The sequence below is a fragment of the Leucobacter japonicus genome, assembly GCF_001273855.1.
Taxonomy (GTDB): Bacteria; Actinomycetota; Actinomycetes; order Actinomycetales; family Microbacteriaceae; genus Leucobacter; species Leucobacter japonicus.
The window spans coordinates 517,973-575,339 of record NZ_JHBX01000104.1 but is presented as its reverse complement, the minus strand read 5'-3'; the positions used below and the strand labels follow the sequence as shown (position 1 = coordinate 575,339).

Annotated in this window: 48 protein-coding genes and 2 pseudogenes (1 of these 50 only partly in view); 38 read left to right on the top strand and 12 right to left on the bottom strand. The window is 61.1% G+C overall.

The annotated features are described in order from the left end of the window. Positions 1 to 41 precede the first annotated feature (41 nt). Both AMS67_RS07055 and AMS67_RS07050 read left to right on the top strand, forming a co-directional pair. Positions 42 to 785: pseudogene (locus tag AMS67_RS07055) on the top strand (IS481 family transposase); the annotation flags it as partial. 63 nt (positions 786 to 848) lie between these two features. Further along, entirely contained in the window at positions 849 to 1,082 is a 234-nt protein-coding gene (locus AMS67_RS07050; protein WP_156316561.1) for an MDR/zinc-dependent alcohol dehydrogenase-like family protein, read from the top strand. A gap of 99 nt (positions 1,083 to 1,181) precedes the next feature. Here the strand turns inward: AMS67_RS07050 and AMS67_RS07045 are convergent, their stop codons facing one another. Together AMS67_RS07045 and AMS67_RS07040 are read right to left on the bottom strand one after the other, a co-directional pair. Further along, positions 1,182 to 1,937 (bottom strand): glucose 1-dehydrogenase, encoded by a 756-nt coding sequence (locus tag AMS67_RS07045; RefSeq protein ID WP_053386695.1) that lies wholly within the window; start codon positions 1,935 to 1,937, stop codon positions 1,182 to 1,184. A 29-nt stretch (positions 1,938 to 1,966) separates the two neighbouring features. Then, positions 1,967 to 2,740 carry an SDR family NAD(P)-dependent oxidoreductase gene (locus AMS67_RS07040; protein WP_053386694.1) on the bottom strand — a complete coding sequence of 258 codons (774 nt, stop codon included), beginning with the start codon at positions 2,738 to 2,740 and terminating at the stop codon, positions 1,967 to 1,969. Between the two features lie 482 nt (positions 2,741 to 3,222). Between AMS67_RS07040 and AMS67_RS07035 the strand changes: the two genes are divergently transcribed. From AMS67_RS07035 to AMS67_RS06985, 11 genes are all read left to right on the top strand, one after another. Then, a complete protein-coding gene (locus tag AMS67_RS07035; RefSeq protein ID WP_075201268.1) occupies positions 3,223 to 4,875 on the top strand; it encodes a long-chain-fatty-acid--CoA ligase in 1,653 nt (550 codons plus the stop codon). 78 nt (positions 4,876 to 4,953) lie between these two features. Beyond that, positions 4,954 to 6,330 carry an aspartate aminotransferase family protein gene (locus AMS67_RS07030; protein WP_053386692.1) on the top strand — a complete coding sequence of 459 codons (1,377 nt, stop codon included), beginning with the start codon at positions 4,954 to 4,956 and terminating at the stop codon, positions 6,328 to 6,330. A gap of 21 nt (positions 6,331 to 6,351) precedes the next feature. Further along, positions 6,352 to 7,257 carry a bifunctional methylenetetrahydrofolate dehydrogenase/methenyltetrahydrofolate cyclohydrolase gene (locus AMS67_RS07025; protein ID WP_053386691.1) on the top strand — a complete coding sequence of 302 codons (906 nt, stop codon included), beginning with the start codon at positions 6,352 to 6,354 and terminating at the stop codon, positions 7,255 to 7,257. Positions 7,258 to 7,350: 93 nt separating this feature from the next. Next, a complete protein-coding gene (locus AMS67_RS07020; protein WP_053386690.1) occupies positions 7,351 to 7,830 on the top strand; it encodes a helix-turn-helix domain-containing protein in 480 nt (159 codons plus the stop codon). A 584-nt stretch (positions 7,831 to 8,414) separates the two neighbouring features. Further along, on the top strand, positions 8,415 to 9,335 hold the full coding sequence (locus AMS67_RS07015; protein WP_162230827.1) for a glycine betaine ABC transporter substrate-binding protein: 921 nt from the start codon (positions 8,415 to 8,417) through the stop codon (positions 9,333 to 9,335). Between the two features lie 28 nt (positions 9,336 to 9,363). Further along, the gene (locus AMS67_RS07010; RefSeq protein WP_082305348.1) at positions 9,364 to 11,403 is read left to right on the top strand and encodes an ABC transporter permease; all 2,040 of its coding nucleotides are present in this window, start codon (positions 9,364 to 9,366) and stop codon (positions 11,401 to 11,403) included. A gap of 34 nt (positions 11,404 to 11,437) precedes the next feature. Beyond that, positions 11,438 to 12,718, top strand: a complete 1,281-nt coding sequence (locus tag AMS67_RS07005; protein WP_075201257.1) for a quaternary amine ABC transporter ATP-binding protein — start codon at positions 11,438 to 11,440, stop codon at positions 12,716 to 12,718. Between the two features lie 64 nt (positions 12,719 to 12,782). Beyond that, positions 12,783 to 13,604, top strand: a complete 822-nt coding sequence (locus AMS67_RS07000) for an SDR family NAD(P)-dependent oxidoreductase (protein ID WP_053386687.1) — start codon at positions 12,783 to 12,785, stop codon at positions 13,602 to 13,604. A gap of 170 nt (positions 13,605 to 13,774) precedes the next feature. Continuing rightward, the gene (locus tag AMS67_RS06995) at positions 13,775 to 14,527 is read left to right on the top strand and encodes a glucose 1-dehydrogenase (RefSeq protein WP_053386686.1); all 753 of its coding nucleotides are present in this window, start codon (positions 13,775 to 13,777) and stop codon (positions 14,525 to 14,527) included. Then, complete coding sequence (locus AMS67_RS17965) at positions 14,524 to 15,399, top strand: formyltransferase family protein (RefSeq protein WP_162230826.1); 876 nt, start codon at positions 14,524 to 14,526, stop codon at positions 15,397 to 15,399. The genes AMS67_RS06995 and AMS67_RS17965 overlap by 4 nt, the downstream gene beginning before the upstream one ends. Positions 15,400 to 15,435: 36 nt before the next feature. Further along, complete coding sequence (locus tag AMS67_RS06985) at positions 15,436 to 15,954, top strand: hypothetical protein (protein ID WP_053386685.1); 519 nt, start codon at positions 15,436 to 15,438, stop codon at positions 15,952 to 15,954. Positions 15,955 to 16,608: 654 nt separating this feature from the next. On the opposite strand, the gene AMS67_RS06980 is transcribed toward AMS67_RS06985, so the two are convergent. From AMS67_RS06980 to AMS67_RS06960, 5 genes are all read right to left on the bottom strand, one after another. Then, a complete protein-coding gene (locus tag AMS67_RS06980; RefSeq protein WP_277619555.1) occupies positions 16,609 to 16,917 on the bottom strand; it encodes an oxidoreductase in 309 nt (102 codons plus the stop codon). Between the two features lie 30 nt (positions 16,918 to 16,947). Then, positions 16,948 to 17,331 (bottom strand): antibiotic biosynthesis monooxygenase family protein, encoded by a 384-nt coding sequence (locus AMS67_RS06975; RefSeq protein ID WP_053386683.1) that lies wholly within the window; start codon positions 17,329 to 17,331, stop codon positions 16,948 to 16,950. Next, on the bottom strand, positions 17,331 to 18,791 hold the full coding sequence (locus tag AMS67_RS06970) for an APC family permease (protein ID WP_162230825.1): 1,461 nt from the start codon (positions 18,789 to 18,791) through the stop codon (positions 17,331 to 17,333). The genes AMS67_RS06975 and AMS67_RS06970 overlap by 1 nt, the downstream gene beginning before the upstream one ends. A 162-nt stretch (positions 18,792 to 18,953) precedes the next feature. Continuing rightward, positions 18,954 to 19,799, bottom strand: a complete 846-nt coding sequence (locus tag AMS67_RS06965; protein WP_053386682.1) for an SDR family NAD(P)-dependent oxidoreductase — start codon at positions 19,797 to 19,799, stop codon at positions 18,954 to 18,956. 306 nt (positions 19,800 to 20,105) lie between these two features. Beyond that, positions 20,106 to 21,584 carry an APC family permease gene (locus AMS67_RS06960; RefSeq protein WP_053386681.1) on the bottom strand — a complete coding sequence of 493 codons (1,479 nt, stop codon included), beginning with the start codon at positions 21,582 to 21,584 and terminating at the stop codon, positions 20,106 to 20,108. A gap of 368 nt (positions 21,585 to 21,952) precedes the next feature. Between AMS67_RS06960 and AMS67_RS06955 the strand changes: the two genes are divergently transcribed. The 13 genes from AMS67_RS06955 (at position 21,953) to AMS67_RS06900 (ending at position 34,107) form a co-directional block, all read left to right on the top strand. Next, positions 21,953 to 22,984 carry an aminomethyl transferase family protein gene (locus tag AMS67_RS06955; protein WP_162230824.1) on the top strand — a complete coding sequence of 344 codons (1,032 nt, stop codon included), beginning with the start codon at positions 21,953 to 21,955 and terminating at the stop codon, positions 22,982 to 22,984. Between the two features lie 2 nt (positions 22,985 to 22,986). Next, positions 22,987 to 23,829, top strand: a complete 843-nt coding sequence (gene purU, locus AMS67_RS06950; protein ID WP_053386679.1) for a formyltetrahydrofolate deformylase — start codon at positions 22,987 to 22,989, stop codon at positions 23,827 to 23,829. 521 nt (positions 23,830 to 24,350) lie between these two features. Then, entirely contained in the window at positions 24,351 to 24,668 is a 318-nt protein-coding gene (locus AMS67_RS06945) for a 2Fe-2S iron-sulfur cluster-binding protein (RefSeq protein WP_053386678.1), read from the top strand. A gap of 14 nt (positions 24,669 to 24,682) precedes the next feature. Further along, positions 24,683 to 25,915, top strand: a complete 1,233-nt coding sequence (locus AMS67_RS06940; RefSeq protein ID WP_053386677.1) for an NAD(P)/FAD-dependent oxidoreductase — start codon at positions 24,683 to 24,685, stop codon at positions 25,913 to 25,915. Positions 25,916 to 25,952: 37 nt separating this feature from the next. Next, a complete protein-coding gene (locus tag AMS67_RS06935; RefSeq protein ID WP_053386676.1) occupies positions 25,953 to 27,230 on the top strand; it encodes a cytochrome P450 in 1,278 nt (425 codons plus the stop codon). A 45-nt stretch (positions 27,231 to 27,275) separates the two neighbouring features. Continuing rightward, complete coding sequence (locus tag AMS67_RS06930; protein ID WP_053386675.1) at positions 27,276 to 28,484, top strand: cytochrome P450; 1,209 nt, start codon at positions 27,276 to 27,278, stop codon at positions 28,482 to 28,484. A 52-nt stretch (positions 28,485 to 28,536) separates the two neighbouring features. Continuing rightward, complete coding sequence (locus tag AMS67_RS06925; RefSeq protein ID WP_053386674.1) at positions 28,537 to 29,556, top strand: 3-keto-5-aminohexanoate cleavage protein; 1,020 nt, start codon at positions 28,537 to 28,539, stop codon at positions 29,554 to 29,556. 172 nt (positions 29,557 to 29,728) lie between these two features. After that, entirely contained in the window at positions 29,729 to 30,442 is a 714-nt protein-coding gene (locus AMS67_RS06920) for a CoA transferase subunit A (protein ID WP_053386673.1), read from the top strand. A gap of 1 nt (position 30,443) precedes the next feature. After that, complete coding sequence (locus tag AMS67_RS06915) at positions 30,444 to 31,088, top strand: CoA transferase subunit B (RefSeq protein ID WP_053386672.1); 645 nt, start codon at positions 30,444 to 30,446, stop codon at positions 31,086 to 31,088. Next, positions 31,088 to 32,263, top strand: a complete 1,176-nt coding sequence (locus AMS67_RS06910) for an acetyl-CoA C-acyltransferase (RefSeq protein WP_053386671.1) — start codon at positions 31,088 to 31,090, stop codon at positions 32,261 to 32,263. Before AMS67_RS06915 ends, AMS67_RS06910 begins: the two co-directional genes overlap by 1 nt. Positions 32,264 to 32,325: 62 nt before the next feature. Beyond that, complete coding sequence (locus AMS67_RS18220) at positions 32,326 to 32,688, top strand: putative quinol monooxygenase (RefSeq protein ID WP_370726585.1); 363 nt, start codon at positions 32,326 to 32,328, stop codon at positions 32,686 to 32,688. A 346-nt stretch (positions 32,689 to 33,034) separates the two neighbouring features. After that, positions 33,035 to 33,292, top strand: coding sequence for a hypothetical protein (locus tag AMS67_RS06905; protein WP_053386670.1), 258 nt, complete (start codon positions 33,035 to 33,037; stop codon positions 33,290 to 33,292). Positions 33,293 to 33,750: 458 nt separating this feature from the next. Then, positions 33,751 to 34,107: a hypothetical protein gene (locus tag AMS67_RS06900; protein ID WP_053386669.1), complete on the top strand. Its 357-nt coding sequence runs from the start codon at positions 33,751 to 33,753 to the stop codon at positions 34,105 to 34,107. 129 nt (positions 34,108 to 34,236) lie between these two features. On the opposite strand, the gene AMS67_RS06895 is transcribed toward AMS67_RS06900, so the two are convergent. Next, complete coding sequence (locus tag AMS67_RS06895) at positions 34,237 to 35,235, bottom strand: hypothetical protein (protein WP_156316559.1); 999 nt, start codon at positions 35,233 to 35,235, stop codon at positions 34,237 to 34,239. A 75-nt stretch (positions 35,236 to 35,310) separates the two neighbouring features. Here AMS67_RS06895 and mobF point away from each other — a divergent pair, with 75 nt between their 5' ends. Next, positions 35,311 to 38,859 (top strand): MobF family relaxase, encoded by a 3,549-nt coding sequence (gene mobF, locus AMS67_RS06890; RefSeq protein ID WP_442354827.1) that lies wholly within the window; start codon positions 35,311 to 35,313, stop codon positions 38,857 to 38,859. 152 nt (positions 38,860 to 39,011) lie between these two features. Then, positions 39,012 to 39,353, top strand: coding sequence for a hypothetical protein (locus AMS67_RS06885; protein ID WP_053386666.1), 342 nt, complete (start codon positions 39,012 to 39,014; stop codon positions 39,351 to 39,353). Positions 39,354 to 39,449: 96 nt separating this feature from the next. Here AMS67_RS06885 and AMS67_RS06880 read toward each other — a convergent pair whose 3' ends face one another. Beyond that, positions 39,450 to 39,887 carry a hypothetical protein gene (locus AMS67_RS06880; RefSeq protein ID WP_053386665.1) on the bottom strand — a complete coding sequence of 146 codons (438 nt, stop codon included), beginning with the start codon at positions 39,885 to 39,887 and terminating at the stop codon, positions 39,450 to 39,452. A 429-nt stretch (positions 39,888 to 40,316) separates the two neighbouring features. On the opposite strand from AMS67_RS06880, the gene AMS67_RS06875 reads away from it, so the two are divergent. From AMS67_RS06875 to AMS67_RS06845, 6 genes are all read left to right on the top strand, one after another. Then, entirely contained in the window at positions 40,317 to 42,803 is a 2,487-nt protein-coding gene (locus tag AMS67_RS06875; RefSeq protein ID WP_053386664.1) for a helicase C-terminal domain-containing protein, read from the top strand. A gap of 345 nt (positions 42,804 to 43,148) precedes the next feature. Beyond that, positions 43,149 to 44,969: a KAP family P-loop NTPase fold protein gene (locus AMS67_RS06870; RefSeq protein ID WP_053386663.1), complete on the top strand. Its 1,821-nt coding sequence runs from the start codon at positions 43,149 to 43,151 to the stop codon at positions 44,967 to 44,969. 445 nt (positions 44,970 to 45,414) lie between these two features. After that, positions 45,415 to 45,714, top strand: coding sequence for a hypothetical protein (locus tag AMS67_RS17845; protein ID WP_206541746.1), 300 nt, complete (start codon positions 45,415 to 45,417; stop codon positions 45,712 to 45,714). Further along, entirely contained in the window at positions 45,711 to 47,006 is a 1,296-nt protein-coding gene (locus tag AMS67_RS17295; protein ID WP_075201253.1) for a 7-cyano-7-deazaguanine synthase, read from the top strand. The genes AMS67_RS17845 and AMS67_RS17295 overlap by 4 nt, the downstream gene beginning before the upstream one ends. Further along, positions 47,003 to 47,773 carry a TatD family hydrolase gene (locus AMS67_RS06850; protein ID WP_082305343.1) on the top strand — a complete coding sequence of 257 codons (771 nt, stop codon included), beginning with the start codon at positions 47,003 to 47,005 and terminating at the stop codon, positions 47,771 to 47,773. The genes AMS67_RS17295 and AMS67_RS06850 overlap by 4 nt, the downstream gene beginning before the upstream one ends. A gap of 216 nt (positions 47,774 to 47,989) precedes the next feature. Then, positions 47,990 to 49,054 (top strand): tyrosine-type recombinase/integrase, encoded by a 1,065-nt coding sequence (locus AMS67_RS06845; RefSeq protein WP_241488008.1) that lies wholly within the window; start codon positions 47,990 to 47,992, stop codon positions 49,052 to 49,054. A gap of 402 nt (positions 49,055 to 49,456) precedes the next feature. On the opposite strand, the gene AMS67_RS17290 is transcribed toward AMS67_RS06845, so the two are convergent. After that, complete coding sequence (locus AMS67_RS17290; protein ID WP_156316558.1) at positions 49,457 to 50,299, bottom strand: integrase core domain-containing protein; 843 nt, start codon at positions 50,297 to 50,299, stop codon at positions 49,457 to 49,459. A 293-nt stretch (positions 50,300 to 50,592) separates the two neighbouring features. On the opposite strand from AMS67_RS17290, the gene AMS67_RS17285 reads away from it, so the two are divergent. The 4 genes and pseudogenes from AMS67_RS17285 (at position 50,593) to AMS67_RS06815 (ending at position 55,115) form a co-directional block, all read left to right on the top strand. Beyond that, positions 50,593 to 50,832, top strand: coding sequence for a hypothetical protein (locus AMS67_RS17285; protein ID WP_156316557.1), 240 nt, complete (start codon positions 50,593 to 50,595; stop codon positions 50,830 to 50,832). Positions 50,833 to 51,171: 339 nt separating this feature from the next. After that, positions 51,172 to 53,001, top strand: coding sequence for a DUF262 domain-containing protein (locus tag AMS67_RS06830; RefSeq protein WP_075201252.1), 1,830 nt, complete (start codon positions 51,172 to 51,174; stop codon positions 52,999 to 53,001). After that, on the top strand, positions 52,994 to 53,701 hold the full coding sequence (locus AMS67_RS06825; RefSeq protein ID WP_053386655.1) for a hypothetical protein: 708 nt from the start codon (positions 52,994 to 52,996) through the stop codon (positions 53,699 to 53,701). Before AMS67_RS06830 ends, AMS67_RS06825 begins: the two co-directional genes overlap by 8 nt. 153 nt (positions 53,702 to 53,854) lie before the next feature. Then, a pseudogene (locus tag AMS67_RS06815) lies at positions 53,855 to 55,115 on the top strand (IS3 family transposase). A gap of 315 nt (positions 55,116 to 55,430) precedes the next feature. Here AMS67_RS06815 and AMS67_RS17280 read toward each other — a convergent pair. Both AMS67_RS17280 and AMS67_RS17275 read right to left on the bottom strand, forming a co-directional pair. After that, positions 55,431 to 55,916 carry a hypothetical protein gene (locus AMS67_RS17280; protein ID WP_156316556.1) on the bottom strand — a complete coding sequence of 162 codons (486 nt, stop codon included), beginning with the start codon at positions 55,914 to 55,916 and terminating at the stop codon, positions 55,431 to 55,433. Between the two features lie 503 nt (positions 55,917 to 56,419). Continuing rightward, a protein-coding gene (locus AMS67_RS17275) for an AAA family ATPase (protein ID WP_156316555.1) crosses the window boundary here: on the bottom strand, positions 56,420 to 57,367 show its final stretch. It continues 1,626 nt past the right edge of the window; the window shows 948 of its 2,574 coding nt (coding positions 1,627–2,574); its start codon lies off the right edge, out of view — the gene reads right to left on this strand; its stop codon occupies positions 56,420 to 56,422.

Genomic DNA, 57,367 nt, shown 5'->3' with positions numbered 1-57,367 from the left:
AAAGCAACTAAAACACTCTCCACCAAACCCGACACTTGACACGGATCGTGCGTGCCCTCACTCGGCGTGGCCCGGTATTCATCGCTGGGAAGCTCGGCATGCACGCCTCGACGGTCGGTCGGGTGTTGCGTCGTCATCACGCCCCGTTGTTGCGTGAACTGGATCCCGTCACGGGTATCAGGATCCGCGCGGAACGACGGTCAGCGAACCGATACGAACACGAGTATCCGGGATCCTTGATCCATATTGATGTGAAGAAGCTCGGCCGCATCCCTGACGGCGGTGGGTGGCGGCTGCACGGGCGCAGCGAACTCCCGCACCGGAAACGAGGACAAGGGTATGACTACGTCCACACCGTGATCGATGATCACTCTCGTGTCGCGTACGCCGAGATCCACGACGACGAGAGAGGCGTGACCGCGGCCGGTGTCCTGGAACGCGCCATCAGGTTCTATGCCTCACTCAGGGTGACCGTCGAGCGTGTCATCAGCGATAACGCGTTCGCGTACCGATACTCAGCCGCGTTCCGCGACGTCATGATCCGACACAGCATCCAGCAACGATTCATTCGCCCGCACTGCCCCTGGACGAACGGGAAAGTCGAACGCCTCAACCGCACCCTCGCGACCGAATGGGCGTACGCGAGGCCCTGGACCACCAACGACGAACGCAGAGCAGGATTGACGGCCTGGCTGAACTACTACAACCTAGACAGACCCCACCTCGGCATCGACGGCCAAACTCCCATCGACCGCGTCAACAACGGTCGAGGTCAGTACAACTAGCGGAAGTGCGCACGATCACGGGAGGGGTCGGCGTCGACGTTGCACTTGATGCGGTCGGTGCGAGTGAACCGTCTCCTGCTGAACAACACAGATGTGCGTGGCGTGGATTCCGCCAGTTTGATTTTCGATGCGCACGAGAGTCGGGCCGCGTGGCGGCATCTGATGGAGATGTGGCACGCAGGCTACTTCGGTGCGATGATCGTGCACGGAGGAGATATCGCCAAGTACGCAGCTGTGCTGCGGGATCTTGACGAGCGCACGGTGAGTGGCCGGCTCGTCCTCGTCACCAAAACGTGATCTTGGCGAACCGCTCGCTCAAAGCGAGAGCTGAGGGGCTGCTCCAGTGACCGAGTTCTGCCCCTGGCCAACCCCTCAGCACATGTGAACGAGACTGACCTATTTGGGATAATGGATGCCCGCGGTGGTGGCGCCGTCGATCGCGATCTCCGCGCCGCTGATATAAGAGGAGACATCGTCGAGAAGGAAAGCGACCAGGTTCGCAATGTCGCTAGGCTGACCGTATCGGCCTAGTGGGATCTCCGAAGGGGAAAGGACAGCGCCGCTTTCACTGATCGCGCCGGCGATCATCGGAGTCTCGGTGTCGCCCGGGTGAATGGAATTCACACGGATCCCATCACGGCCGAGCTCCAACGCTGCAGCCTTCGTGATGCCACGGACCGCCCACTTCGTGCCCACATAGGAGAACGCGTCGGTATAACCGACGAGGCCGGCGGTCGAGGAGATATTGACGATGGATCCGCCGCCGACGGCACGCAGGTGGGGGAGTACCGCCTGCATGCCGAGGAACGGGCCGGTCTGGTTGACGGCAATGGTGCGCTGCCAGGATTCCAGGGTGGCCGTCTCCAAGGTCTCATCCAGGAGGATACCTGCGTTGTTGACCAGGCCGTCGATCCGGCCAAAGTGGGTTAGCGCGGTATCAACGATCTCCGTCCATGATTCGGGGCGCGTGACATCGAGTCGGCAAAAGACGCAATCCGGCCCGATCTCAGCGGCCGTGGCCGCTCCTTCGGCTTCGAGGACATCCCCGATCACTACCTGGAAGCCTCGGGCGACCAGTGCTCGGGCGTGGGCCGCCCCCATGCCGCGCGCGCCACCAGTGACGATCGCTACTTTCTGCACGGTATCCGTCATACGGTTCTCTCTTTCGTTCCTCATAAGGATCAAATCGGGTTGCGCGCAGCGGTCAGCCAGCCGCCGTCGATGACCACCTCGGTGCCGTGGATGAAGGCGGCGTCATCGCTGGCCAGGTACACGGCGAGCTTCGCGATCTCCTCCGGCTCGCACCAGCGGCCGGCAGGCGTGCGAGCGATCTCCTCTTCGTTCTCGGGCAGGGTGTCTGACCCGCCCTGGGGCATCGTCAGACCCGTCTTGGTCGCGCCGGGGCAAATGGCGTTGACACGGATGCCCTTGCGCCCGTAGTCGAAGGTCAGGGCTCGAGTCAGGCCAAGCACCCCGTGCTTGGCGGCCGTATACGCAGTGCCGCCGCCCGCCGCGCTCAAGGATGCGATGCTCGCGGTATTGACGATCACGCCGCCGCCGTTGTCCAACATGTGGGGGATGACCTCGCGGGCCATCAGGAAAGGGCCGGTCAGGTTGACCGCGATGTTGAGATCCCACTCGGACAGTGGAATCTCGTGAGCGGCGCCGAAACTGTCGATGATGCCCGCGTTGTTGCACAACACATCGACCTTGCCGGCCCAGTCGAAGGTCTCCTTGATCGCGGCGGCCACGGACTCTGGCTTGCTGATGTCCACCCGCACGGCGATAGCGACCGAAGGATCCGGGAGGAGTGCCACTGACTCTTTCGCCCCATCTAAGTTGATGTCCAATGCGGCAACCCGCGCTCCCTTCGCGGCGAACTCCTGAACCATGGCGCGACCCATGCCCGAGCCACCGCCGGTGATCACCACTACCTTGCCCTCGAACGACGTCATGACTGAACTCCTTTGTTATGCCAGTGGGTGCTGAAAAGAGCGAATCGAAATCCGAGCCTTCTGCGGCAGACCGCTCGGAGCATGCAGCAGACGCAATATCCGGACCCGTCGAAAACCATGCTATACCACCAATTGAATGAGTGTAAAGGAAGGAGGGGGCGGATGTGCCCAGCTGAAGAAGTGTCGCGATCTTGACGGCGGAGTGGGTGAGTGCGTACTCTATTGAACGATAATTTAATTTGGTGATGGTGGACGAAACCCTGATTCGCACACTCTCCAGAGTTGAGGACATCCCGGGGGTAGAGCGTGTTCAGCGTGGAACAAGGCGCATGCGGCACGCCCACCGCCATCGACGCACCACGCCAGGCAGCTTTCCCAGGTGGTGGGGCGAGCGTGAATCTTGGGGTTCTCCCGCATCACTCCGTATGAACTCGCTCACCCAGCCCACTATGCAGTCGTTCGACATCAAAGGAGATGACGCCGTGAAATCCACGATGCAGCACGTCGACCTCAGTATCCTCGACATTCTTGAGCATGGTGCTCAGAACTTCGGAAGCACCGAAGTGGTCGCCCGATATGAGGATGGCACTCGCGTATCGACGTTCGCTGAGATCCGCCGACAGGCCGCGAGCCTGAGCGCCGGTCTGCGTGAACTGGGCGTCGGCGTGGGGGATCGCGTGGGAACTTTCGCGTGGAACACTAAGGAACACCTCGAGAGCTATTTTGCCGTGCCCAGCATGGGCGCCGTGCTGCACACGATGAATCCACGCTTCAGTACCGAGCAGCTGTCCTGGTGCGTCCAAGACGCTCAGACCTCGGTCGCGATCGTGGATAGTTCGCTCGCGGAGCCATTCACCGAGCTTCTCGAACGGGAGCTGCCCTTCAAAGCTGTCATCATCTACGAGAACGGTGAGCCGCTCGCTGGGAAGAAGTGCGAACGGCTGTGGAGGCAGGCGCAACGCCGCGGCATCGAGGTGCGTTTCTACTCGGAACTCGTGGATGCGCACCACGGAGAGGACGCCTTCCAGCGCGTTCCCGAGCATGCAGCGGCTGCGCTCTGCCATACCTCAGGAACGACTGGCAATCCGAAGGGCGTGGCCTACAGTCACCGGTCGATTTGGCTGCATTCGCTCCTGAACACCAGTGCCGCCCAGTTCGGACTGTCGAGCCAGGATACTATCCTGCCGGCCGTCCCCATGTTCCATGTCATGGGCTGGAACCTCTCCTTCTCCGCGTTCATGGTGGGTAGCCGCCTCATTCTCACCAACCGTTGGAATCAGGCGGAGCCGCTGCTCCAGCTCATCGCTGAGCAGGAGCCGACCTTTGGCGCCGGTGTTCCCACGATCTGGAACGATATTGCACACCGCTACGAGCAGGGGGGTGAGTCGTACGATCTTTCCTCGCTGCAGCGCATCTCCTCGGGGGGTGCCGCCGTTCCCGAGAGCCTGATCCACTGGTGGCAGCAGCAGCACGGCATCACGATCTTCCACGGCTGCGGGATGACTGAGACTTCCTCGACGATGACCTCGGGATTCCCGCCGGGTGGCATCGACCTCCAGGAGCTCTCGCCCTACCAGCGCACCCAAGGGCAGTTCCTGATCGGAGTACAGCACCGCATTGTCGACGAAGAGGGACGCGAACTCCCTCAGGACGGTGAGACGGCCGGCGAGCTGCAACTGCGCGGTCCGTGGATCACCGGCGCGTACCTGAATCGCGATGAGCCCGCGGTCACCGAGGATGGTTGGCTGCCCACGGGTGACATTGCGACGATCACGGCGAACGGGTATCTGCAGTACACCGACCGCAGCAAAGACATCATCAAATCGGGCGGGGAGTGGATATCCTCCGTCGCGCTGGAAACCCGGCTCGTCGGGCACCCCGGCGTCCACGAAGCGGTCGTGATCGGAGTCGATGATGCGCGCTGGCAGGAACGCCCGGCAGCGGTAGTGGTCTGCCGAGGCGAACGACCAGAAATCTCAGATTTGAAAGCGCACCTTCTCGAAGGTTTCCCGAAATTCTGGGTGCCGGATGAGTGGATATTCGTCGACGAGATTCCGCGAACCTCGGTCGGCAAGTACGACAAGAAGAAGCTCCGCGCTGACTACCGGGCAGGCCTACTGCCCCAAGACTCGTGACCGAATCACGGGCTGCTCGGTGCACTCCGAGAAGGCCACAACCCAGACAGCGGCACCAATGTGCCAGATGACGAACAAATGAAGGAGCGCATTGCCATGGTCCAGGACGCCTCAACCCCACACGCGTATGATCTCACCGGCTCCGAGGCGTCGTTCGCGCGCGCCAAGCAGGTGATCCCCGCAGGGCTCGTTTCACATATCCGATACCGGGAGCATCAGGCGGTATTCACCCGCGGAGCGGGAGCCTATATCTGGGATGTCGACGGAAACAAGTACATCGATGCCGTCTGTGCCCATGGGCCGGTGTTCCTCGGCCACGCGCACCCGACGGTGAATGCGGCCGCAGTTGCGTCCATCTCTGAGTCGAGCCAGTTCGGTGGCAGCATTCCCGCAGAAGCCGAGCTCGCCGAACTCGCCCTGAGTAAGCTCCCCTTCGCGCAGAAACTCACGCTGATGACTACCGGCACCGAGGCTGTCCAGCTCGCGCTCCGGATCGCGCAAACCGCAACCGGCCGGGACCGGATCGTCAAGTTCGATGGCCACTATCACGGGTGGATCGACCCGGTCTACGTGAACATTCCTGGCTACGATCCTCAGCCCCCCGCCGATCTCGGATCGCCAGGCGAGTACACGCCCATCCAGCCCGAACCGGCCGTGCTGGGGGCAACACCGCCGCCGAACATTGTCATCGCGAGATGGAATGATCTCGAGCACTTCCGCAAGCTCATGGCCGATGTGGGCGACACGATCGCCGGGATCATCATGGAGCCCCTGCTGACCGGTTTTGGTACCTTCGCCCCTCGGCAGGAGTTCATCGAGGGCATGATCGAGATCGCACATCAGCACGGTGCCCTGGTCATCTTCGACGAGATCGTCACCGGATTCCGTGTTGCTCCCGGGGGCGCTGCTGAGCTTCTCGGCGTGAACCCGGATATCGTCGTGTACGCGAAAGCCATCGCAAACGGATTCCCGATCGCCATGGTCGCCGGCAGCGAGGAGGCCATGGCATGCGTGACCGACGGAACTGTCCCCGCCGCCGGCACCTACAGCGGTACCCCGCATTGCGTCGAGGCTGCCAAAGCGACCCTGAAGATCATCTTCGACGAGGGGGGCGCGTTCTACGCACATCTTGAGACGGTCGGGGCCCGCCTCAAGGCAGGTTTCGAGCGGGTGGGGGCCGAGCAGGGACTGCCCATTTCAGCCAACCAGATCGGCCCGCTCGTCCAGCTCTTCTGGGGGGAGCATTTGGACACCACGTCCCTCGAGGGTGTCTACGCGTCCGAGCGGAAGACGATCACCGCGATCATGGAAGAGATGATCGCCCGTGGCGTCTACACCACGAGAAAGGGGCTCTTCTTTCTCAATCGCGCGCATACCGAGCAGGACATTGACGATATCGTAGAGATCTTCGCTGAATCCGTGAGTGCCGTCTCTCGGAACCTGCAGGTCGCCTAGAGCATCGGAGAGGAAGCCCGAATGACTGCGGAACGATTGGACGGTGTGGCGACAGCGGCCGCGATCAAGCGTGAGCTCGCCGAACGCATCGCCGAACTGAAACGGCAGGGAACCACCCCCGGCATCGCCACCGTCCTTGTCGGTGCCGATCGGGCATCTCAGCTGTATGTCAGTATGAAGCATCGGCAATCGCTGGAGCTCGGCATGAACTCCATCCAGCGCGAACTGCCGCATGATGCGACGCAGGCCGACGTGCTCAAACTGCTCGACGAGCTCAATTGTGACCCGACCTGCCACGGATACATCGTGCAACTTCCGCTCCCCGCACATCTCGATACACATGAGATTCTGGAGCGAATCGACCCGGCAAAGGATGCCGATGGGTTGCACCCGGTCAATCTCGGGCGTCTGGTTCTCAACGTGAACGAACCGATTGACTCGCCTCTGCCTTGCACGCCTCGCGGCGTCATTGACCTCCTGACCCGCAACGGGATCGATCTGGCAGGCAAGCACGTCGTCGTTGTGGGCCGCGGTGTGACGATAGGACGATCCATCGGCCTTCTCCTCACGCGCCGCCAAGTCAACGCGACTGTGACGCTCACGCACACCGGCACCGTCGACCTCGCCGCACATCTACGAAAAGCAGACATCATCGTAGCCGCGGCGGGGGCGAAGCACATGATCCGTGCGGATCATGTCAAGCCCGGTGCGGTGGTGATCGACGTCGGGGTCACGCGAGAAGTGGATCCCGACAGCGGGACCTTCAAGACCTACGGAGATGTTGAACCTGCGGTTGCGGAAGTGGCCACCGCGCTATCTCCGAATCCCGGCGGCGTCGGCCCGATGACCGTCGCACTCTTGCTTACTAATGTCGTTGAAGCGGCAGAACGCGCGACGCGGCTCACGCAGCCGATCGTGACGCTGTGATCTCAGACGAACATGTGAGCTAGTGTCCTGCACCGTTAATTCGTTGGTAGTTTTGTAGAAATTTAGGGTAGAGCGAGGACTGGTCGCCCCTAGGTGGAGCTGATCCTGACGGATGAGGAGCGGGAGCAGCTGGTGCGGTGGACTCGCCGCTGCAGGTCGTCTCAGGCGCTCGCGGATCGTGGTGGCATGCGGGGACGGGAGGGTCTGCTCGCGTACCTGGGTCAGCTCGAAGCCGTTTCGGCTGGCCCCAAAGACTCACGAGGTGATACAGGCGGGCGCATCTTTGATGCGGCGATCGAACAGTTCGCTCATGAGGGTGCCTGGGCGACGTCGGTGCGCAAACTGAGCGCGGCCGTCGGCATCAGCGCCGCTGGCATCTACTCCCGCTTCGATTCAAAGGCGGTCATGCTCGGCGCCGACCTCGCGCGTACATACGCTGCCTTCCTTCGGCATGTATTTGTCGTCACGGGGACGACCGCCACCATGGATTTCATACCTCCTGAGATCGCCGAGCGCCACATGCGTTTCCGGATAGAACAGCACCTCAACCAGAGTCGAGCACCCAGCTGCTGAGCGGATACGTGCATGAGCGGCATATCGCCCCGGCCAACGCCGCCGTGTTCTAAAGAACGCAACGGTTCTGCGTGATGACAGTATGAGCTGCGGTCGCGCAGTACCGAGGCCGTATGTCAGTGGAAGTTTCGCTGGAGCAGAAGCAACCCTGGCCCTTTGCGACAGCTCGAAGGGAAGGCCGCGACGACCCCCGTCCGCGAACGTGGAGTAGTTCATCCGCGCTTGCCTTGACGTGTTTGACCCCATTGCGAGGGTAGGCGCGCAGCCGCAGCAACCGGACCACTGCATCATTGAATGAATAATCAATAAATACTGGTGCGCATCCTTAATGACTGCTAATCTGCCACTAGGTCGAAGCTGGAGTTCACGTTCAAGCACTGTAACTACGTGGCTCCGCATCGACGTTGTCCGAGCTTCAATGACGAAGGAGACATACAGTGAACCGCAGACAGGTAGATGCGCGGCGAGGATCGATGCTGGTGGCTGGACTGGCCGTCGTGCTATTCGCGAGTACGGCTTGCGCGCCCCCCTCGGTCGGAGGCGTTTCAGGCGCTGCCGACGACAGTTGGTCCGCGTCTGAAGAGGTGCAGCAGGCACTCGCCGCCGAGGGTGCCGTCGAAATCTTCGACGCGCAGTACGGCGAGGCAAGCCTCTACACGCATGTTCTCGCGAAGGTCTACGAACGTGCCGGGGGCGAGGCGACTGTTACTCCGCTCGCTAACCTGACGCAGCATCTTCCGGTAGTCGCCGCTGCGGACAACGGCATCTCGCCGTCACTGTGGGACTTCTCGTTCCCCGAGCTCTTCGCACAGTACGTCGACCAGGAAAAGACAGTGGACGCCTGGGACTCGGACATCGTCGCCGAGGAAGGCTGGTACGTGCCGACCTACATGATCAAGGGTGACGAGGAACGCGGCATTGAGGCCACGTGCCCCGAGTTGCCAGACTGGGAAGCGTTGAACGAATGCGTCGACCTGCTCAAGTCGGACGCCTCGGGCGACAAAGGCGCATTCTTGACGGCTGGTCCTGAATGGGCGGGCTACTACGGTGACGAAGACCGCATCAAGAATCTTGGGTTGAACTTCGAGATCGAGTTCACCGGGTCCGAAGCGGCGCTGACAGCAGCGATCAAGCGGGCATACGACCGAGGTGAGCCGTTCGTCGCACTTGCCTGGTCGCCGCACTATGTCACGCTGAAGTACGACCTCACGCGCGTTGAGTTCCCGCCGTATTCGGACGAATGCTGGGGCAACACCTATGCCTGCAACTGGCCCGATATCGTGATCAAAAAGGGAGCATCGGCCAAGCTCGACGAGCTCTACCCCACCGCTGACGCCATCTTCCGCAACGCCGACATTGACGCGGACGACATCCTCGAGATGATGATCGCGATGGAGGAGGAAGGCAAGACCTACGAACAGGCTGCCGAGGAGTGGTTGACGGCGCACCCCGACCGCTGGCAGTCCTGGGTCCCGGAAGAGCCGGTCACCGCGCGCGCGTCCTGAGCGCGATCATTCGGGCTGAGAGCGACAGATGAGCATCACGCAGATCGTGAGTCGGCGTCCTGACGTTGAGGGGGACCGCGAGTCCACCTCCACACGGACATTGGTGGCGGTGAAAAACGCTAAGCCACTGCGGCGCGGGCTTACACGGGTCGATTGGCTGCTCGCCGGCGCATTCGTCGCTGTCACGGTGTTTTCTGTCCTGCTCGGTGTCTCTGCAATCTTTCCCGAAGAATGGCGGGTTCCGCTCGGAGAGTGGGCTGAGAGTTTCACCAACTGGTTCGTTGACAACCTGGCGTTCGCCTACGAGCCAGTAACGGCAAGCCTAGACGGCTTGATGGCGTGGGTTCTGTACGGGTTATACCTCGCACCGCCCATCCTCCTGTCCGTCGTCTTCATCGCAATTGCGTGGCGGGCTGCCGGCGTTTGGATCGCAGCGCTGACGGCCGGGACGATCGTTCTCACTGTCTCCTTCGGACTATGGGAACCGATGCAGGAAACTCTCGCGCTGATGATTGTCGCGGTCGTTGCCTCCACCGCCCTGGGACTCGTCATCGGCGTGCTGGGAAGTCTAAACCGGCGGGCAGGAGCGGTCGTTCGGACTGTGCTGGACGCTATGCAGACATTCCCGATGTTCGGCTACCTCGTTCCGGCTCTCGTGATCTTCGGTCCGGGAACCGCCGCCGCCCTCGTCGTCACGATCATCTGGGCGACACCCCCTATCGCGCGCTTGACCATGGTCGGCATCAATGGGATCGCGGTAGAGACGGTCGAAGCTGCAGACTCGCAGGGCGTCAGCCGTTGGCAGCGCCTCCGAAAGGTGCAGTTGCCGCTTGCCCTGCCGAGCATTCGAGCGGGTCTGAACCAGACCATCATGTTCGCGATGGCGATGGCCATTATTGCGAGCATGATCGGGGCCGGCGGTCTCGGCGATCCAGTGTGGGTTCGCCTGCGACTACTGCAGTTCGGACCCGCGATGGAAGCCGGCATCATCCTCGTGCTCATAGCAATCGTTCTTGACCGCACGACAAGCGGTGATCATCGTCGCCCGCTCGCTCTAGAGCGTGGCAAACGTCCGATCGCAAGGTGGCCGCTCATTGGGGCGATCTACAAGCGCGGGCCGGCGGTGTTCGGCGGAGTGGTGGCGGGGCTCGTCGTCGTCTTGGCCGGGCTTATGAACGCACTGAACCTGCGATTCCTCGATTTCGCCGCACCTCCGGCGTGGTTCTCGTTCTCCATCGGCAGCGGCGTGGATGCCGCCGTCGATTGGCTCAACGTCACCCTCGGTGGCTTCTTCGATGCCTTCAGCTACCTGGTCCAAACCTTCATGATCAATCCCGTCGTCGACTCGCTCGCATCGATGCCCTGGACCGCAGCCCTGTGCGCCGTCTTCGTCGTCGGGTACGTGGCGATCGGTTGGAAGGGCGGAGTGCTATCGGCCCTCGGTGCATCCCTCATCGGACTCCTCGGCATGTGGGTCCCCGCGAGCTACACGCTCGGCTTCGTGGGGGTGGCCACCATCGTGACGCTTGTCATCGGCATCCCCCTCGGTATCCTCGCGTCGCAGAGCAGCGCCTTCGCGGCGGTGCTCCGGCCCGTGCTCGATGCCATGCAGACCCTCCCCGTCTTCCTGTTCGTGATCCCCTCGGTGGTGCTGTTCGGGCCTGGACCGGTCGCCGGACTGCTTGCCACTGTCGCGTACGCGATCCCACCCGTCATCCGGCTCACCAACCTCGCGATCCGACGCACCGATCCCGAGATCATCGAAGCGGCCGTGATCTTCGGGACGAACTCTTCGCAGATCCTCCGCAAAGTGCGAATTCCTCTGGGAACGCCGACCATCCTCGTGGGACTCAACCAGGCCGTGATGCTTGCACTTTCCATGGCCGTCATCAGCTCCTTCGTCGGCACGCCGGGGCTGGGGCGAGAGATCCTTCTCTCGATCTCCGACGGCGACCTCGCCCTGGCCGTCCAAGCGGGCGTAGCGATGTACCTCCTGGCGACGATCTGCGACCGCGTGCTCCAGTCCGGCTTCCAAAAGCTGGTGCCTGGCAGCGCGCAGGTGAAGTGACGAGGCAATGAAAGCGATACGAAGGAACACACACGTGCACAAAACTGCATCAACACGGGCAGCCCGCGACAGCCACCTCAAAGTCGAGCAGGTATGGAAGCTCTTCGGAGAAAGCGAAGCGGCGGCCGCACAGTCCTTGCGCTCGACGAATGCGCTGCCGACGGGGTTGCGCGACACAGCGGTCGCCGTGCGAGATGTCTCCTTCGACGTCGAGCGCGGTGAGACCCTGGTCATCATGGGTCTGTCCGGCAGCGGCAAATCGACTCTGATCCGGTGTATCACCCGACTGATCGAGCCTACCTCAGGAACGGTCAGCCTCAACGGCCAGCTGATCACTTCAATGAGCACCACCGAACTCCGCGAATTCCATCGCCACCAGTGCGCGATGGTGTTCCAGCATTTTGGGCTGTTCCCGCACCGCCGCGTCCTGGAAAACGTCGGCTTCGGGCTGGAGATCCGCGGCGTGCAAAGAAAGGAGCGCGAGTCGCGCTCACTCGAGATGCTCGAGCTCGTCGGACTCAAAGACAAGGGCGGGCTGTACCCGAGCCAGCTCAGCGGCGGCATGAAACAGCGTGTAGGCCTTGCCCGCGCCCTCGCTGTAGACCCAGATCTGTTGTTGTTCGACGAGCCCTTCAGCGCATTGGATCCATTGATCCGCCGCGATCTGCAGGACGAACTTCTGCGTCTGCGTAACGAGGTGAAGAAGACGATGCTGTTCATCACCCACGACATGCAGGAAGCGCTGAAGATCGGCGACCGTATCGCGATCATGCGCGATGGCGCCATCGTCCAAATCGGCTCCCCCGAGGAGATCGTTCTGCGCCCAGCTGACGAATACGTCGAGCGATTCGTCAGCGAGATCCCGCGCACCCACGTCCTGCGAGTAGGCGCCGTCACGAACAGCGGACCGACGCTCGGCGCAGCGACTGCCCCAGAGGAGGCGCTGGCGCAACTGGACCAGCTCAGCCGCAACGAGTTGCTCGTCGTAGACGAGCGCGGCGCCCTCCTGGGGGGCGCATCGCTTCACTCCCTTCGTCGGGCCGTCGCTCGCGGTGACGCCAGTCTCCGTGACGCGACGTACGAGGTGCCAACCGCGAGCGAAGACGAGAAACTCGATGCGGTGACTCGGCTCCTGGCTCGGCCCTCCACCCCCGTAGTGGCCGTGGTAGACGCCGCGGGAGCCTTGCTCGGCGAGGTGACAGCAGCCGATATCCTCACCGCGTTGGTCGGCGCACCCCAGACTGCATCGGAGGCGGACGAGGGCATCATGCGGACCGAAGAAAACAGTCGGCCGCCATTCGCGCGGCTGAGCTAAACACTGCTCCCCGTCGGCCGTTCATCACGTCACGAGCCCAGGAAGAAAGAGTGAGGCACTCAGGATGCTCAACCTCCGTTTGAAAGATCGCACAGCCATCGTCACGGGTGCCGGGCGTGGCATCGGTGAATCGATCGCGCTCCGGCTGGCAGCCGAGGGCGCCGATGTCCTTGTGGTCGGACGTGCGCTCGACACGTTGGCATCGACTGTCACATCCATCGAGGACCGGGGTGGATCGGCGCGCGCCATCGTAGCCGACATCACCCAGGAAGACGACATTCCTCGCATTGTGGAGGCAGCGCTTGAAAGGCGCGGACGCATCGACGTCTTGGTCAATAACGCCGCAATGTTCGACGAGCCGCCGTTTCTCGAGTTGACCCCACGCACGATTCGCGCCAACTTCGAGACCAACGTTTTCGGCCTGCTTCTGCTTTCGCAGGCGGTCGCACGGTCGATGGTCGAACAGCCCTCGGGGGGCTCGATAGTGCACATTTCGTCCATCGGCGCGCTGGCCGCCGATGGTCCCTTCACCGCATACATGGGAACGAAGGGTGCGGTGGTCAGCATGACGCGGGGTATGGCGATGGAGCTGTCGCCGCTCGGGGTTCGCGTGAACTGCGTTGCGCCCGGGTTCGTTAACACCGACATGACTCATAAGACGTCGACCCCCGCTGTGCTCGACTATATGCTGAACAATTTCGAGCGCGTGCCTATCAGGCGGCTCATCGAGCCCGAAGAAATCGCCGCAGCGGTGGCTTTTCTCGCCTCGGACGACGCGCTGGCGATCACTGGAACGAATCTTCTCGTGGACGGCGGGATCACATCGAGCCTGCACGTCATGGAGACGCTCCCAGACGAAATGATCGCCCTCCACCCAGACGCTTAGAGAGGCGGAATGCAACCCGAATCTGTTATTTAATTTATGATAAAGTAAGAAAATTATTCGAGATCGTCTCCAGTGTTGGGGGCGGGATCAAAGCAGCAGAAGACCGCTTCACCGCGAGTTCCGGCATGATCCATTCCGCGGCGGGTGTGACCCAAACGTGGGGAGAATGTATGGCAGGCCGGCTCGACGGGAAAGTAGCCCTCATCAGTGGCGGAGCCCGCGGAATGGGTGCTGCGTTCGCTCGTCTCTTCGTTGAAGAGGGAGCGAATGTCGTTATCGCTGACATCGAGGATGAGAGCGGAACCGCGATTGCACGCGAGCTCGGCTCAGCAGCTCGCTACGTCCATCTCGACGTGTCTTCATACACGGAATGGGAGCAGGCGGTAGCCGAGGCTGTGGATGCTTTTGACGGTCTCGACATCCTAGTAAACAACGCGGGCCTGCTCGTCTGGGCGCCGATCGAGGAGCATTCGATCGAAGACTGGGACCGGGTATTGCAGGTCAACCTTTCGGGCGCGTTCTACGGAATCAAGGCAGCGATCCCCGCGCTCCGCCAAAGAGGGGCAGGGTCGATCGTCAACATCTCGTCCACCGCCGGCATTCAGGGATGGGAGTCGCTGGCGGCCTATAGCGCCTCCAAGTTCGGAATTCGCGGATTGACGAAGAACGCGGCGCTGGACTTGGCACGCTATGGCATTCGTGTCAACTCCGTGCATCCCGGGACGATCGAAACGCCGATGTCCCGAGATACACAATCGAGCGTCGACCATGTCGCCATGCAACGCCGCGGCGAACCCATCGAAATTGCTCGTCTTGTCCTGTTCCTCTCCAGCGACGAGTCGAGCTTCTCGACCGGCGCGGAGTTCGTTGCCGACGGGGGCGAGACAGCCGGACTGGCGCACAAGGTCGAGGTAACAGGGTGAAGGCTCACTCCTTAATCTCGGTCGAACTGCTTGTGACTGCGACACAGGGTGAGATTGCACAGGCATTGCGAGCTCTCAACGAAAACCGCGACGTGACGGAATTCGTCGTGAAGCTGCCCCTGCCCCCGAGCCTCCTGCTCACGCGCAGAGGAACGGACGCCACTGTGTCGCTCGTTCACTCACGTACGACCCATCTTGCAGCAGAGTCGACGCGTGCCGACATCGTGGTTGCCGCCGTCGGCGTTCTCCACCTGGTCAAACCAGAACGGGTGAAACCCGGTGCCGTCGTCCTGGACGTGCGCATTACCCGCACGGAGACCACTGCCAGAGGGAAAGCGAAATTGTTGGGGGACGTCGATCCCGGTGTCGAGGACACTGCCTCGTGGCTGTTTCCAAATCCGGGCGGCGTGGGCCTAATGACGCGTGGAATACTCGTCGCAGCAGGCAGCGCGCCGGTCGCGCGGAGCGAGGTTAACATCTTGTCTCTGGATCAGTACTCCGACAACGTCGACTTCGTCATTCTGGCCCGATATATGCAGATCCTGAGCGACCGATTCCTTGAAAGGGTAGAGGTACCCGTCACCAACATCCATCACTCGTTCCTTGCGGCGTTCATCGGTGCCGCGCTGTACTGGAAAGCGCGCGAGCGTGGTGTGAAGCCCATCGGTGCGACTTCTCATTACGTCACCCAAGAACTGGACGAGGGGACCATCATGGAACAAAACGTCGCCCGCATGGATCACTCCATGATGGCTGCCGATTTACGGGCGCGCGGGGCTCATGTCGAACGCGCCGTCCTAAACCGTGCCGTACAATCGCACGCCGAAGACCGTGTCATCCGGCACGGCAGCCACACCCTCGTCTTCGCCTGAGGACGAAGGACAGTAACGAAGCTGGAGGAGAAGAACATGACTGAGGAAAACGTTGAGGGCGTTGTGAACTCTGACGAAGGAGCGACGCGCGACACGCTGCTGCGTAAGGCCTACGAGGGTGAGATCATCGGCGAGGCGATGTATGCCCTCCTCGCCGACATCGCCGAGGATGACTACCAGCGGAAAGCGGCCCGGCTCGCCGCCGATGTCGAACGCGCAACCGCCGACCTGCTGCTTCCTCTCATCGCGCGCCACGGCGTCGCTGTCGATCCTGATCGCGCGAAGCAGGTTGGCATCGACTTCACGAACGACAACATTCCGCAGGGGTGGTCGAACTACTTCGCGAAAATCCAGCCGCTGGCTGAACAGGCACTCGTTGGCATGGAGCGCCTCCATCAGCTGAGCGACGAAGCCGACGAGTCCGCGACCGGTCGCCTTGTGGCGCACGAACACGCCCTCCTGGAATTCATCCGGCGAGATCTCGCAGGCGCCGCCGACCCAGTCGAACCGCTACAACGCTTCCTGGACGCCGAGCGTGAGCTCATCGGCCAGTAACGCGCATCCCGCGGGTTCGCACGTGGATGGGTCGATCGGGTTGTCGACAGCTCGCTGAGACGCAACCGTCACGCTTTATTCAGTCCGCCGACACGGACAACTTCAATCCCGCGAGCCACTGTGGCCAACTCGCGATTCTGCGTGTGCGGCGGAGAGGAATCTGTGACGGTGGGCCGTCTACGGCGCTTCGTTAGTCCCGTCGCGCCGATTAGGTGGCACGTTGCACGTTTGTGTGGACCAATACCGCGGACGAGATCTTCGCTGAATCGTGTCGTGTGTGATGGAGGGTAGGGATTCTCGGAAAGAACCTGCCCCGATGCTCAAGCAACACTCCGCAGAGCTTCGCGAGCGCACGGTCCGGCTCGTGCGCAAGGCCCAGCAGATCCTGAAGCGAGCTATGGTGCCCCGGCCCGGATCATGGAGCTCGAGTGTGAAGTGCGTGAGTTGCGTCGCGGGAACCAGATATTGAAGACCTCGGCGGTTTTTTCGCGGCGGACCTAGGCCGCCCATCCCGATGAGTGACCGGATCAGGCTCTCGTCGACGAGTGCAAGAGCGAGTTCGGAGTCGAACCGAACGAAGGGCCTCCGCGCCACCAAGCCAGCACCCGAGACGGGCACGAGGCGTCTTGTTGATGTTTTTTCACACCAAATTCGTTAACGGACCTCGCGCCCGTCTTCGCGTCGCCGCGCCGCGTGCAGCGACCTATCGGCGGAACCTCTTAGATACACGATCGGCTTCAGCGCGTCGCGCCGCTCGTCGTTCCACAGCCCCAGGTCCTTTGGCGTTATGCGCCCTTCGGGAACGATCCCAGTCGACTCGACAATAATCGCGCCTACCCCACCCTTGGCAAAGCCGCCATAGTGGACAAAATGCCAGGGCGTTACTACCCCGTCGCGATGCTCCACGGAGTCCTGGCACATTGGAGACCCCCAAGGCCGGTTTCGTACGGTGAGATTCCGCAGGGCGGTAGTTCAAAGAGTCTCGCTCGATGTCTACTCATCTGCACGGCCCCGATTCGACGGTTCGCTGGCGAACTTGTCTCTCAGATCTTCACCGGTACGCACTCCCCGTTTGCCCTCTGGTCGCCATCCGTATTCACGGTAGGTCTCGGCATTTTGAATATAGAAGTGTTCATAGAAATCAGGAGCAATATGCCAGACGCTACGGTGCGTTGGGTCGTTCCGCCAAGCTTCAAGAGCATCTTTCGAGTCGAACCGAATGACTCCCAGTACTTCGCCGTCTTCCGCGGAATACGAATGAAAAGAAACAAACCCTTGGACCGTGCGGAGCGCTTCGATCAACATCTCATCCAGTTTTGCCTCGAGCTTTTTGTCGTAGCCTTCCTTATACCTCACGCCGAACAAACAGATGATCATTACTGGCCCTTCCCTGATGCGGTGCTTGAAAGCGCAGGGTCACGCAGCGTGTCATCAGGTTCTTCGCTTGTGTGTTCAGCCGTCGGTTCGTCACGGCCCAAGCGCGAGTATGTCGAAGGATCGATCCTGCGAAGCCGCAAAGCGATGACAACGCCAACCAGCAGCACAAGAGGCAGCGGAATGAGCAGCCAGTTGTACTGTCCGGGTTCCCCTCCGGCTACCAGGTGGAAATTGATCGCTGCGGTCGCAACCACGAACGAGAGCGCAAGGAACGAGAGCGCAGGCGCAATATATGTCTTCCAGGGGCCGTCTGAATTGCTCGAACGAAGCCTCACGAACCAAGCGGTGATTGCGAAACTTACGAACGCCATGAGTCCGAGCACGCCAACGGTGCCGATCGATACCACGACTCCATAGAGTGTCACCCCATCGATCGGAAGGATTGCGACGAGTATGATGGCCAGGCCAACCACAGCGGCTACGACATTGGACGCAATGTGGGGGGACGCATGTTTTCCGTGTACATGAGCGAGTACGTGCGGCAGAGCGCGATCATGTCCAAGGTTGTATGCATATCTGGTGATTGTGTTGTGTATAGACACATTCGCCGCGAAGCTTGACATGACGGCCATGATAAGGGTGATCTGAATAAAGATTGGTCCTACAAAGTGTCCTGCTGCGCTGGCGAACATATCAACCGTGTTGTTCGTAGCGACATCGACCGCAGAGGAACCGTACGCTGAGATGAGGGCCCAGCAGGTGACAGCGTACAGTAGGCCGACAAAGGTGACGGCGCCATAGGTTGCCCGCGGAATGGTGACGCTCGGCTTTCGCACCTCGTCACGGTAGAGGGCCGTCGACTCGATACCCATGAACACCATGAGCGCAAAGAGCATTGTTACCCCAACGCTTCCGGTGGAGAAGAATTCGGCCGGAGACCAGGGCGTCGCGGAGAGCCCTTCGGCGCCTCCCTGCGCCAAAGTAAAGACGTTGAAGATGAGAATGACCAGAATCTCAACCACCATCACCAAGAACAGGACTTTGGCCGACAACTCAACATTGAAGTATCCAAGGATGCTCACGATGAGGAAACCGATGGCGCCGCCGATCCACCATGGAACGGCTGGCCCGCCTAACGATTGTATGAAATCAGATGTGAGAACTCCGATGAACACATACATGCCTATTAGCACGAGCATGTATGAGGCTATCGCTAAGTATGCAGTGCCCAACCCTGCCGATTTGCCTAGGCCGCGACTTACAAAGGTGTAAAACGCACCCGGACGATCCACCCGTCGAGTCATAGTGACATAACCCACGCTGAAAATGAGCAGAATAGTCGTCGCAAGCAGGAACGCGACGGGCGTTGCTTCTCCGCCAAAGATAATCGCGATAGGGATGTAGCCTGTGGCGCACGCAATCGGGGCATTAAAGGCGAGAACAGTCAAGGTTAACGACACCGACCCCATCCTGCCTCGCAACTGAGTTGATTGCTTATCACTCGTTGCCGGGGGAACTCGGGCTGTCTGTACGGGGCTGTTCCCCGTCTCGCTTGCGAATCGTGACATAAAGATGCTCTCTCTTTCGCGTTCTTCCAACCGGTGCTTGCTGTTCTTTTCTTTCTACGACAGTTCCGGGCGAACGGTAGTCGTCTCGAGGGGGATCATCTCTTCTGGCAACGTTTCCATCACATACAGGTTGGAGGTGAGGCCGCCATCCACGATGAGGTTGGTGCCGGTGATGCCTGATGCGTCATCGGAGGCCAGGAAAGCGACAGTCGAGGCGATCTCCTCGGGTTCGATGAGGCGACGCAACGGAACGCGGTCGAAGTGGTGCAGCATGTGGTCCAGGACATTCGGCGTTGACGTCTTGTGCACCATGTCGGTGTTGACGAAGCCGGGCGCGACGCAGTTGATGCGGACTCCGAGCGGTGAGAGCTCCATCGCCATCGTCCGCGCAATACTGACGACGGCGGCCTTCGTCGCGGTGTAGGCGGTGAACGGTCCATCTGCGCCGAGGGAGTCGACGGATGAGATGTGGACGATAGAGCCTGTGCCGCGCTCGCTCATGCCGCGGGCGACGGCCTGAGACAGCAGGAGCGTTCCCACAACGTTAATGCCGAATGTCTCACGGATGGTTTCAGCTTCGAGGTCCAGGAAGGGGGGCTCTGTGAATACGGCTGCGTTGTTGACCAGGATGTCAATCTGGCCCGATCGTTCGATGGCCGCGTTGACGATGCGCGGGATGTCTGAGTCCTGAGCGATATCGGCCGCGAATGCCCAGGCTGTGCCTCCATCGTCGGTGATGAGCTGTACGGTCTGCTCGATCGTTGCCGGGGTGCGGCCGATGACCATCACATCGGCGCCTTCGGCGGCGAGACGGCGAGCGATGGACTGGCCAATGCCCTGGCCTGCGCCGGTGACGATCGCGCTCCGGCCGGCCAATCGGGGGAAGATCTGCTGGGTCATGGTGGTTCATTCCTGTTCTGATGAGTGATGCGATCAGATGCGGTGCATGGATCATGAATTGGAGTGCTAGGAGGCGTGTGGTGCTCGTTTTCGCGCCACCGCCTCGAACTCTGATTCCGGCGACCTTTGACGCTTGGATGAGCTTCAGGGAGTTGGGATTCCCGCTACCGATCGTCGATGTTCGCCAGGTTTGATGGGTTTACGGTGAAATCGCTGATGTACATGGGGAACGTCACTGATATGGGTACTGCGATGGCACTGCAATGAGAAGAAGCCGACAGGGCTTTGCAATCATCGTTGGATTTCCTAGTCCTTGGCGTAATCGGAACGCCCGAGCCGGGCGTACCGTGCTGGTTTGTTCCGGCGGAAGTAGCTGGCGACGATGATTCCTGCGACCATGGCGATCGGCAGGGGGGTGAGGAGCCAGGTGTACTGTCCCGGGTCGCCGCCGACGAGTTGGTGGAAATTCAGGGTGGCCAGCACCACGACGATGACTAACGCGGCGGCCGCGATGCCGGGGGCGACGTAAGTCTTGAAGGCGTTGTCTGGGAAGGTGTCTCGGCGCAGAACGAACCAGGTGATAACGGCCACTGAGACGAGAGCATACAAGGAGAGCACGCCTACGGACCCCATACCGATCAGCTGCGCGTAGAGCAGGCCCTCGTCCAATCGGAGCACCGCGATCAGTACGAGCACCGCACCAGTGACGACAGCGACGGTGTTGGACGCGATATACGGCGAGTGGTGCTTCGGATGCACGCGAGACAGCGAATGGGGGAGTGCCTGATCGTAGCCGAGATTGTAAGCGTATCGCGCAACTACGTTGTGGATCGAGAGCGCAGCGGCGATCGCCGAGGTCGCCACGAGGACGAGCGCGATCTGGACGAACACCGTCGCGACGTACTGGCTGACAGCCATCGGGAACATCTCGGTCGGCGTCGCGTTAGCAACCTCCACTGCTTCGGAACCGAAAGCGGTCACCAGTGCGTAGCAGGCCAGCGTGTACAGCACGCCCACGAAGATCACCGCGCCATAAGTGGCTCTGGGGATCGTAATGTTCGGGTTGCGGACCTCGTCCCGGAACAGTGCGGTTGCCTCGAACCCCATGAACACCAGGACTGCGAAGAGCAGCGTGATGCCAATATCACCCTTCAAGAACTCGGTCGGCAGCAAAGGCGCGGCGGAAAGTCCATCGGCGCCCCCCTGAACGAGCGTGAAGATACTGAAGATCATGATGAGTCCGACCTCGAGGGCCATGACGACTGTGAGGACCTTTGCGGACAGCTCGATGTTGAAGTAGCCGAGGATCGAGATCGCGGCCCATCCGGTCAGCGACCAGACATACCAGGGGGTTGCCGGACCGCCGAATCCTCCGATGAGGGCCTGCACGCAGATGCCGAACCAGGCGAGATTGCCGACATGTACGAGCAAGTAGGAAGCGACAGCCAAGAAGGCGGCGCCGAGGCCCATGGACTTGCCAAGTCCCCGGCTGACGAACGCGTAGAACGCCCCGGGCTTGTCGACCCGTTTGGTCATGGTGACGTAGCCGATGCTGAACAGGAGCAAGATGACTGTCGCCAGAATGAACCCGAACGGTGCTCCTTCGCCGCCGAAGATAATCGTCACGGGAATGAAGCCGCTCACCACCGACAGCGGGGCTGAGAACGCCAACACGGTCAGAGCAAGAGAAATGCCGCCCATCTTGCCGGTGAGCTTGCCGCCCCCCTTGCGCTGCGAAGCGTCCGGGGCGGCGGGCGGGGGAGTGCTGGGCAAAAGGTTGGTCATCGTTGACGCTCGTTTCCTGTTGGGCGGAGGCCACGCGACACGGCCGGGTATGCCCCACGTGCGACCTTGCTGATGTGCGGCGTGATCGGAGGGTGCCCGATTGTGCCGTCCACTCGGCGGTATATTTATTTCACGTTCAGTAGGGGCGGAAGTCAAGGGTTTTCGAAAATTTAATGCTCATTTATTCAATTTTTGGTAGAGTCGCAGCAACTGCTTGAAGCGAGCGGTCGTCATCGGGCTGTGCTGTGTACCTGGCGCCGCCCACGAACGGAAGGTTGACATCAATGCCGATGCCAGTTGGGCTTGAGCCTGCTCCCACCACTGCAAGGTTCGCTGATCAAGTGCAAGCGTGGGACGACTCATTCGGGATGCCCTTCGCGCGAGACTACGGAGATCCCGAAGCAGAGTATGCTGCGCTGCGCGAGGGGGTCGTCGCCCTCGAATATTCCACGATTCGCAAGTGGTACGTCGAAGGGCCGGACGCGGTTGCTGCGGTCGATGCGGTGTTCTCTCGCGACGTGGATTCACTGCCCTACGGCAGGGTTGCGTACGGCGTTGTGGTCGATGCCGACGGCCTGATGATCGAAGATGTCACGGTCGTGAAGTTCTCCGATCAGGAGGTCATCATGCTCGGCGGAGAGATGCTCACCCAGGAGCAGCTCGAGCGGGCAGTTCCTGCTGGAACGACCGTCACCGATCGCCGATCTGAGATCGCAGTGGCTTCGCTGCAGGGACCGCGCAGCCGTGAGCTGCTGCAGCGTCTGACCGACGCGGATGTGTCCAACGAGGCACTCCCGTACTACGGTTCGCTGACCGGGGTGACTGCTGCCGGAGCGCCTGCGACATTCTTGCGGCTCGGTTTCACTGCCGAGCTGGGCTACGAGGTGATGGTGCCGGTCGAGCATGCCGACCAGCTATGGGACGCGATTCTCGCCCAAACCGATCTGGGTGTGCAGATGATGGGGATGACTGCGATCCTCGTGGCGCGTACTGAGGCCGGTTTCGTGATGGGGGGCTTCGAGTACGATCGCGAAACTCTGCCGTTCGAGTGCAGTCTGGGATGGACGCTGGATCTCGAAAAGAAGAAATTCCAGGGCAGAGACGCGCTGCTCGCAAAGAAGGACAGCGCCCCCACCAGGCTTGTGAGCGTCGTTATCGATCTGCCGGCAGAGGGTCTCGATGGTCAGGAGCTTCTGGCCGGGGATGTCCCGGTCGGTCGTATTACGATGGCCGTCACCTCGCCGGTGCTGGATGGGCAGACGCTGGCGCTGGCCAAGGTTGCTCGTGAACACGCACGCATCGGTAACGAACTTGGAGTGGCTGGCAAGGGCGGCATCGCGCGCGCGGTCGTCAGGAAGACGCCGGTGTTCGATCCTGAGCGCACTCACGTGAGGTCCTGACGATGGAACGCTTCATCCTGAGGTTGAGCGCCGCTGACCAGCCGGGCATCATTCATGCCGTTTCGGGCGGCATCGCCGCCGCAGGCGGCAACATTCTCGAAAGTGCCCAGTTCGCCGATGACGGCAGCGGACTGTTCAGTGTGAGGATCGAGTTCGAAACCGCATCCTCCCGCGAGCACGCCCGAGAGGGGATCCTCTCACGCGTGTCGATCTTCGACCCCCTCGTTCAGCTCCGTTCAGTGCAAGACCATCGGCGGATGCTCGTGATGGTGTCTCAACTCGATCATTGCCTCGACGACCTCCTGTACCGGTATCGGCGCGGTGAGCTTCCGGTGGAGATCCCCGTGGTGGTTTCGAACCATGAACTGCTGCGTGAGCGAGTGGAGCGCGAGGGTATTCCTTTCGCCTACATTCCCGTCACTTCCGAGACGAAGCAGGAAGCCGAAACCCAGCTGACCGAGCTTGCGCAGCAGCATAGGGTCGACTTTATCGTCCTCGCGCGGTACATGCAGATCCTTTCTGACGGGTTCTGTGCTCAGTACTCAGGTCGGATCATCAATATCCATCACTCATTCCTTCCCAGCTTCAAAGGTGCCAAACCGTACCACCAGGCCCACCGCCGTGGTGTGAAGCTGATCGGCGCAACGGCACACTATGTCACCGCTGACCTCGATGAAGGGCCCATCATCGAGCAGGACGTCGCCCGCGTCAATCATCGGCAGTCTGCGGACGAGCTGGTCGTCCTGGGCCGCGATGTCGAGCGTTCCGTACTCGCCCGAGCCGTCAGGCTGCATGCCGAAGACCGTGTCTTCCTGACCGGGCAACACACGGTCGTCCTCGTCTAGAACGGGCTTTCGCTACGCAACGGATCGAGCGGAAGACAACGATGACCGCCAACACAACCTCCGACGGTCAGCCCGAGCTGATGCAATCTGACGAGTTTCGGCCCGTTACGGAGCACTGCCCGCGGATGAGGGCCCGATGGGTCTTCACCCCGCAGCCCGAGGGCTCGAAGAACTATGCAATCCCGGAATGGGAACTCGATCGCGCGGGATTCGCAGATCTGCACCCGCACGACGAATCTGCATGTGTATTGGAGGGAGGGCTTTATGTCGAATCCGGCGGTGAGGTCGCCAGAGGTCGCCCGGGGAGTGTTCGGGTATCCGCAGGCGCAGTGGGGAGATACTGGGTCCGGTATGCGCAGGAATGCTGGGAATCTAGGGACCGAACCCGGGCGGCCAAACTTCTGAGTACCTTGGTACTGGGAGATCGGTTAGTGAATCCGAGGCGTTCGGCGGCTTGACCTGGTTCCTTGATTAATGTTAAATAAACAGTTAGATCCGGCAACGAAGCTAAGGAGACGGCGATGCCCAAGATTACGTACCATCATCCAGACGGCGAGGTAGACACCGTTGAGGCGCCTGACGGAACCTCGGTGATGCGCGCGGCACTGGTCAACAGCGTCGATGGCATTATCGGGGAGTGCGGTGGCCAGGCCATGTGCGCCACCTGTCACGTGTACGTTCGCGAAGGCGCCGGTCTTCCGGAGATCTCTGAGGACGAAGACGAGATGCTCGACTGTACGACTGAGGATCGGCAAGACAGTTCGCGTCTGGGCTGCCAGATCGTCGCCGGTCGTGACTTCGACGAACTCGAAGTCGATCTTCCGGCCACTCAGAACTGAAATGGGAGTTCACCATGACCGTTGTCATCATCGGGGCGGGGCATGCTGGAGTGCAGGCTGCCGAGTCGTTGCGGGCTGAAGGAGATCAGGATCGAATCATCCTGCTCGATCAGGCCGACCACCTGCCCTATCAGCGGCCACCGCTGTCCAAGGATTACATGAAGGCCAATGGGGATCCGAACCCAATGCCCCTGCGCGGCTCGGAGTTCTACGGTGAGCACCGAGTCGAACTGCGCACCGGAGCCAAGGTGGTCGCCATCGATGCAGATGCGAAGAACGTGACGCTCAAGAGCGGAGAGGCGGTCGCGTACGATGACCTCGTCATCGCCGCTGGAGCTGATGCGCGTCGGGCGAACTGCGATGGCTGCGATCTTGCCGGTATCAGCTACTTGCGCACCGTAGATGACGCCGAGAGTCTTCGCGCGCAACTCGAGGAGGGGCACGGACGAGTGCTCGTCGTAGGCGCAGGGTTCATCGGCCTGGAGTTCGCAGCCGTTGCGGCACAGCGTGGTCTGGACGTTACCGTGATCGATTTCGCGCAACGCCCGATGCAACGCGTTCTCTCGCCGTCGATGTCGGACTACTTCTCTGAGCTGCATCAGGATCTGGGCGTGGATCTTCACTTCGACGAAGGGCTCGCCCACTTTGTCGGCGAGCACGGCCATGTCACCGCCGTGGTCGGCACCTCCGGCGCAGTGTACCCTTGCGATTTCGCGGTGGTCGGGCTCGGCGTCGTCACCGATGATGCCCTGGCGACAGAGGCCGGCATTGCTTGCGAGCGAGGCATCCTCGTCGACTCGCAGCTGCGCACCAATCAGCCCCATATTTACGCGATCGGCGATCTGGCCGTGTTCCCCTCGCGTCACTTCGGGGGCAATCTGCGGCTGGAGTCGGTGCAGAACGCTACCGATATGGCGAAAACTGTAGCCAAGACGATCTCTGGTACCCCGACCGAGTACGACATTGCTCCGTGGTTCTGGTCGAACCAGGCTACTGCGAAACTGCAGATCGCGGGACTGGCGGATCCGTCCGATGTGGTGATCGAACGGGGGGATCGAGGGCGCGGCAAGTTCAGCCAGTTCCTGTTCCGCGATGGGAACCTGGTCGCCGTTGAATCGGTCAACGCGCCGGCCGACCATGTCGCCGCTCGGAAGCTCCTGGAACACCAGGCGACCGTGAGCATGGAACAGATTCGCGACCACGAATTCGACCTGAAGGCGTATGCCAAGGAACTGCCCGTGACCTAAGGGGCTCGGGTCAGATCAGGAAACTCAAGGAGGAGTCATGACAGTCACAGATGCATCCCCAGAGGTGCGCAAGAAGCATCGCGCCGACTTCCGATTCGGTGGGGTCACCTTCGACGGCCTCGATCCGCTCCCTCCTGGAGACGGCAAGCTCAGCGACCATGAATACTTTCCCTGGGACGACCCAGCGTTCGAGCGTGACCCGCACCCCTGGTATGCACGCGCCCAGGCAGAGGTTCCTGTGCTGCGAGAGGAGTCCGGCACCTACGTCGTTGCACGCTATGACGACGTCATGGAGTTCGGTCTGATGCCCTGCATGTCGGTAGAACCCGGCTGGGATGCGGCCGGGCCCTGGTCGTTGGCCAGCGCCACGATCATCGGCACCGACCCTCCCGAGCACACACGCCTGCGGCGTCTCACCACAAAATGGTTTGCGCCGAAGGCCGTACGCGACTGGGTAACGACCACCGCGAGCGTCACCCGCGAGATCCTGGAGGAGAAGCAAGGGGAGGAGATCGACGGTTGGAAAGATCTTTCTGTGCTCCCCACCCATCGCACCATGTGTCGGGTGCTGCAGGTAGACGATAGCGAAGCGCTGGAAGTCATGCAGGAAATGACCGACACCATGCCGATGCTCTCCGCACTTCCGCGCGAGGGGACCTTCGAGATGGCCGCGGTCGGATTTGACAAGCTGACCGCACGCGTGGACGCCTTCCTCGCGAATCTCGACGAGGACTCCGAGGGTCTGATGGCCGCCCTGCAGGACGCCGCCCGTGAAGGCTCATTGTCGCTGGAGGAGGCACGTGCAACCCTGATTATGCTCTACAGCCTCGGGCACATGGATGTGGGCTACCTCATAGCGGCCGGGCTGCGTACCTTTGCCGAGCTGCCAGAGGTCTATCAGGCGTACCGCGAGAACGAGGATCTTCGGGATGCCATCATCAACGAAGTCGTCCGGTTTGACCTGCCCGAGCTCTCCTTCTACCGGACCACGCTAGAGGACGTGACGATTCGGGGTGTCGATATTCCCGCCGACTCGCGCATCCGCTTCATGATTGGGGCCGCCAATCGGGATCCGGACGCATTCGACGACCCGCATCGCTTCGACTTCCGGCGCCCCCAGGACCGAAGCCGCAACCTGTCCTTTGGCCTCGGTCCGCACACCTGCGCAGGCCAAGGATACGCACGCGCCCAGGCTCGCGCCATCTTCGATGTCGTCGCTGAACGCGTCCAGCACATCGAGCTCGCGGGTGCCTTTGAGATGGACAACACGGACTTCTCTCGCCACTACGTCACGCTCCCCCTGCGCCTGAGCTAGCGCCGGCATTACCCGCCCAGACACCAACGTAACTACGGAGACACCATGACCACCATGACCAAAGCGCCGAAGGCCCCTGAGGGTGAGGATTTGCTGCCTTGGCGAGACCCTGAGTTTGTTAAGGCTCCTTGGCCCTGGTTCGCTCGGGTGCGAGAAGAGTTCCCGATCTTGCAACTTGATGACGGGACCATTGTGGTGAGTCGCTACGATGATATTACTGAGCATCTGAGGAGTCAGGAGCTGGTTGCGGTTTCCCCGGACGGGATTGGCGATAGCCCTTGGGTGGCTAACACCAACTCGGTCCTGATGACTGAAGGTGAGCGGCACACTCGTATCCATAAGTCTTTCCGCAAGTGGTTGACCCCGAAGAACGCCGCTGGAATGGCCGATATTGCTGCTGATTCGACGCGTGCCGCGCTTGCGGGTATCGGTCCTGATGGCGTCATTAACGCGCATGCGTATCTGGGTGTGCAGCCTGCGCAGGATGCTATGGCTGACTTTCTTGGTATCCCGCGCGAGGATGGGATGCCGTACATTATCGCTACCAACCAGACGATGGACTCGATGGGGTGGCAGCCGACGGAACAGGAAAAGCTTCTCGCGCGCGAGGGTTTTGGTTACATGATGTTCCAGGTCGATCGGCTGATCAAGGAGAAGCGGAGGAATCCTGGGGACGGCCTCCTGGATGAGTTGATCAGAATCAATGATGAGGGTGGTCTCAGTGATCGGGAGCTCAAAGAATCGGTGCAGATTCTGTGGGGGTCAGCGGCCCACAACCCTGGCTATGTGATCGCCTCGGCGATGGCGGATCTCGCGAGTTATCCAGAGGCTTGGAAGGCGTATCGGGAGAACCCTGATGCCCGTACCGCGATCATCAACGAGATCTTCCGGCGCGCTCTGCCCGAGGTGCTCGTCGATCGGTATGCCACTGAACCGTATGAGATTCGTGGGGTAACTGTGCAGCCGGGTCAGATGGTGCGCTTCCTTCTCGGGGCGGCAGTGCGTGATCCCGAAGTGTTTAGTGATCCCGATGGGTTCGATTGGACCCGTCCGCCGTCGGCGAGTATGTCAATCGCGTTTGGTGCGGGTACCCATGCTTGCTGTGGGCAGGCGGTCGCGCGTATCGAGATTCGCGCGATCCTTGACGTGCTCGCCGAGCGGTTCGAGAAGATCGAGGTTGTCGGTGAGCCGCAGTGGGTGTTCTCCGATCGTCATCGTAACTGCGAGGAGTTGTTCGTTCGATTGACTGCTTAGGCCTGAGGAGCCAGCGCAAGAATCCCCACCATCAACTGAAGGAGCATAGGAAATGGGACTCAACGATAATACTGTTCACTGGGATCGTGTGCAGAAAGGTGTCGAGCGTGCTGAGGGGCGTCTGATTTGGCGTCCGTATGGTTTTCCCGAGATCATCGACCCGTCGCACTCGTATTTCCATGAGGGTGAGATTCAGCCTAAGTGGGATGTGTCCGACAAGATTGTCGTGCAGTCGGCGATCACGGGTGCGTTCTATACCCGGAATGCGAACCCTAATCAGCCCATTACGACTGAAGAGATACTGAAAGATGCGCAGGAGTGTGCTCGTGCTGGTGCGAGCGCGATCCATTTGCATATGCGCGGCGATAACGGCTATAACGTGCTTGATCGTGACCGTTTCAAGGCGGTTGTGAACCCGCTGCGTGAGGAGTTCCCGGGCATTTCAGTTGATGGCTGCTATGTGACGGCGCTTCCGGGTGAGTGGGAAGAGATGAAGCTTGCGATTAAGGACAAGATCCTTGATGGTGTGCCTGTGAACACGGCGGTGCTGTATAACGGGGATGCGTTGTTTGCGAAGCCTGCGCCGTTGATGATTGAGAAGACGCGTCTGATTCTTGAGGCTGGTGCGGCGCCGGTTGTGGCGGTGTATACCGATGCTGATGTGAATAATGCTGATCGTTTCTTGTTCCGCAGTGGTTTGTTGGGTCCGGGCCAGGTGTGGTGCGTGTTGCCTTCTATCCCGGGTGCGAGCCCGATGGAGAACCCGCATCAGATGTTCACGGGTCTGTTGCGGATGGTCGAGCTCGTGCGCGACGTCGACCCCGAGGCGAAGATCTTCGTCTGCGCCGCAGGCCGCGCTTCGGTGTTCCTCGCGACCGCCGCCGCGCTGCTCGGCCTGCACATCCGAGTCGGCATGGAGGACACGGTGTGGAAGTACCCGCACAAGGACGAGAAGCTGACGTCGAATCTCGAGGCCTTCCTGCAGATCAAGACGATTGTCGAGTCGCTGGGTCGCGAGGTTGCGACCCCGACCGAGTACCGCGAGATTATGGGCGTGAAGCCGCTCGTCTGACTCTCGAATGGCCGAGGGTGAGCGGTGGCGCCTACCGGTGCGCCACCGCTCAAAACCAGCCGCAGATAGAGCTGTTTCTGTATCTGAACGTGGTTGTTCTCCGCCAGCAGCTTACCGGTGCTGAAAACCGTTTGTCATCAGTTCAAAATCTCAAAACGCTACGGAGAATACGATGGCCTTGAAACTGAACCAAAGCGCGGCGGAAGCGCTCGACAGAGTGGTGCAAGACGGCATGACGATCGCCGTCGGTGGCTTCGGCCTGTGCGGGGTTCCCCACAACCTGATCGTGGCGCTGCGCGACATGGGTGTGAAGGACCTCACGATCGTCTCCAATAACATGGGCGTCGATGGCAAGGGTCTCGGCCTGCTGCTTGAAAACCGGCAGGTGTCGAAAGTGCTGGGCTCGTACGTCGGCGAGAATAGGCTCTTCGCCGAGCAGTACCTGAGCGGTGCGCTCGAGGTCGAGTTCGTGCCACAGGGCACCCTGGCCGAGCGACTGCGCGCAGGCGGCGCTGGCATCCCTGCCTTCTACACGCCGACAGGCGTCGGCACGCCGATCGCCGAGGGCAAGCCCGAGGCCGAGTTCGACGGCAAGCGCGCGATCCTCGAACGCGGCATCGTGGCCGACGTCGCGCTGGTTCGCGCGCACACGGCCGACCGTGAGGGTAATCTGCGTTACCGGCTCACGGCCCAGAACTTCAACCCGCTCGTCGCCATGTCGGGCCGAGTCACCGTCGCAGAGGTCGAGCATCTGAGCGATGACTACCTTGATCCCGAGCGGATCGACACCCCCGGAGTCTTCGTCCAACGCATCGTACGAGTCGAGGATCCAGTGAAGGACATCGAGCAACGAACCGTTCGTGCTCGCGAGACTGTGGAGGCCTGAGATGTGGACGCGTGACGAGATGGCCGCGATCGCAGCCTCGGAGCTTGAGGACGGGCAGTACGTCAATCTGGGGATCGGGATTCCGACCCTCGTGGCCAACCACCTGCCCGAGGGCGTTAGCGTGATGCTGCAGAGTGAGAACGGGATTCTTGGCATGGGCCAGTTCCCCTACGAAGGCGACGAGGACGCCGACCTCATCAACGCGGGCAAGCAAACGGTGACGCTCATACCCGGTGCCGCAATTTTTGATTCGGCGACCTCCTTCGGCATGATCCGCGGCGGTCACGTACAGACCGCGATCCTCGGCGCGCTGCAGGTTGCGGGCAACGGTGATCTCGCGAACTGGACGATCCCGGGCAAGCTCGTGAAGGGCATGGGCGGCGCTATGGATCTCGTCGCCGGAACACCGCGGGTGATCGTGATCACCGATCACGTCGCGAAGGACGGGTCGCCCAAGATCGTCGCCGAGTGCGACCTGCCGCTTACGGGAGTTGGAGTAGTTGATCGCATCATCTCCGACCAAGCCGTATTCGACATTGTCGACGGGACGCTAGTGCTGAAGCGCATCGCCCCGGGGCATGATGAAGAGGAGATCCGCGCCACCACGGGAGCCGCATTCACCGTTGACCTCGAGGAGAGCAACTGATGACCGCATTCATCGTCGGATACGCCCGCACCCCCTTCGCCCGCTTCACCGGGCAGCTGGCCGCCCAGCCCGCGACCGTGCTCGGCGCGCACGCGGCGAAGGCCGCCCTGGAGCGCGCGGGCATCTCGCCCGACGCCGTCGACGCCGTCTTCGTGGGCCAGGTGCTGCAGGGAGGCGCGGGCCAGAACCCGGCCCGTCAGACCGCGGTGGGGGCCGGGATCCCTCTGAGCGTCCCGGCGATCACGCTGAACGCCGTATGCCTCTCCGGCACGGAGGCCGTGTCGCAGGGGGTGCGCCTCATCAACGCGGGCGAGGCGGACGTGGTGGTCGCCGTTGGCCAGGAGTCGATGTCGCTCGCCCCGCACGTGATCCCGATGCGCGCTGGCACCAAGTACGGCACGGCCCAGCTGGCCGACACTGTGGACCACGACGGCCTCTCCGACGCCTTCGAGCGCACGGCCATGGGTGCTCTCACCGAGGAAGGGAACACCCCGCTCGGCCTCACCCGCGAGGAGCAGGACGCCTTCGCGGCGGCCTCTCACCAGCGGGCCGCCGCCTCGGCGGACTTCCTCGCGGGGGAGATCGCCCCATTCACCGTCTCCTCGCGCCGCGGCGACACCGTGGTCGACGCGGACGACGGGATCCGGGCCGGCACCACGGCCGAGACTCTCGCGGGCCTGCACCCCGCGTTCGCGAAGGACGGCACGATCACGGCGGGCAACGCATCGCAGATCACGGACGGCGCGGCGGCGCTCGTGCTCGTGAGCGAGGCGACGGCTGAGCGGCTCGGCCTGGCCCCGATCGCCAGGGTGGAGGCGGCCGCGTTCGTCGCGGGTCCCGATGTCCAGCTGCACTCGCAGCCGGCTCGGGCCATCGAAGCGGCGCTCGCGAAGGTCCCGGGAGGCGCGGCGGCGTCCGAGCTCGCCGCCGTCGAGATCAACGAGGCGTTCGCCGCGGTCGGAGTACATTCGAGTCGTGAGCTGGGCCTCGATCCCGCGCTCGTGAACGCGCACGGCGGTGCCATCGCGCTCGGTCACCCGATCGGCGCGTCCGGCGCTCGCATCGTTGGCACGCTCGCACGGCAGCTGGCCGAACTCGGTTCGGAAGCGCTGGGCGCTGTCGGAATTTGCGGCGGCGGAGGACAAGGCAGCGCGGTCGTGCTGCGGGCGGTGTAACCGCCCAGTGGACCGGGGCTGTCGCATACTTCCGGCGGAACTCGATCCCATTTGTGAGCCGGATGGACCCATCTAATGAGCGAGAAGATAGCGGAGGAACTGGAATGTCCGTAAATCTAATGGCAGTGTTTTGGCCGTCAGAAGGTGCCGAGGTTGATCTCGAGAACGCGCTACGAGCCTCAATCCCAGCAGTGCACGAGGAACCGGGATGCGTTCTCTATGCGGTTTTTCATGCTGACAACGGTTCGTTTGTGCTTCTTGAGAAGTGGGAATCTGAGGAGCTCCTCCATCGCCACTCTGGAGGTTCAGCGGTGGCTGAACTCAGCGAAGCCGTGGAGGCGCACCTGGCATCAGAGCCAGAAGTAGTCAGGCTCCTGGGTATTCCTGTCGGAGATACTGACCGCGGCATTTTTGACAGTGTTTGAAAAGTGAAGTTGGGATCGCAGCAGGGACCACCCGGAGTCTCTGATGCTACGCCTTTCAAGACTGGCCGGGTTTATCGGGAAATCTGTGTGTGACTGCTGCGGCGTGAGCCGCGCGGAAAGACAAATCATGCGCGGAGCATGGTCCTGACAACGACAACTGATGACAGCGAGAAGATCGATCCGTGAACGGGAAACGCCTTTGCGTCACCACATGACATGACGGCGGTCGCGGATCAACTATTCGCGGCTGTGCGTGAGCAGCGACTCGTGTCAACCACGGCCGAATTCTGAACTCACGCGTGAATTGACCGGCTCGAACGGCCCGCAGACGAGGCCTAATCGGCAGGTGCTGCAGTCCGCAATCCGCGCGGAGCTGACCGCGCACATCGGCGATGACAGCGTGGATCCTGTGGAAAAGCACGTGACGAACAGCCTGAACGAGTCGACATCCAACAAAGTGCACAGCGAGGTGGCCGAGGTTCGGGGCCTCGTGCCAGCGGAGCGAGAACACCTGCTTTACCGGTTTGATTTCCGAGAACCGGATCTTCTGCGCAATAACGACGTGCTCGACGGCGAGGTCGAGTCCACCGTACCCGGAGAATAGTGACCCGACACCGAGCGGCGCAGAGCAGGTGGGCAGTGCTGGGGCTTCTCGCATCGGGACTCCGTGTGATATGGGCTTCCAGCCCGCGCGTTTAGCGCTGCCGGATTGTCACCTCTTAGGTGCCCCAGTGTTCACCAGCCGCTTCTTACCCTGCGCAGATCCCGCACCACTAAGCTCCGCCAGCCGGTCATCCCAGTCCATCCCACCGAGGCCCCTGCCACTCAGCTCTCACGCGTCTTGCATCTGCGGTCTGAGTGAGCATTATTCGCCCCAAAAGTCACCCGCTGCTCGCTCTGATCCGCTTGCCGCGTCGTAGCTGACTGCGCGCACCTTCTTCTTGACTGAGTCCCAGCGAGGAAGGACGCACGCCATGAGTACGAGAACGCCGAGATACCAGCCAGCCCAATTCGTACCCTCGGGGTTGGGAGTCGGGCACGCCGGAACGCAAGGCCAGGTTCGTGAACGCCCTGATGCGGTTCATCGCCGCCGACTGCCCGCGTGAGCGCTTCACCCGCCCCCTGTACGAAGGCCTGTCAACTCATGGCTACTTCGGGTTCATCGCCCACCACAACCTCGACGGTTTCTACGAAGCCCAGCTCTCCACGCCAGACCGACGTGCGCGCTTCCTCCACGATCTTCGCCAAGACTGCGAACGCGATGCCAACCGCGACCGGCCCGAACTATGGAGCGACGTGAAGCGCATGCTCGCCGAACGACTGCAACCCCAAGAGTTGCCGATGCAGGCGCGGCGGTTGCTGACGCCCCAGCCAAGGCGCACCGCGCTAAAAAAGCCTGCCGATCCGACGCTCTTCTGACTTTGACCGGGGTTGCGCGGCGACAGAGCGCAACCCCGCACGCAATTCCATATGTTTTAGAACGCCGGGTACTTCCAAATCGAGAAAGCAGTAGTGCTGTGGCTTTCCAAGCCACTCAGCGGTTTGTAGCTACGCGATTGCCTCGCAGAGCGATGAGGCGAGGCGAATAGCGGTGCGGGCGTCGACCTCAGCAACAACAACGCGCTGTCCAACCTTCAGAGGGGAGTCTGGGACTGACCGAAGGTACCTCTCGTCTACGAGACCGTCAGCGTGCATATGCACATGCCGACCTGCCCAGAGCCGGAGAAGCGTTGGCCACTCCACCCCCTCAGCCTCACGAACGTTGATCCCAAGATGTTCAACGAACAGGTCGGCCAGATCGTCCAGACGTTGGAAGATGTTGCCTTTGCCTTTGAGTAGAACGCTCGCATTCGTGGCACGAGCGTTGAACGTCGCCGAAGCAACGGCTTCAATGATGCCGACGACGTGACCGATCGTGTCCACGTAGAGCCGATCGAATACCCCTTGTTCGCGGAGAACCGCGCGTTGCGCCTCGGGGATATCGCTGAGTGCGTCGAGTTTCGCCGTTTCTGCGGCGAGCGCGTCTGTTGCGACATCTCGTGCAGTGAGGGGGCCGCTGACCGGACAGAAGCGGTGCTCGCCGAAGACGGCGTACCTGGTTTTGCATGTCGGACATACACGTTCGCGCACCAGACGCTCCTCGTCGATGCCAGGGAGCGGTTCGGGATAGAAAGGTTTGGAACGATAGGTGAACTTCACGAATCGATTGCTACGTGTAGACCGAGCAAGTGAGCCGAACGACGAGTCCAAGGCTTGGCCAATCAGTTGCATGGCGAAGTCTTGCGCCGCCCTCATCGCTCTGTCCCGCTGCTGCTGGGTCATGAAGTCGCCGTGGTCATCGACATGTCCGCAGTATGCGCAAGTCAGCTTCAGATCATCTGGCAGAGCCTCGTAGTCCGCACTGTGGATACGGAAAAGCTGTTCGCAAGACGGACACTGGCGACCGAAGTAGCCATGCTCATCCGCAGGGATGGATACGCGGAAGGTCTCGTTTCCATCTGAGTCGCGCCCCTCGTAGCTGGCGCCTTCTGCCATTCGGTAGTTCACTCTCCGAGTATCTCAGCTGGGTACGACATCGCTACGGGGTTCGCTACGGGACACCTGACTGGTGTGACGGTTTCGATGCGGGTGATGAGCGCCGGCGACGGCTACAAGTACCTCCTGCGCTCTGTTGTCACCGGCGATGGAGACCGCTCGCTGTCCACCCCGCTCACGCGCTACTACTCCGAGGTCGGGAATCCTCCCGGGAGGTGGCTCGGTGCCGGTGTCGCGCAGCTAGCCGGCGGGCAGATCGCGGTCGGGGATGAGATGTCGGAGGAGCAACTGCAGCTGCTCATTGGCATGGGCCGCGACCCGGTGACCGGTGATCCGCTCGGGCACGCCTACCCGGTCTACTCGACCCCGGCACAGCGCATCGAAGCCCGGATCGAAGCCCTCGATCCCGACCTCGGCCCGGCCTCCCGCGCGGAGGCCGTCGCACTGATCGAGGACGAGGAACGACGCCGGGGTACAAGGAAGGCCGTCGTGGGGTACGACTACACGTTCTCGTTGCCGAAATCGGCATCGGTGCTGTGGGCGGTCGCAGACGCGGGCACGCAAGCCCTGATCGCTGACGCGCACCATGCAGCGATCAGTGAGGTGATCGAGTTCATGGAACGCGAGGTCGCCGCCACCCGCGTCGGCTCGACCGGCGCCGACGGCGGCGCGGTCGCCCAGGTCGATACCTTCGGCATCGCGGCGACCGCCTACGATCACTACGACTCCCGCGCCTCCGACCCGCACCTGCACACGCACGTCGTCGTATCGAACAAATTGCGGACGGTGCTCGACGGGCGATGGCGGTCGCTCGACGGCCGCCCCATGCACGCCGCGACCGTCGCACTGTCCGAGTTGCACGAGGCGATCATCGCCGACCACCTCACCAGGTTGCTCGGCATCGAATGGGAAGCCAGGGAGCGTGGCCGGGACCGGAACCCGACGTGGGCGATCAAGACGGTGCCGGAAGAACTCGTGCTCGAGTTCTCGACCCGCTCCCATCAGATCGACGCTGCGAAAGATCGCCTCATCGCCGACTACGTGCAGCGGCACGGGCGTCAGCCGTCGGCGGCGACGGTCATCAAGCTCCGCGCGCAAGCGACCCTCGAAACCCGGCCCGAGAAGAAGGTTCGTTCCCTTGCCGACCTCACGGCCGAATGGCGCAAGCGAGCCACGAGGAAGCTGGGCCGCGATGCCGGTGCGTGGGCGCGCGAAGCGATCCCCGCCAGCACCGTGCGGGTGCTGCGGGCGGATGATATGCCGCTCGACCTGATCGAAGCGATCGCACACAACGTGGTCGAGGCCGTGGGAGCGAAGCGGTCGACGTGGCATCGGTGGAACCTGACGGCGGAGGCGGCGCGGCAGACGATGGAGTACCGGTTCGCGACGACCCGCGACCGGGAGGCCGTGACCGGGCTGGTCGTCGATGCAGCCGAGCGCGCCTCGCTGCGCCTCACCCCGCCGGAGCTGGCCTCGACCCCGGCACGGTTCCAGCGCTCTGACGGCATGAGTGCGTTCCGGCCCCGCCACTCAGGCCTGTTCTCTTCAGCGGAACTGCTGGAAGCCGAAGCGCGGCTCTTGGAGCGTTCCCACACGATGACCGCACCGACGTTGCCGCTCGCGGTGATCGAGCGGGTGACGGGCGCACCGGATCGGGACGGGCGGATGCTCGGCCCCGACCAAGCCGACGCCCTCACCAAGATCGCCGTATCGGGCAGGACGCTCGACCTGCTCGTCGGCCCCGCCGGGACCGGGAAGACCACCGCCATGAACGCCCTTCGCCACGCTTGGGAACAGCAGCACGGCACAAGCTCGGTGATAGGGCTCGCACCGTCGGTCGTTGCAGCGGAAGTCCTCGCCGATGACCTCGGCATTCAGACGGAGAACACCGCGAGATGGTGGACACTGCACCAGATAGGGCGTGCCGAGTTCCGGGCGGGGCAACTGGTCATCATCGATGAAGCCAGCCTCGCCGGCACTCTCTCGCTCGACCGCATCACGAACCTCGCCGCCGACGCCGGGGCGAAAGTCCTGTTGGTCGGCGACTACTCCCAGCTCCAAGCCGTCGAAGCCGCCGGAGCTTTCGGACTCCTCGCCGGCGACCGCGCCGATACCCCCGAGCTGTTCACGATTCACCGGTTCTCGAACGAGTGGGAGAAGCGCGCGTCGCTCGGGCTCCGCCTCGGCCACACCGCCGTCATCGACACCTACCAAGACGCTAGCCGCATCACAGGCGGCGACACCGAGGATATGACCGCGCGGGCGTATGAGGCGTGGCGGGCTGACCGGGAGGCGGGGATCGCGTCGATCCTCGTCACCGACGCCGCCGAATCCATGACCGCCCTGAACCTCCGCGCCCGCGCCGAACTCATCCTCACCGGCGTCGTGAAACCCATCCGCGGAGAAGTCACCCTCGACGGCGGCGCGACCGCCGCGGTCGGAGATGTCGTCATTACTCGGAAGAATCGGCGGGATCTTCGCTCAGGCTCGACCTGGGTACAGAACGGCAACCGGTGGACAATCACGAAGGTCCGGTTCGACGGCTCCGTGACGATCCGCCCCACACGCCGTGATCGTGGCGGGTCGATTGTGCTGCCCGCCGACTACGTCTCCGAACACCTCGACCTCGGCTACGCCGTCACCGCCTACCGCGCCCAAGGCGTCACCGTGGACACGTCGCATGTGCTGGTCGACCCCTCAATGACCCGGGAGAACCTGTACGTCGCGCTCACACGTGGAAGAGACGGGAACCACGCCTACGTCACCGTCGACGCACCCGACGACGCCCACCAGCATCCGCACGAAGCCGAAGATCCAGAGGAGGCAGCACGGCGCGTACTCTTCGGTGTGCTCAATCACTCGGGGGTGGAGTTGTCGGTGCACGAGACGATCGAGCGGGAGCAAGAACGGTGGGGGTCGATCCGGCAGCTCGCGGCCGAGTACGAGACGATCGCCACGGAAGCTCAACACGACCGCTGGGCCACCCTCATCCAGGTATCCGGCCTCACCACCTCGCAGGTCGATGCCGTGCTCGACTCCGATGCCTTCGGCGCCCTCGCCTCGGAGCTCCGCCGCGCCGAAGCGAACCACCACGATGTTGACCGGCTCTTCCCGCGCCTGGTCAAAGCCCGCGGCTTCGATTACGCCGACGACATTGCCTCCGTACTGCACTGGCGCCTCGCGACCGCCACCGAGCACCCCGCTAGCGGCGGGCGTGCGGCGCAGGCGCCGCGGTTGATCGCGGGTCTGATTCCCGTTGCCGGCGGGATCACCGAGCCGGACTTGCGGCGGGCGCTCGCGGAACGGCACCAGCTCATCGAACAACGCGCCACCACCCTCGCCGAGCAAGCCGCCGCAGACACAGCACCGTGGGTGCGGGCGCTCGGGGCGCGGCCTGATGATCCGCGGAAACAGGAAGCCTGGACGCGATATGCGCGCACGGTCGCCGCATACCGCGACCGCTACGACATCACCAGTGACGACGCCCTCGGCCCGGACGCGGACGGGATCGCGCAGAAGATCGACCAAGCCCGCGCCGCACAAGTACTCCATCGCGCACGAGCACTCACCACCCAGTGGACACGCCCGAAGGCCGCTGCGAACGCGCTGATCCGCCGCGGCGGACGGTCGTTGTAGGCGACCCGAGGGTTCCACTTCTCAATGGCTCGACGTACAGTAGAAGGGCAGCGGCAGAAACCTGCATGACACATTTCGCCTCCGGGCCGGGCCTTAGGGTCACCTCCAATAGCGCCGCTACCTACAGCAGTGCGCTATTGAGAGGAATCATCATGTTGGGCTTCATCGTCTCGGGAGTCGCGGTCGTGGTCTCCGCACTGAACCGCTATGTTCCCAGTTTCCGGCTCATTCAGCGGATCGTTCACCGTCGCGACAGTCACAAGTGGGGCGCTCCCGCGATGCTGATCGCGGTGCCCTACTTCCTCGTCGCGAACATCTTCAAAGGCATTCTGGAGGACGGAGGGCACGCCTTGTTCAGCGTGCCGCTCCTGTGGTGCCTCGTGATGGGGATCTCGTTCCTCGTGCTCGGTCCGATCAGCTTGCTGCTGATCGTAAGGGCCCGGATGAAGGAGGCCGTCAACCGATGGAGGGCACGAACATCGAGCGCGAGGTAGGTGCTGCTTCGGTCGCCGCGTGTACCGATGCCAGGTAATGCGCCTTCATCGGCCTGGCTCCGTTTTTGACAGACGAGCGGAGCGATCTAGCGCCGGTTAGGTCTTGTCAGTCTCAGAAGTGGCCCGGATTTCACGGACGAGTGCAACTGCCGGCCGAACGACGTTGAGGACTGTCAGCGCGCCGATAAAGGCCGTCACCTGGCCAAGTGCCAAAATCACGCTGGAAATAAGGCCCATATAAGGCAAAACCTGACCAAGGAAGAACAACGCGCCGGACAGCACTCCGAAAAGCGCAGTGAAGTAGGCAACGCGAAGCAGGGTGTCGAGAAGCTCGACATAGAGAGCCGACCGATCCTTTGCGAGGGCTGAAACTCGATCTCGGAAAACTACATCCTGCTGAGCCCGTTTTGCGGCGCTGCGCTCGGAACGGCGATCAACTAGCTGTTGAATCCGAGGAGAGATCAGGTTCACGATGATGCCGAGCGGAATCGCGAAAAGGGCGCCTAGCGCTACCCCCTGCCACATCTCGGACATGTGCACTCCTCGGTTCTAGTTAGGGTTCTCGCGACGCAGACCGGCGACGCCCTACAAAGGTACTGGCTGGGGGCGGACGCGACCGACGCCTTGGATCCTCTGCCTCGGACGAGAAGCCCTCGGCAGCTAGTTACAACGTATCTCCAATCCGGGTGCAGCTTCTGGTGGCATGCCTTCTTCGTGCAGAAGGGCCCCTGTTTGGGGCCACGATAAGCGTCTGGGTGAGTCGATGTTCTTCGAGGTCGGGGTCACCGAAGCCGGGCGAGCCTTGAGGAGCGAGCTTGCCTGAGCAAGGCCATGGTACCTGCGCTTCATGGGGGCGTCCGCCTTTGCGACTCCTGCCTCCTGGCGCGGTCGGATTCCGAGCCGATCGCGTGTGTCGCCGCGACCGCTGTGCCTAGTGCAAATGACTCTGCAATGATGGGAGGCATGGGAATCTTCGATGGACTCGATGAGGAGAACCTAGCAGACACGATTACAGATCCAAAGAGGCTTTTCCGTGCTCTGGCGAAGCCTGCGGGGTCACCGTACAAGTTCCCGCATGACATTCAGACCGAGGTGTGGGACAGATGGTACCCGCGGCGAGAAGAACCTGACTTGATCGTCAAGATGAACACTGGCAGCGGTAAAACCGTGATCGGACTCTTGATGTTGAAATCATCGCTCAACGAGGGAATCGGGCCGGCAGTTTTCCTTGTCCGCGACAAGCAGTTGCAGAAGCAAGCGCAGGAAACAGCTACACGTCTAGGGATCTTGTGGGCCGCAAAGGCAGATGATCCGCTTTTTCGTCAGAGCGAAGCGATTCTGATTGCCCCGGTTCACGCGATGTACAACGGAAAGTCTGTCTTCGGGGTCCGTGGCTCGGGGTGGGGTACCCTCCCCGTAGGGGCGATCGTGGTCGATGACGCCCACGCCTGCATCCCGATCATTGAGCAGCAGTTCTCACTCCGGATCAGACAGGGAACAGAGGCGTATCGCAGACTGTTCGCCTTGTTTCAAAATGCACTCAAGGAGCAGTCTCTGTCTGGACACTCTGGTCTGGTGAGCGGAGAAGGGAGCGTGGCGGTGCCGGTGCCGTACTGGGATTGGCAGCATCATATTGAAGAAGCCTTCAATATCCTCAGTTCATCGGACCCAGACAAGTTCGTTTGGCCGTTGATCCAAGACCAGTTGAAGCTGTGCGACGTAGCCGTTACTCCGACGGAGATCGAGATCCGGCTTCCCCTGCCAGATCTCTCGGCGGTTCCCTCGTTTGCTGATGCTGCCCGGAGAATCTACATGACTGCGACGCTCGCGGATGACTCAATCTTGACGACCCACATGAACGTTGAACCCAGCTGTGTTACCGCGCCGATCATTCCGGCGTCTGCCAGCGACCTGGGTGACAGAATCATCTTGACGCCTCTCCAGACGAGTAGAGACATTACTCGCACGATGGTTCTCGAGAAGCTCAAGGCATGGGCCGCCAACTATAACGTGGTGGTGATCGTTCCTTCTCGCAAACGTGCTGACGAGTGGCGGCATATGACGTCGGAGGTGCATGATAAGGAGACGATTGAGCAAGCCGTCCAGCGGTTGCAGAGCGAGCACGTTGGCTTGGTCGTCCTCGTCGCAAGGTATGACGGATTGGACCTGCCAGGCGACGCGTGCAGAATCCTAGTGCTTGACGGTCTCCCAGAGATCAATTCACCATGGGAGCGCGTCGAGCTGGAGATGACTCTCGATGCGGAGGATCTCAATCAGCGCCAGATTCAACGCATCGAGCAAGGAATGGGACGCGGAGTACGTGCTACAGACGACTACTGCGCGGTAGTACTACTCGATCCGCGGCTTGTAGACCGTCTCTATCTTGCGTCCGCGGTAAATGGGCTTTCGCCGGCGACGCGTGCACAGTACGAGCTGTCGGCGGCCTTCTCGAAGCGGGGGCGCGGCAAAGGTATCGAGTTCTTCGAAGAAGCAGTGAGCGCGTTCTTGGGCCGTGAATCTGGGTGGACAAGCGCAAGCAAGCGGGCTCTGGAAGGCGTGACCTATGACTCCCTCGAAGCTGTGCCCGTCAGGGCCTCAGGAGAACGAACTGCATTCGAACATGCTCTAGCAGGCAGGTACATGGAAGCCAAGCAAGCGTTGGACCCAGCAATTCGAGCGGCGAAGAAGGGCGCAATTCGTGGGTGGGAGAAGCAGCGAGCCGCGAGCTATCTGAATTGCGTGAATGCGGTGGACGCTCGGGCTCTTCAGAAGTCGGCTCGGCTTGACAACAGTCGGCTCCTGAAGCTTGGCAATGACATCAAACTTCCCCGTTTGACCTCGCTCGGCAACCAGGCCGCAGCCGTCGCTACATACCTCACCGACAAGTTCTCATCCGCTGAAGCTCTTCAGATCAGCGTTGAAGCGATGCTGCGGGACCTCATCCCCAGTGAGGAGCATGGAAGCTACACGCGGTTCGAAGCTGCCATGGAGCAGCTCGGCCTGCTGCTCGGCTTCGCGTCATCACGCCCAGACAGGGACAGTCGTATCGGACCAGACAACCTATGGGCGATCGGGGACGATCGGTTCTGGGTGCTAGAAGCAAAGAGTGAGGCGACCGCAACTGAGATATCTCGGGATAACCTTGAGCAGCTCACCCACTCTGCGGACTGGTTCGAGCGCGACTATTCGGATCCCCGATACAGTTACACGCCCATTCTGATTCATCCCTCAGCGCTGCCAATGGTTGATGCCGTGCCGCGCCAGAACGCGCGAGTCATCACCTTCGACGACCTCGCCGGGCTCCGTGAAGCAGTCAAAGCGTTTGTCGGAGCTATCGCGTCGCCGAGCGCAATGCGCGACGAGGCGGTGATTCGGGAGAACCTTAGCCACCTCCACCTCTCGGCGGGACAGCTGGAACAGAAGTGGACGCGGCCCTTCGCATCGCGATGACTCACCCAGCGAGGCCCGGCGTTCCCGCATAGAACTGGCGGCGCCAGCCTTACGGGGTCCGACCTCGACTGATAGCACTCTCTGTGCGCAAGTCACGGTTGTGCGGCCTGCCAGGCTGCGCCTACAGGTGCACTCAGCCGAGGATGCCACATTGAGTCTGGTGTTCTGTCTGCCTGGGAGGTCATCAAACACGCACGTGACCGAACTGGCCAAGGGTCTCGATCGGCTGCCGTCGCAGCAGGACTGCGTGCAGGCGCCGACGGATGTACGTGCGGACAATGTCGGTGTGAGGCTCTAATGTGGACATAGATTCGACAACGTGGTCTCACAGAGGAGTATGTAAGCATGGCGGACTTTAGGCTCTGGTCGGATGAGCCATCATCGACAGACTTGCTTTCCTTCGATGCCATCGCTGGCACGGTTGTCGACGCGCTTTTTGATAGCGAGCTTGATCCTGTGGCGCTGGGTCTCGAAGGCCCCTGGGGCAGCGGGAAGACCACTGTGCTGCATCTGATCCAGGACCGAATCGACGCAAGAGGTGAGGCCGATTCGGGATTGGACGCGTCGAAGGTCGTGGTTGTGCGATCGAACCCATGGCAGTACGACCCGAGCCTTGGTGCGAAAGAGAGCCTGGTGAGCGAGATTCTCGGCGCGCTAAGCACTGAGTTCCGGGAAACCGATGCGGTCGGGCAAGCAGGGCTCAAAGCACTCAAGAACCTTGTGCGCCGCGTCAACTGGTCCAAAGCGATCAAGATGACGGCACGCACGGCACTGACGCTTCAGCTCCCAGAGATCGATGACGTTTTTGATCTGGTGAGCGATGACGCGGAGTCTCTCGACCAGCCCAAGGGCATGGCGTCATTTAAGAAAGAATTCTCGGAACTTCTCACCAACCCCGCGCTCCAACATGTTTCCCGTGTGGTGGTGCTCGTTGATGATCTTGATCGTTGTCTCCCATCGACAGTCGTCGAAACGCTGGAGACCATCCGCCTGTTTCTTTCCGTCCCCAGCATGTCCTTTGTTATCGCCGCGGATGAAGCCAGGGTCGCGGAAGCTATCAGAATCCATCTAGGTAACCCGCAGCAGGGTAGCGACGGGCAAGAAAGCGTTGCAAGCCTCTACTTGCATAAGATCGTTCAGACAACTGTGCCAGTCCCTGCTTTGAGCGCTTTCGATACCCGTGCATACCTCTTCCTCCTCCTTGCACGTCAGTCGTCCGCGGACGACCAAGCATTCTCGGAACTCGTTTCGAAGTGCAATCAGCTACGTACAGAGGCAGGAAGTCTGGACGACCTGACCCTCCCAGCTGACGAGCACATGGCATTTGCGATGCAGACTGCGGCGCGGCTCACTCCAATCCTGTACGAGAAGCTGCAGGCAAATCCGCGCCGTATCAAGCGTTTCATGAACGATCTCAATGTGCGTCAGTCGATTGCCGATCGCCGAGGCGTGGCGCTCTCACCGGACGCGGTCGCGAAGCTGATGGTGCTCGAACGAACCCTGCCCGCCGATTTCAATACACTGCTTGGCTGGTTGAGTTCGGGCGTCCTACGAGCACGGCTCGACAGCCTGGCCGAGGCCACGGAGTCTGGCACTCCTCCTGCGGCCTCTCTTGAGAGCAGCGAATCCGAGGAGGAAGCCTTTTCCGCGACCATGCTGCGTTGGGCGAAACTCCCCCCTCAGATCGACGCAGGAGAGGCTGGCGGATACCTCACGCTGGCGGCGGCATTCAACGGCAAACTTCTTGTGGACGAAGGACTCCCGGAACAACTGCGCGATATCGCCGCAGCTATCGCGTCCCGCTCCCAGATCGAACGAGAATCGGTCACCCCGGCTCAGTTGCGAGCGCTACCGCTTGGGGACGTCTCTACGCTCCTCGGCTTCCTGGGTCGGCGTCTCCAAGACGAGCCAGCGGTGCAGTTTGCCGTGGCCAACGCCATCATCATGCTCGTAGAAGCGCACCCGTCATCGGAACAGGAGGCGAAGAGGGCACTGCTTCAACTTCGCGGCGCTGATCTTGCGGCGTCGACGGTAGTGCTATTTGAGTCGCTTGTGGCCGGGTATGAGGATGTACTTCAGAGCTGGCGTGAAAATGCCCTGGCAGGGTCGAAGCCGGCACGCGCGTTGAACTCGCTGCTGGGTGTAGGGGTTACCGATGGGAACTAGCGGCGCGTTCAAAGGCAGTGGAGGTGCTGCCGCGGCGGCGGTACAGAACGCACTAAGCGACTGGCTGGACGGTGCGCCGCAAGTCCCAACTGGGGGAACCTCGACATCCTCCCCTCGCCTGGATCCCGCGAAACTCGGTAGCGCGCTTCGTCTCTGGGGTGGTCCGTCGGGCGGTGGTCGTCGAAGCGGCGGGTCAGGTGGGTCAGGCGGTGGGCGTTCAGGCGGCGGTGCCCAACGCTCAGTCGGCCGCGTTGCGGGGCCGGCCGGCAGCGCTGTAGCCCTGTCAAATGCATACTCGCGGGGGCAGCGGGCACCACTTGAAGCTGCTGGTCTGGACCTAGATGAGCTACGGCGCCTGGATGACCCGCTGGAAGTGCGCCGACGAATTGTCGAGGCAGCGTTCGACACTGAGCCAGATAGCTCGCTGGCGGACAGTGAGGCGCGCATGATCGTCGCGGACCTCGTCACATGGACTCTTGAAGCTCCGCGGGAGCCAGAACAGGTGGTTCGGCACACGGTCGAGCTGATGATCGCCAGATCGATCCTCACGGAAGTGGGTGATCGCATCCGTCAAGAGCCCAATGCTGCGCGCCGTCGGGCCGCTGAGGAGGACATTCGGCTGGCTGCGAAGGCATGGGCAATGCGGTTCGATATCAGCCCCATCACATCGGACGCCTCAGCAATTAGCGCAGCTGTGGAGTCAGGAATGACAGCGCTCCTCGCGATCTACGGAGACGAATCATGACCCGCATCGAACTATGCCTGACATCGGATCAGGTCGAGCAGAGTGATGCCGATGAGGTCCTCCTTTGGGATGGAACAGCCAACGACTCGTTCAAGACAGGCCTCCGCCCCAGCCTTGAACAGCTCGGCTCCGTTCCGACCGAGAACGCCGACTTTGTGAGGCTTGCGCTTGCTGTCTACACCGCCGACCACACTGTCCGACGCGAGCGAGGCGGCTCGAACTGGAACGAGCGCGACATCGAGCTCATTGTGCCAGTGGTGCATGTTGAACAGTGGCAAGAGATCGCCTCGGACTTCGCCCATAGCCTTGACTTCCTCACAGGAGACCGATGGACGCTGAGCTTTGTCCCGCTTCCGCCTGGGGTTGCGACGGTTACTTCGGCCTTGGTGCTTGATCCGGCGGAGCGCACGGTGCTCGTCAGCGGTGGAGCAGATTCCGCTTCCGGTGCTCTCGTCTCTGCAGCCACACTCCCGGAACGTCAAGCCCATCGTTTGGTGTCACACTCGAGCTCGGGGTCGGGTGCGAGCGCCCCGCAGAACCGCGTGGTTGACGCTCTCAAGAGGTACTACCCATCAGCCACTGCACACCACTATCAGATTCATCTGCAACGCAAGTCTCGACGTCTCGACGGCACTCGATTCCGCAATGAGCCGTCAAGTAGATCTCGATCACTCTTGTTCCTCGGGCTCGGGCTCGCAGTAGCGAGCCAGAGCGGGCGAGGGCTGTGGATTGCGGAGAACGGCTTCGCATCCATCAACCCACCGCTTGGCCCAGAACGCATCGGTGCGTTGTCGACCCGAACCACCCAACCGTGGTTCCTCTGGCGAGTGGGGGAGCATCTACGAAAGGTGGGCGGCTTCGGGACTATCGAGAATCCGTTCCAGACCCTCACAAAAGGCGAGGAATATCGACAGGTCGCAGAACTCCTCGGTCCAGACGAGGCCTCCGCGTTTCTCAGCGCCACGAACTCGTGCTCGCACAGCGACCAGCAATACCTCGGCGACGTTGCAAGCGGGACCCCGTGCGGCACCTGCTTTGGTTGCACCCTGCGACGCGCGGCGTTCGCGGCATCGGATCTCGAAGACCAGACGCCATATCTCTCTGAACGCGGGGGCAAGTACGAGGAATACGCGCACCAGCGATCCATCGACACAGCAGTTCGCGACTTCGTCGCAACCGGAATCGACGAGAGCTTCCTCATGACTACCCCGTTGCCCCCGAACCTTGCCCTCTCAGCAGTGAAGTCTCTCTACCAGCGCGGTCTGGACGAGCTGGAGGGATACCTCTCATGAGGCAACTCCCACCCCTCGACACGCACGCACACGTTGCGCTCGACATTGCGCCCCACGAGCTAGAGAATCTGGGTGCTGTCGTCCTAATCGCGACCCGGTCGACCGCAGAGTTTCAGAGGGTTCGCAGCCGAACTGACCGAGCAAGCGTCTGGGGGCTCGGTTGTCACCCCGGCCTCGTTGGCGTTCAGCAGGCCTTCGAAATCGATCAGTTTCAGGAGACACTGCATGCCACCCCGTACGTTTCCGAAATAGGCCTCGACGGATCCTCTCGGGTCAACCCCGGCATGCAACTTGCGAACTTCACGTCCATTCTCGACGCGCTCGAAGTCGTGCCGCGTGTCACGTCAATACACAGCTACCGCGCAACGCGTCCTGTCCTTGACGCACTCAAGGCAACGGGGGAGTGCTCCGGAATCATTCTGCACTGGTGGCTGGGGGACGCGGACGAAACACGTGAGGCAGTCGACCTCGGCTGCTACTTTTCCGTCAACTACGCGATGACCAAGAACCTCGACATGTTGCGAGCTGTCCCCGTATCCCGGCTCCTGCTCGAAACAGATCATCCCAGCGGGGACCGGTTCTCGCCGCCTCCGCGCAGGCCGGGCCACCTCGAACCAGTAGAACGACGACTCGCGAAAGCGCTCAACAGGTCTCCCGAAGAAGTGCGCGAGTTGACTTGGCGAAACTTCGGACACCTGGCCCAGAGCGTTGAGGTCGAAGCGCTACTCCCAGCAGCAGTCAGACGGATGCTTCAATCGCTCACCTGACAGCGATCCAGCCGCGCAGCCGACAGGCTTGAAGGATGCAACAGCGAGGTACACAATCCCATAGCATCCAGGCGGCAGTCCCCAGCATCGAGCGCAACGTTGGCTAGGCCTCGCACTCCGATCGGCACGTTCGGGAAGATCGCTCATCGTCGCCTCTCCCTAGGTCGTTTTCAAGCGCGGACGCGATTCCGGGACTGGGACGGTCGACTGCGAAACGTGCAATGCACAGGCTCGACTCGTGCTGGTGCCGAACTCGCGCTCAAACGCAAGCTCGCCGAACGATCCCTGTTCCAGCCGACTTTCACCAGGCTCAACGCCGACAGCAGTTTCGCAGTGCTCGTGGACTATTGGCTCGAAGACATGGACACCGAGAACCGTCTGTCGCTGACGACACGTCAGCTGTATGAGCGGAACATGCGCACCCTCGTGATGCCGGCCTTTGCGGAACTCACGCTTCGCGAGATCGGCGTGGCACGCTGCGACTACTTCTTGAAGCAACTCGCGAACCAGAGCTACAACCGAGCCCGACAGGCACGCGTCGCGCTCCGCCTCGCTCTTGGCCTCGCTGTCCGTCATGAGGCGATTCCACGCAATCCGATGGATCACGTGTCACGGCTGCGACGACCTGCCCGCACCGTGGACGCCTTCGATGACGCGGACATCGCGTTGATTCGTGACGCGGTCCAAGAATGGGAGAGCCGAGAGATTACAGCCGGGCCGCGACCGGATGGACAGCTCGGGCAGATCGTTGAAGTGCTCCTGGGTACATCGATGCGGATCGGGGAAGTGCTCGCGATCCGGCTCCGCGATCTGAACTTACGTGGATCAGTCCCAACGGTGCGGATATGCGGGACGATTGTCAGCCGGAAAGGAGAGCCGACCCATCGGCAGGATCACCCCAAGACCTCACGGTCCGTTCGGACCATCGCGCTACCCGCGTTCGTGGTGAAAGCGATCCGCCGACGGATGCGTGCGCGTTCGTCGATCGATCCGGACGCGTTGTTGTTCTGCAACCGCAAGGGCGGCGCCTTGACCACGAACAACGTCCGCCGGCGGCTCCGGTACGTGATGGAGAACGCCGGTGTCGAAGGTGTCACCCCTCACCGCTTCCGGCGAACAGGTGCCACGACCATCAACAAAGTCGGCGGTATTGACCTTGCAGCAGAACTCCTCGGGCATACCGACCCGCGAATCACTGCCCAGCACTACATCGTTCGCGACGACCTGGTGGATCCCGCCACCGCCAGCATCCTCGAAGCACGCTTCGGCGGCGGATCCTAGCCCCGAAGCGTCAGCGGACGTAGAGGCTCGTACAAACTTGGGCGACACGAATCGTCAACAGATCCCGCCACCTGTTGACGATTCGTGCCATCCGCCTGCCGGATGCAGAGAGTTATCTCGCTCAATTCAACAGCCGAGGAGACAGCGACGCGTTCGAACGACCATTCGCTCGAACTTGGCCATAGGCAGATTTGTTCGGGGCAGACGTAAACTCACCACAAACCCCGAAGTCAACGATCGTGTGGGTGTGATGGCGACTGGATCTAGTGGGCCAATCTAGTGGCCGACACCCTGCAACGCGTGAAATCTGTGACGCGTTGTGTACCGTATGGAACGCCGAAACCCCGGTTAACTGCAGCAAAACGGGTCCATCGCCTACCTGGGGGTCAAGGGGTCGCAGGTTCAAATCCTATTAGCCCGACCATTTGGTGCTTCGGCATCGCGAACATCCGGACTCACGTTTTGTGGGTTCGGATGTTTTGCGTTGGGTGGTCTTTCTGGGTCGATGTCGTATTCGTTGTGGATGTCGCCGGTGTGCGAGATCACGCTTGCGTGGTGTGCGTGGACGAAGCGGATGATCTCGGTGCGGGCGTTTTCCCGGCCGACCCCGAGAAGTCTGAGGCGGCCTGCGTGCCGGAGCGAGATCGTCCCGGTTTTCCCCACGATGTCGTACGTGACCTGCCTCGTGTCCGGGGTATCGGGCCTCACTGGCGTCGCTTTCGGGATCAACGTGTACGCATCATGCGGAGTGCGCCGGCTGATCGTGCGATGCGAGCTGACCTCGTTATAGTGATCACGGAATCGATCGAGCACGAGATGAAGCTCGCTCAGGGTCGCTACGTTGTTCTGGGCGAGATGCTTTTTCAGTGTTTGCCAGAACTGTTCGATCTTGCCCTGCGTGTTGTGCGTGTAGGGGCGCCCGTTTTTCTGGGTGATGCCCTCGAGCTTCAGGTGAGGTGCACTAGGGTAGTCCCGCAACGGTTTCCGGTCAACGCCCCTCTTTCGGGGGATGACGGGTTCCAGCTTAGTAGTTCTCCTCAGCCTCGAGCAGGGGCCGATAAGTGAGCGCTTAGTGCAGCCGCCGGTGGTTCCAGCACCACACGTACTCAAACGTCGCGAATTCAACTTCCCCGCCCGCAGCACGCGCCGCCACCCCAAACGACTGTAAGGCAGTACATCAGCTCGCAGCATTGACTCGACGTTCCAACCCACGATCATGCGGGAGACGACATCAATGGTGAACACGACGTACGCGAATCCAGACTATGTCGCCACATAGATGATATCGGCCACCCACAAACATCGAGGTGCACCCACCCCGCAAGCTGCAGCAGAGCGCGCATTTTCCGCACTCCGTACACGCTGTAGTTCTTAGCATGCAGACGCTGAATCTCGGGCACCAGCGACTCGTCCCGCATCTGTCGGTAAGAGACTGGCCGCCTCTTCGCTGCTCTATAACCACGTGAGGTGAGGAATTCACGAATCGCTGCACGCAGGACTCGGCGGATGAACTCGACCCCGAAACGATCACGATGCTCGTGGATGAACGCGACCATTTCGTTCGCGGGCGGTCGAGTTCCTTCGCGAAGAATATCGACGCGGCTTTCAAGACCTCGCGCGCTTTACTCAGTTCGACCCAGGCGACGGTCTTCCTCAGTGATAGCGGTGATCACGCCGGGCTTCGCGCCAATTTCGATCTGGGCTTACCCGTACCAGGTACTCAAGGCTTCGTCACCGATGCCGATGAGTGCCGGACCGCGCTGGTCGGGTTCGGGTGATCAGCAAGCGCTTCGGTCACCATGCGAACTGCGCTGGCTTTCAAATCTGGCTCGTACTTCTTTGGCATCGTGTTCATAGCCTCGTATAAAAGGTCGGAACTAAACGCAGTGCGCTTCAAAAGATAAAGCTTGGCGATCGCACTGTCCAGGCCGTACGATGGCTCCGCTTTCATGTCCCGTGGAGCTGGGTGGTAAGCCGTCAGATCGTGGAATCGCACTTGTCGGAAACAGTCCGATAGATTGACGTCCAGCTGAACGGACTGATGAGTAGCCAGCGGCTTGACGTGAGGTGAAGTGCGTCGAGGCCTTAGTAAGCCTGGAATATATAAGGAGCATTACGTGGGTGCAGGTAGTGAAGCGCAGAACCGGAAGATCAAGGACTGGCTGGTCAGTATTGATCGAGGGCAGCTTCGGCTACCGAGTTTCCAGCGCGGCGTCGCATGGGAACCCAAGCGGGTCGTTTCGATGCTGAACACGATCATCCATGACTTGCCGCTAGGGGTGGCGCTCGTACTTAACGTAGGGGACAAAGAACAGTTCGTGTCGCGTGTTCTGCTCTCCGCGCCCGACACGAATGAACTACCGACTGAGCACCTTCTCGACGGCCAACAACGGCTGACTGCGCTCTATCGCGCAATTCGGGACAATGACCCGCGATTCACCTACTTCGTGCATTTCCCGAGACTCGATAGCGATCCTGGGAACGACGATGAAGAGGTCTCAGTCCGGCATTTCCGTCGCTGGGAGGGCTGGGACGGGACGATGTACCCGCTATGGGTTGACTCGCCGGAAGAGTGCTTGCGGCGCGGGCTGGTTCCGGTGCGTCTGCTCGATCCCGCAACTGACGAGACGGCTTCGTGGGTGCACTTGGCAACGGCTCATCGGGAGCCGGGCGAAGACGTCACCGACATTGCCAAGTTTCGGACTATGAGCGCTGAAATCACCGCATTCCGCGACGACCTTAAGAAACTGATCGGAGAGAAACGAGAGGTTTTCAGTCACTTTAACCTCCCATACCTTCGCCTCCCGGCGACGACGAGTAAGCAGACCGCGCTCAGCGTGTTCGTGAACATGAACACCAACGCGAAGCCGTTGAGTGCCTACGACATCGTCGTGGCTGAGCTTGAGGGGGCGACCGGGCAGCGGCTTAAGGAGATGCAAGCTTCTCTCGATGTCGAACTTCCGAGCCTCAGAAAAATCCTATCCCTCGACAATGCTGTCTTGCAGACGTCAGCACTGTTGCAGGGCAAAATGCCGAACCAACGCGGCTACTTCGACATGGACTACAGAGTTTTCGTCGAGAACTGGACGAAGATGACCCGCGGACTTCGCCGCGCACTCGAGACGATCGAATCGCTACGCATCTTCGACGGCGAGCGGCTCCCCACCGCCATCCCGATTCCCGTAATCGCGGCACTGCTCGCGGATGAGCCAGAGACGGGCGATCGGCGTGGGCAGGTTGACAAGACTATGCGACGTTACATTTGGCGATCGTTCTTCACTAACAGGTACGAAGCAACGGCCGCAACGCGTGCAGCTGCGGACCACAAAGGGCTGGCAGCGCTGCTCGCAGGCGACGACGACGCGGTCGTTCCGGTCTTCGATGATGATCTCTTCCCGCTACCGAGCACCAAAGATCTCAAGAGCGCGGGTTGGGCGAAGAATAAGAGTTCCATTGCACGCGCGATTCTTGCTTCCGCCAACTACTTCGGCGCGCGCGATTTCGCGGACGACACCACTATCTCAGCCAATAACGTGACACATCGCGAGTACCACCACGTATTCCCCAATCAATTGCTCATCGAAGCGGAAATTGATTCGATGAAGGCGCTGAACTGCGTACTGATCACATGGAAGACGAATCGCACCATTGGACGGCTCGATCCGATTACCTACCTGGAAAAACGCGCTGAGAATGCACCCGACTCGCGGGATGTCAAGGAACGGTTGGAGTCACACCTCGTGCCTTACCAAATCATTGCTGCAGCGGGGCCGTACAACGAACCCTCGGGAGCTGAGTTGCGCGCGTCAGTCCAGCCTGACTTCGATACTTTCATGGATCAGCGCGCGGTTCTCGTGCACCGCTTCATGACGGCGGTCTGCGCCGGGCGTCAGCCTCATCTTCGCGACATCCTCGACGGCGTCGGAAACGAGTCTCACGATGGCTGAGTGGTGGTCGGGGACTACTAAATGGTGGAGTGCCATCAGTGACAGCATGGTGTTCGGATCGGTTGCCGAGTGGGTGACCGCGGTCATCGCTGTAGTCGCGGCAATTGCGGCAGTTCGAGCGCTTCGATTCAACAGGGTAGCGAACACGCATGCTCGAGCTGCGGCGGAGGCAGCTGCCCAATCCAACGAGTTGACCGCTCGGACATATCAGGACGATGTGCGGGTGCGGGACGAGGCGCAGGCGCGCCTTGTGTATGCCATCCTTGGAGTCGGCCAGCCCGTGATTCTTGGAGGGGCCGAAGCTCCGAAGCCTCAGCACCCCGACCGGCCGTTGGTGCCGCTTCCGGGAATTGTCGCTGAGTGCGGAGAAGGAATGCCCTACGCGACTGTCACGGAGAACGCGCGCACAGTTGCCGTGCACGTCCATAATCGGAGTACCGAGATCATCAGTTCGATCCGGGTATCACTTTCCTGTAAGCGCAACTCTGGCGAACTCAACGCGTCCACGGGATTAGTCGTGCTCCTTCCGGGGGAAAGCCGGGAAGTCGAGTTCATCGTCCCGTTCGGTGACATCCAATACGATCCGGATATCGCCTTCCGAGACGCCGCTGGGAAGTACTGGACTCGTCGGGGATTCGATCCGATTGTTCAGTTGTCTGACGCACGTCGAAACGAATTCGGTCTACCTGTGGCTCGTTGATTGAAGCACACGCCATGCTAGTCGTTCTCAGCGAAGGTTCTGCTGTGGGTCTTCGCAATTGTGTCCTCTCTCGCTCAACGATCGCAGGTGCGGCGCACGTGAACCGCTCTGGGTTTGATGGGGGCTCCCGACTTTGGAAACGAGAATGGAGTCATAGGAGCTAAGCAAGGATCAGGCGGGTCGGCGGGGTGTCGGTATTCGTCAAAGGAGAAGGCCGCCGTGATTCGGATGGTCAGGACAATGTGCGCGGAGCTCGGGGCCGATCGCGAGACCGTGAGGCGCGTCGCGACGCAGCTCGGTCACAGCGTTGAGCCCGTCCGCGTTTGGGTCAAGCAAGCTGACGTCGACGACGGCCATGTTGCCGGGGTGATCACGGCGGAGGCGCGGAAGCTGCTGGAGCTGGAGCAGGTGGTGCGTGAGCTTCGCCGCGCCAACGAAATCTTGCAGAGGGCTGCGTCTTTCTTCGGGGCGGAGCGCGACCTCCAACATCGAACGTAGTCACGTTCATTGACGCGAACAAGACCGACGTCGTTGATGGGTCTCCGTTCGGGGTCGAGCCATCTGTCAGCTTCTGCAGCTGACCCCAGTACCTGCTACGCCGCGAGAGACCGTGCCCCGCTGGCGCGGGCGGTAAATAAAGCTGTTCTACTTCCCGAGCGAGTCGGTCACCGGGAAGGCAACTACCAGTTCTACGGCGTCCGCAAGCTCTGGAAGACCGCACATCGCGCTGGGATCGACATCGGTCGCAATCAGACCGGTAGCCTGATGCGCGCCGCGGGGATCACGGGGGCAACAAGATCGAAGCGGGTCAAAACGGCCCGGCCCGATCCAGCCTCGGTGCGTCCCCCAGATCTTGTGAAGTGGGAGTTCGCCGCGACCGCGCCGAACCGCCTGTCGGTTACGGACATAACATTCGTGCCAGAGCGGGGGGCGTCGCGCATGTCTGCTTCATTATCGACGTCTTCTCGCGGAGGATCGTGGGGTGTCGGTGTGCGTCGCATGTGCGCACCAAGATGGTGCTTGACGCGATCGAGATGGCGAGGTGGTCGCGGGGCCGCCATTACGAGGATCTGCGGCTTCAGAGCGATGCAGGGTCGAAATTCACGTTGATTCGCTACGGCGAGCGTCTCGCTGAGATCGGTGCGACACCATCGATTAATACGGTTGGTGATTCGCATGACAACGCCCTGGCCGAGAAGGTGAACGACTACTGCAAGACCGAACTAGTCCGCGGGTCGGCGCGCCTGGGACCCTGGCGACCGGTTGAGTATCTCGAGTTGGCGACGCTCGGCTGGGTCTACCGGCACAACACCAACGCCTCCACGGATACCGCGGCTACGTCCCACCCACGGAGTTCGAGTTGGCGTTCTATGCTGACAAGACCACGGCAGCACCGCTAATGGGAATCAAATAACGTGAGTATCCATCAGACCCGTAACAGTTCAACTCGGGAAACCGACACTGGTTGAGTTCGAGATGATGATGATGATGATGATGATGATGATGAATGCCGTCGGCTTGGCGGCACGACTCCCCGGACTTGACCAGGCACTTAGTAGACGCGCAGTTGAGGCCAGATCAAGTAGACGCACCCGAGTAGATTCTCGTTGTCGGGACCATCGCCGGTGCGGATAGCAGTGGTTTGTCGTGCGGTTCAAGGGAGGAGATGATGCACCTTGCCTCCCCTTGGTAGACATGTGAGTGGATCAACTTAGGAGCCTTGGCGGCACTACAGGCCTTTCAAAAGGCGCCAGGATCGTCCCTTTTCCAGCGGGTCGAAACTGGGGTCGACGAGCAGCCGTCGCAGTTGCGAGTACTGAGTGGTCGGGGAACTAAGTATTTCTCGATATATCGAATCGCTCAAGCACATTGATCTAATATCAATTCGCCAGTAACTCCATGTGTGATCGGTAACCCGTCCGACCGAACGTAGCTCTATCTGATCCTCCGATAAACCAAGATATTCGCGAAACACAGCACGATCACCTCGTGAGGGCCTTCCCCCCAACTTATGGCGTTTCGAGAGTTGATCCATCAGCGCCCAAAAACGCAGCAGATACTGCATCTCGAGTTCGCGATGCATCTGTTGATTAAGATTCCTGATTTGAATTGCTGCGAGCGATACGGCGACTAGAGTCACGATCGAGAGCAAAGCCATGAGAGCGTCCGCCCAATTGGGAAGATCCTCAGAAATTAGCTTCGGTAGTTCATTCATCGACACGAGACTAAGAGTCAGGGGCTCTCGCATTAAATTCGCTTTCTACTTGTCTTAAATGTGGCGTCGGCGAATTTTGGCTCTGACGTACTTTGGAGGTCAAGATTCATCATTTTTATCAATACGACCTGTCGGCAAACGCGACGCGAACGTTTCTCCAACTTCCGCCTGCGTTGGCCGACTCGTGATTGCCGAGAACATTCTCCGACTAACAGAAGATTCATGCGCGCCTTTAGCGCAGCTCTCGCGGGGGTAAATGGGACTTGGGAGGAGCAGGCGGGTCGGTCAGATTCGCTGTATGAGGGCAGCGCCTCCTATGACTTATGGAAGCGCAAAAAGGCTCCGAATTCGCGCCTCACCTGGGTTCGAAGGTTCGGGCGACTTTCGCCGGGTTCGATGCTATGCGGCTCGAAGTGCTTACGTGTTGGCGCCGCCCCTAACGCGCAGAGTGCCTAGTTAATTCAACTATGTGGTCGGGGCTGCGGGGTCCTGGAAACTGCGTTTTAGCGCTGGTATTTGCTAACCCGGTCGCGCCAATCCTTAATGCGCTCGTACTCGATCTGCATTTCTGCAGTCGTGGGTGGCACGTAATTTAGTTCTTCACTCTTGTCGTGCCGCCTGGACCATTCCGACGACGCGCCGTAACCGGCTAGGAAGTTGGAATCGTCGGTATTCGAGATGCTGGCAACGATGCGGAACATTTTCGGTCGAACTTCCGTCGTACTCCGGTCGACGAGTTTGAACGCTATTTCGCTGCGAATGATGCGCTCCCAGGTCTCGGACAACTTGCCTGCCCACTCTGATGTCGCCCGTTCGTACTCTTCTGCTGACCAGGTTGCCTCAGAATTGCGGATGTTGTCGAGCTCTTCTTTCAAAGCACCAATGCGCTCTTTCGCATCCTTCGCCTTCCAAGGGTGCCCCTCAAGGATTCTGCCCGGTTTACGGACTCCGTTACGCTCAATAGTTCTCTCGGTAAGCGGAACCCCGATGTCTTCGCTCGCTTCCGCGATTTCTCCGAGAAAGACAAGGTCGTGGGTGAAGACGATCACTTGTCGATCCTCAGCAATCTCTACTATGCGGCGAGCTGCCTTCCTTCGCCGCTCGTGATCAAGCGAGGACATCGGATCGTCTAGAACCAACATTGACTTTGTCGTATCGAACTCGACTTCAGTGAAAAGGCCCGCCAAACCAGCGGCAGTTTGTTCTCCTTCACTAAGCACACTCTTCGGAGCGCCTGTCAATGCGCCGAGGAGCGCGGGTTGGTGGCGCACCTTACCTTTCACGGACCCCTTGTCACCAAGCGTCACGTGCTGAAGCTTCAGCTGTGCGGCTTCTCTCACAAAATGGGCTCGCACTGCATCCGTCACATATGTTCGGGCAAGATTCCCGCTTTTGATGGAGACCTGCTTTGTTGAAATGCTTGGTTGAATCCTCTTGAGAGTCGCAAGCGC

Excerpts from the sequence above, each read along its gene's own strand:
- AMS67_RS07045 (WP_053386695.1), bottom strand. The coding sequence starts at position 1,937 with ATGACGGATACCGTGCAGAAAGTAGCGATCGTCACTGGTGGCGCGCGC.
- AMS67_RS07040 (WP_053386694.1), bottom strand. The coding sequence starts at position 2,740 with ATGACGTCGTTCGAGGGCAAGGTAGTGGTGATCACCGGCGGTGGCTCG.
- AMS67_RS07030 (WP_053386692.1), top strand. The coding sequence starts at position 4,954 with ATGAAGGAGCGCATTGCCATGGTCCAGGACGCCTCAACCCCACACGCG.
- AMS67_RS07025 (WP_053386691.1), top strand. The coding sequence starts at position 6,352 with ATGACTGCGGAACGATTGGACGGTGTGGCGACAGCGGCCGCGATCAAG.
- AMS67_RS07010 (WP_082305348.1), top strand. The coding sequence starts at position 9,364 with ATGAGCATCACGCAGATCGTGAGTCGGCGTCCTGACGTTGAGGGGGAC.
- AMS67_RS07000 (WP_053386687.1), top strand. The coding sequence starts at position 12,783 with ATGCTCAACCTCCGTTTGAAAGATCGCACAGCCATCGTCACGGGTGCC.
- AMS67_RS06995 (WP_053386686.1), top strand. The coding sequence starts at position 13,775 with ATGGCAGGCCGGCTCGACGGGAAAGTAGCCCTCATCAGTGGCGGAGCC.
- AMS67_RS06985 (WP_053386685.1), top strand. The coding sequence starts at position 15,436 with ATGACTGAGGAAAACGTTGAGGGCGTTGTGAACTCTGACGAAGGAGCG.
- AMS67_RS06975 (WP_053386683.1), bottom strand. The coding sequence starts at position 17,331 with ATGATCATCTGTTTGTTCGGCGTGAGGTATAAGGAAGGCTACGACAAA.
- AMS67_RS06965 (WP_053386682.1), bottom strand. The coding sequence starts at position 19,799 with ATGACCCAGCAGATCTTCCCCCGATTGGCCGGCCGGAGCGCGATCGTC.
- AMS67_RS06960 (WP_053386681.1), bottom strand. The coding sequence starts at position 21,584 with ATGACCAACCTTTTGCCCAGCACTCCCCCGCCCGCCGCCCCGGACGCT.
- AMS67_RS06955 (WP_162230824.1), top strand. The coding sequence starts at position 21,953 with ATGCCCTTCGCGCGAGACTACGGAGATCCCGAAGCAGAGTATGCTGCG.
- purU (WP_053386679.1), top strand. The coding sequence starts at position 22,987 with ATGGAACGCTTCATCCTGAGGTTGAGCGCCGCTGACCAGCCGGGCATC.
- AMS67_RS06945 (WP_053386678.1), top strand. The coding sequence starts at position 24,351 with ATGCCCAAGATTACGTACCATCATCCAGACGGCGAGGTAGACACCGTT.
- AMS67_RS06940 (WP_053386677.1), top strand. The coding sequence starts at position 24,683 with ATGACCGTTGTCATCATCGGGGCGGGGCATGCTGGAGTGCAGGCTGCC.
- AMS67_RS06935 (WP_053386676.1), top strand. The coding sequence starts at position 25,953 with ATGACAGTCACAGATGCATCCCCAGAGGTGCGCAAGAAGCATCGCGCC.
- AMS67_RS06930 (WP_053386675.1), top strand. The coding sequence starts at position 27,276 with ATGACCACCATGACCAAAGCGCCGAAGGCCCCTGAGGGTGAGGATTTG.
- AMS67_RS06925 (WP_053386674.1), top strand. The coding sequence starts at position 28,537 with ATGGGACTCAACGATAATACTGTTCACTGGGATCGTGTGCAGAAAGGT.
- AMS67_RS06920 (WP_053386673.1), top strand. The coding sequence starts at position 29,729 with ATGGCCTTGAAACTGAACCAAAGCGCGGCGGAAGCGCTCGACAGAGTG.
- AMS67_RS06915 (WP_053386672.1), top strand. The coding sequence starts at position 30,444 with ATGTGGACGCGTGACGAGATGGCCGCGATCGCAGCCTCGGAGCTTGAG.
- AMS67_RS06910 (WP_053386671.1), top strand. The coding sequence starts at position 31,088 with ATGACCGCATTCATCGTCGGATACGCCCGCACCCCCTTCGCCCGCTTC.
- AMS67_RS18220 (WP_370726585.1), top strand. The coding sequence starts at position 32,326 with ATGGACCCATCTAATGAGCGAGAAGATAGCGGAGGAACTGGAATGTCC.
- mobF (WP_442354827.1), top strand. The coding sequence starts at position 35,311 with ATGCGGGTGATGAGCGCCGGCGACGGCTACAAGTACCTCCTGCGCTCT.
- AMS67_RS06885 (WP_053386666.1), top strand. The coding sequence starts at position 39,012 with ATGTTGGGCTTCATCGTCTCGGGAGTCGCGGTCGTGGTCTCCGCACTG.
- AMS67_RS06880 (WP_053386665.1), bottom strand. The coding sequence starts at position 39,887 with ATGTCCGAGATGTGGCAGGGGGTAGCGCTAGGCGCCCTTTTCGCGATT.
- AMS67_RS06875 (WP_053386664.1), top strand. The coding sequence starts at position 40,317 with ATGGGAATCTTCGATGGACTCGATGAGGAGAACCTAGCAGACACGATT.
- AMS67_RS06870 (WP_053386663.1), top strand. The coding sequence starts at position 43,149 with ATGGCGGACTTTAGGCTCTGGTCGGATGAGCCATCATCGACAGACTTG.
- AMS67_RS17845 (WP_206541746.1), top strand. The coding sequence starts at position 45,415 with ATGATCGTCGCGGACCTCGTCACATGGACTCTTGAAGCTCCGCGGGAG.
- AMS67_RS17295 (WP_075201253.1), top strand. The coding sequence starts at position 45,711 with ATGACCCGCATCGAACTATGCCTGACATCGGATCAGGTCGAGCAGAGT.
- AMS67_RS06850 (WP_082305343.1), top strand. The coding sequence starts at position 47,003 with ATGAGGCAACTCCCACCCCTCGACACGCACGCACACGTTGCGCTCGAC.
- AMS67_RS06825 (WP_053386655.1), top strand. The coding sequence starts at position 52,994 with ATGGCTGAGTGGTGGTCGGGGACTACTAAATGGTGGAGTGCCATCAGT.
- AMS67_RS17280 (WP_156316556.1), bottom strand. The coding sequence starts at position 55,916 with ATGAATGAACTACCGAAGCTAATTTCTGAGGATCTTCCCAATTGGGCG.